Raw genomic sequence first — 55,294 nt, 5'->3', positions numbered from 1 at the left:
TGCTTTGGGATCAATGCGGTCAAGTTTCGCTTCCAGAATGCCTGGCCCGCCCCACCGCTCCACATACGCAGTTGCACCAAGGCTAAGCCGCACCGCATCGTTTGACAGGATGTCTGCAACGAGTTCAAGCTTACCCGGATCGCCGATACTGACCAACGGCGCGCCAATGGAAACAGGCCGCTCGCTGGTCGCCGCCACTGACAGGACAACGCCGTTACTGGGTGCTTTGATCTGAACGCAGCAGCCCTCAGTCGAAGCTTCTGACGTTTTGGGTATCAGCAACGTTGCGCGGGCGCGCTCAATCGCACCATCGGCCATTTCGATACGCGCCTGCGCCGCCTCGATCGTCGCATCGGCGACTGCAAGGCGCTGCGTATCATCTTCCATTCGTGTGATTGACGCGACACCGCGTGTCACCAACGCCTGCGTCCGCTCAAATTGCGATTTCGCAAATCGCGCGGTTTCTTCGGCCTGTTTCAGATCGGCTTGCGCCACATGGCGGGCGGCCTGCGCCTCTTGCAAAGCGGCTTCAGCCTGAAGCTGAGACCGCGCGTCCAGTAACCCCGATGACGCGGGCTGCACGATGGCCACAACCGTCTGGCCCGCGCGTACCAGATCGCCTTCGGACACGGGCGAGCGCAACGCAGTTCCGGAAATGGGCGATGCGACCTCGAACAGATCGCGCACCTGGCTTTGTCCATCTGCGTTAATCGTCACTTCCATCGGACCTTGGGTGACTGTCGCCAGATCAACCGGCACCGGGTCCGTGCGAAAGCTAACATAAGAAAGCCCTGCTACAAGCGTGACGCCGATACCAATAAGGATAAGGGTACGGGTGGAAAAGGACATGAGGTCACTCCCTTGTTTTCATAACGGACACCAGATCGAGGCGGTCGAGCCGCCGGCGCACGATCATCACAGAGACGAAGGCGGCCGTGAGCACCACAAGACTGGCAAGCGTGAAGGTTGCGGGTTTCAGGACCAGCGGGATGGCATAGATGTCGCTGGTAAAATTATTGGTCATCAGACGGGCAATCCACGCGCCGATGAGCCAGCCAATCGGCTGCGCGATAAGAGCAATCAGCATCATCTCACCCATCAGGATATAGGATACCTCGCCGCGTCCAAACCCGAGGATGCGCAGGCTGGCAAGTTCGCGCGCGCGTTCTGAAAGTTGAATGCGTGCGGCGTTATAGGTGACGCCCACAGTGATCAAAACAGCAACGATGATGTAGATAGAGTTCATCACAACGATGTTTTCCTCAATTGTATCCTGAAACGATTGGCGGTTCTCATTCATCTCGACAATGCCAGTGATATTGGGTGTTTCTTTGATCGCGGCATGCAGTGCATCAGATTGGCTTTCATCAAGCGTGACATTCACGGTTGAGACGCGCGGGGCCTGCCGGAACATCGCGTTCATGGTCTCAAAGTCCATGTAGGCACCCAAACCAAAATGCAGTTCAACAAGGGCGGTCACGGGTACAGTGAATGTCTCGCGCCTGCCGCTCAGGAACGAGATTTCAATGTTGTCATCTGCCTTCACGCCCAAATGCCCAGCCAGCCGTTCAGACAACACGATCCCGCCTGGTGGCACATCCAGCAAGTGGCCATCTGCGTCCAAAACACGGCTCAGATCATTGCCGGGACGGCGGGATTCCACTGCTGCGCGCTTGGTCAGATGCCCATGGCGCAAGATCGCTGCGTGAAACCGCTGACTTTCGGCTTGGAGAACACCGGGCAGATTGCGCACGTCTTCGAGAGCGGCTTCGGGCACGTCTTGAGCAAACAGTAACATCGCGTCTTGACGGTTGGTTTGGTAAAACGCCAGATCGACGATCTCGTCCAATGCGTCATTGATAAAGGTTGCAGCGATCACGGATGCCACGGCGAGGGCCAGTCCCAGTGATGTCAGAAAGCTACGCACTGGCCAGCGTAGAAGTGAGCGCAAGATCATCACTGTGGATTGTGCCAGACGCATGCGCGGCATTGCCTCATCAATGAAAGAGCGTTTGAAACGTGGCGGGGCAGGGGGCTGCATTGCAATTGCGGGCGCAATTCTTGCGGCTTTGAGGGCTGCTTGAGCGGCGCCTAGGCTTGTGGTTGCAAGTCCGGCCAGACCTGCGGCGGCATAAACCCAATAGGACACGCGAAAAATCACATAAGGAAAGTTGAAGAATTCGGCATATTGCTTGGCTGTGCTTTGCGCGAGCATCGTACCTGCAATCCAGCCGACACCGACGCCGACGATGGCAATCAGTCCGGCAAGCATCAGGTAATGCAGGCAAATCTCTGTGTTCGAATACCCAATCGCTTTCAGTAGGCCAATCTCACTGCGTTCCAAAGCGATGATCCGACCCATCACCATGCTGACCAGAAAGGCCGAGATGCCAAAGAAGATCGGCGGCAGGATCGCGGCCATGCCTTTGAGCTGGTTGATTTCAGCCTCAAGGAAAGCATCGGATTGATGTGTCGTGCGGTCGTATGCGCCCAGCCCGCCAAAGGGCGCTAACAGGGTATCAAGCGCATCAATGACTGGCGCTGCCTGCATCCCCGCCGCCAACGAAAGCGAGATGTTGTTGAAGGCACCCGTCATGTTATAGGCGGCAGCCGCAGCGCGCTCAGACATCCAGATGATACCAAATGCAGCATTGTCAGGCATCAAAGCACCCGGGCCGATGGTGTAGACAAACTCGGGCGACAGGACGGTGCCCACAATGATGAGGTCACGCTTTTGCCCCCGCAGATTGGCGCTGAACCTATCACCTTCACTAAAGCCGTTTGCTTGGGCAAAGGGCGCATTTACTACGACTTCGTTGGTGCTGAGCGGATCGGGAAACCGACCGGTAACGAGAAGAGGGACGTTCAGAACGGGGTCAGAGGTTTCAGGGTAAGACAGGACATGGCCCACGGCGGCGCGTGTTCGACCGGGGATATCAAGGATTGCATCACCTGATATTCGCGCCTCGACACCGAGTACGCCGTCAATTTGAGAAATCTCGGAGAGCAACGATAGAGGCGCACGTGTTGTGATGGCAAAGACGTCCGCAAAGCGATTGCGTTCATAATAGGCGGTGCGCGTCTGCGACATAGCATTGTACATGCCTACGGACGTCAGCAGGATGGCGACACCACACGCCAGCACCAATGCAATTGCCACCGCCTGAATCCACAGTCGCCTAAAGTCGCGCAGTAATTTGCGGTCAATCGCTTGCATATGGTTCACCACACAATCTCGCAGGGCGCGATCCGTTTGTCGTTCACGCGCACTTCGCTGATTTTGCCGTCTTGAAAAAAGATGACCCTATGCGCCATCCGCTGAATCTCGGCGTTATGGGTGATAACAACTGTGGTGGTGCCGAACCGCTCGTTGATGTCACGCAGCACCTCGAGCACCTGCACACCCGTTGTGCTGTCCAATGCGCCCGTGGGTTCATCACACAGCAAAATCTGTGGGCGTTTGGCAATGGCGCGCGCAATTGCAACGCGCTGCTGCTCACCCCCAGACATCTCAGACGGGAAGTGATCCATCCGCTTGCCCAGACCGACCAGTTCAAGAGCCTCCTCGGCGGGCATCGGATTGGGTGCCACATCGGTGACCAGCTGTACGTTTTCGCGCGCGGTCAGGCTGGGGACTAGGTTATAGAATTGAAAGACAAAGCCTACATGATCGCGGCGGTACTTGGTCAAGCCACGTTCTGACATGTCGGTCAATTCCGTCTCTTCAAACCAGACGCGCCCATCAGTGGCATGATCCAGACCGCCCAGAATATTCAGCAGTGTTGACTTCCCGCTGCCCGAAGGGCCAAGCAAGACAGTGAGCTCACTTTTGTAGAGCTCCAGATCAACGCCGTCCAACGCATGAACTTTTACGTCGCCGGTCTCGTAGATTTTTGTCACCGCGCGGGTTCTGAAAATGACGTCTGCCAAAACATGCTCCTGTTAGAGAGCCTTTTATGCCACCCGTAAACAGGACCATTGATCCATCTCAATCTGCCACTAGGGAGTACATTCCATCTTGTGTACGACAAGACACAAGATCGCTCTAAGGATACCACTGATGCCAGTTGCCAATATGAATGCCAGCACCTTTCAAATGACAGATGCGCACTGGAACTTGCTTCGCAAGTCAGGAGAGCGACACAAGTATGACTACGGCCATGCAGTCATAATATCGGGACCCGCAGGCCAAGGCGGAGCTGCACGATTGGCTGCCCGTGGCGCATTGCGTATTGGTGCCGGCCTTGTCAGCGTTGTTTGTCAATCTGGCGCAATCGCGGAACATGCGGCCCAACTGAATGCCATTATGGTGAAACCCTTCGCGACAGCGGACGCATTGCCGCAGCGATTGGCTGACATAAAGACAGGCGCAATTTGTATCGGACCTAACCTTGGTTTGGATCAGACAGCGCAGAAAATTCTGGCCCATTGCTTGTCTATGTCATTGCCCATGTGTCTTGATGCTGATGCAATCTCGCTGATGGCAGATATCACGCTTGACTTGCCTGCCGTATCTAACGCCCAAAGCGTTTTGACTCCGCATGCAGGCGAGTTGCGGCGCTACATTCCTGAGTTCATCGACACAACCAACAGCCGCACAGCGTTGGCCCAGTATGCAGCGGAAAAAGCGGGATGTGTTGTGCTGTTCAAGGGTCCTCAGACAGTTGTCGCGGCCCCTGACGGTCGAGCCGCCATTGTATCATCAAGTGACCGACACGATACAGGCTGGCTTGCAACAGCGGGATCAGGCGATGTTCTAGCTGGGTTCGTGACGGGTCTTCTCGCCAGGGGTCTTGACGCTTTCGACGCCGCAACAATCGCTACTGAACTGCACTTTTGCTGTGCAGACCAATTTGGGTCGGGACTGATTGCTGAGGACATCCCCGAAATGCTTCCAAGGGTCTTGCGCCGCTGACATTTGGCAATGGTGCAAAGGCCGGCTTCAAGACCGTACACTCAATGCCTCGGGCTCCTTTAGCTCGGGAAGAAACCTTGCAATTATCAGGTCCTCTTCCTCCGAACCCTCTGCGGAATTCGGTAAGAACCCGGTGGCGACAAGGGGGCGGCCCAAGTCAGATACCGCTGTTTCGAAGGCCTTTTCAGGCGAGGATTGCCCACCTGATGTCAGGAACAATGAAACGGCCTGAGGCAGATCACCCTCCGACCGCAGAATTTCGCGCAGCGGCACTGCAGGAAAGGATGTCCAAACTGGCCCGACAAGAATGACATGCCCAAAGCCGTCGAATGAAGCATTCTGTTGTGACCTAAGCGCGGATTTTTGCCGCAAGCTGTCGTAGCCTGCTCGCATGTATCCCAGAATGGGCCCGGCATAAGCTGGGTTGATTATTTCTATCTGTTCAGCATGTAATTCGGCTGCCAATTTGGTGGCCAGATGCTTCGAATGTCCCGATCTGGAAAAGTAGGCGATGCAAATATCAGTTGGCGTCTTGGGCATTTGAATACCTCCACGGCAGGGTTGCGAAAGATTTGGCACAAAACAACTGCTGCCCGTTGACAAAGATCAATGGGCTTGGGCCGTCGCAAAGTTAGAAATCCCGTAACAAGGATAAAACGATGCTCAAAGAACTTACATGGCGACATAAATTCTCTGGTCTTGCTGGTCTTTCAGAAACTGTCTCTGATTTACTCGATCAACGTGCATTGCCAGTTATGTTGAACGAAGGTGCGGCGATCTTTGGACCGGGCAATCCGGCAGAGAACCTGTTCCTATTGGTGTCGGGCACAGTGCGCGTGCAACAGCTTTCTGAAACTGGCCGCGAGATCGTGCTTTACCGTGTTCATGCTGGGGAAAGCTGTGTGCTGACAACCGCGTGCTTGCTGGCATTTGAGGATTATTCCGCCGAAGGTATCGCCGAAACGGATGTAGAGGCGATCCTGATCCCCCGCGATACCTTTGATGAATTGATGTCGGTGTCGAAAGAGTTTCGCGCCTTTGTCTTTGAAGCATACTCAAAACGGATCACCGATCTTTTTATGGTAATCGAGGAGATTGCTTTCAAACGGATGGATATTCGCGTCGCCCAAAAGCTGCTCGAATTGCAAGACGCCCGGAGCGTATTGCACATGACCCATCAACAGATGGCGGTGGAACTAGGCACGGCGCGCGAAGTGATTTCGCGACAATTAAAAGAATTTGAGCGGCGCGGGTGGTTGAGCCTGAGCCGCGGGACGATCGAGCTGCGTGATGCGGGTGCCATTGGGCGTTTGGCGGCCAACCCCTAGAAAACGAGAGACATGTGGCAAAATCTCAGACTGCTCTGTCGATCCGAACTTATTCCAACCAAAGAAACCCAAGAGAGGATACTATCATGACTGCCAACCTCGGAAACCCCGACCGCCTTTTCAGAGCAATACTTGGCTTGGCGCTGATCTTTCTGCCACTCCTGAACATCCCCGCAATTTGGTCAAGCGCTACACTGGCATATGGTAGCATGGCCGTCGGCATTGTCTTGGTTCTCACGGCCCTTTTTCGGTTTTGCCCACTCTACCGGATTGTCGGGATCTCAACTTGTAAGCTCTGAGCCTTGGCTACCTCTTTCACACCATTTGCCTACGTCATTGGGGGCATCTTGATTGGTCTAGCTGCTGTTTGCCTGATGCTCTTGCGGGGGCGCATTCTGGCATGCGCAATGTGGCCCGCCAGCCGCTATGACTGGACTTCGCGTGTCGCGATGCTTGCCACACGGGTCATGACGGATTGGCCAAAACCACGTGCGCAGCCAACTGAATAGAGGCGTTCATGTTTTTTGCTCTACTTGTCGGTTCGGCCATGATGATCGGGTCATTGGGTATCTCGATCGCCCTGTTCAGCATTGCGGCGCGTATGCTGCGATGGCTTGATGACACAAAGGCATTCGGCTACGCCCGCCTGCCGCTATTCTATGATTTGACGGTTGCAGCTCTTTGGATCCTCTTGGTGCTGACCAGCTCGGTTTGGGGCTGGGCGATGCTGTATCTTGCGCTTGATCTTTTCGACGCGCTTGAGCCGGCGCTCTATTTTGCCATCGCGTCGTTTACAACAGTGGGCTACGGCGATCTCGTGCTTGAACCGGGCTGGCGTCTCTTGGCGGGGATGACAGCAACCCACGGCTTGCTGACGTTTGGGCTGTTCACAGCGTTTCTCGTTGAGGCATTCAATTTTCCGACGCGCGCGCGGCGTCGTTGATCCGTATCAATATGTGACTGAGCCTGTTGAGTATCTTGATCCCAATCAACTGATTAAGGATACAAAATGCCGGACCTGAACCACTTTCAAAAACAAATCACCGACCGCCTTGCAGAATTGGATGTGCGCATCCACGAGGTCGATCATGAGTTGGGCGAACCCAAATCAGCGGACCTCAACGAGCAGGCCATCGATATCGAAGATGACGAAGTGCTGGAAAGCCTTGGGGCCGCTGCCCAGAAGGAAGTTGCACTGCTCAAGCTGGCACTACAGCGCATCAAAGATGGCTCCTACGGGATTTGCCAGAAATGCGAAGAGCCCATCTCGGAGGCTCGGTTGGAAGCAGTCCTTTATGCGCCGCTTTGCAAGCGTTGCGCGCAACACGCCTAGAGACTGCGCCGCACTGCCCAGAGGGTCGCAAAGGGGCCGGCCAACTCGAAAAATACAGTCGCACCAATGGTGAGGCCGATGATTTGATCTTCCCACAATGGAAGCGCCTGTCCCGCCAGTAACGCCATGCCAATGGCAACACCTGCCTGAGGCATCAGCGCTGCGCCATATAGGTGGCGCTCTTGGTGCGGCACTGCCGAAATTGCCGCGCCAAGCCAACCACCCAGCAGCCGCGAGATGGCACGCAAAGCGATGAACGCCACACCCATCAAGCCCAACTGGTTGAGCGTTTCCAGTTCAAGTGCCGCTCCCGCGAGTATGAAAAAGACGATCATAAAGGGCCACTGAACATGCTCGATCTCATGAAAGGCGCGGGTGTGGTGCCGTGCAAGATTAACAATGAGCGCACCAACCACCATGCCAGCCATCAGGAATGACACGCCAAGCCAAACCGCAAGTCCTGCTGTCAAAAACCCGATTGCAAGAGCTTCGACCTGCAACGGTTCACCCTGTTCAATCCTTCCAGTCAGAAAGGCCGCAGGCAGCCCGATGACAAGACCCAAGACAATCGCACCGCCGATCTCGAGTAGAACTGGCACGCCAACATCATCGGCTTGACCCACGAACTGAGATGCAATCGCGAGGCATAAGCTAAAGACCAGCAATCCCCATGCGTCATCAATCGCCACGATGCCTTTGACGATTTCTGTGAACCTGTTGGTGATACCGCTCTGCTTGATAACGTCGAGTGTCGCGGCAGGAGCGGTTGCTGTGGCAATGCTGGCAAGCACCAGCGCGAGTGCTGCATCCATTCCCATCAAAACCAGACCGACGGTAACAACGATCAGGGTAGTCAGCACAACTGCCAGCGAAATCACGAGAATTTCAACCCCACGTGCTTTGAGTGTTTCCAGCTTGAGCGAACCGCCCAGCAAAATCGCCACCAGCGTCAAGGCTGTGATCGTGACGGTGTCCGTCAATTCGGTCATCCGTTCTGGCACCAACCCCAAGTTGCCCGCCACCAGTCCACAAAGCAGCAACAGCGTCACGCGCGGGATATGAGTGCGGCGGCCCAGTTGATCGGCAGCCAAACCAACGCAGAACAGAATACCCAAGGTGAGAAGCGCATAGGGGTCAATCATGCAGTACCTTCCGGATTCCGTAGCAAAGAAATTTCATCGCTGCATCGCTTCAAGGTAATCCAGCAAGGCTTCAAAGTCCGCTTCAAGCACTTCACTGTTAGCTCCACCTTTCGGGTACACATGGCTCAACCCTACACGTGCAAAGTCTGGCATCGGCCCCACCATCACCCCCTTTTCCGTGGCACTGGGAGCATCCTTTGGCTTAGGTTGTTTTTCCCCGTTTTGCTGGATCTTGGGTTTCTGTCCAAACCAGCGAACATGCGATCAGGGCAATTGCCTCAAAGCTGGCAATCATAAGGGTCTTGATGTGCATGGGCGCGGCTCTGCGAATTGTATTCTTTGTTTCGTTTCGCATGACCGCTGGGCGGGGCGATTGATATGCATCAAGGGCAGGGTCAAACTGCCACGTAAGGCTACCGTAATTATGCGCATACCTTCCAATATCTACAATGAGCGGAGCGATATATGACTACAGCCTCCGTCCTGCCCACAAAACACGTTAGCGCTTCGGTTGCTGACGGTGCGCTTGTGCTTAGCGGCCAGTTGCTAATCGACACAGTTGATCAGCTGTATGAGAAATTCGCAGAAGGTGTTGAACGGATTGATGTTGGATATCTGTCCCAAATGGACACTGCTGGCGCGTGGTTTCTGGTAGACTATCAAATGCGCGCCGCGCGAAATGGGGCACTGCTTGAAATCACCGGAGCGACGCAAGCGCAAACGCAGCTTATGGAAACCGTCGCGCGCAATATGCCTCCCGATGACAGACCGACGCACAAAGTTCTAACGCTTGCGGATAGGTTGGAGGCTTTCGGTCAAAAAGTCACACGCGGTTGGCATATGACGGTGGAGCTGATTTCATTTCTCGGGCAGGTAATCATTACTCTAGGTGGCATTTTGCGGCATCCAAGCCGCCTGCGCATGACCTCCGTTGTGCATCACTGTCAGGAGATTGGCGTCAGCGCTGTGCCCATCGTGGCGCTTATGGCGTTTCTGATCGGTGTCGTGCTGGCGTTTCAGGGGTCCGCCCAGCTGCGCCAGTTTGGTGCAGAGGTGTTCGTGGTCGATCTTATCGCGATTTCGATCCTGCGCGAACTGGGCATCTTATTGACGGCCATCATCGTAGCGGGGCGATCTGGTTCCGCTTTTACCGCGGCAATCGGTTCGATGAAAATGCGCGAAGAGATTGATGCGATGCGCACGCTTGGGCTTGATCCGGTGACAATTCTTGTCGTGCCACGTGTGCTGGCCCTTATGCTGATGTTGCCCGCTCTTGGTTTCATAGCGGATATTTCCGGATTGATTGGCGGCGCACTGATGTCGTGGATTGAACTCGGCGTGTCTCCTGCAGTTTTTCAGACACGGTTGGTCAGCAACACGGATGTCTGGCATTTCAGCGTGGGCATGATCAAAGCACCGTTCTTTGCCCTGATCATTGGCATCATCGGGTGCTATCAGGGTCTAAAAGTCGGTGGGAACGCGGAATCTCTGGGCCGTCTAACGTCTGCTTCCGTCGTGCTCTCTATCTTCATGGTGATCGTAGTCGACGCAATGTTCTCGATCTTTTTTGCAGTGGTAGGGGTGTGATGCAAGTCAAGGACGATCCTATTATCAGGGTGCGCGGTCTTGTGACCCGCTTTGGAACGCATACCGTGCATGACGGCCTTGATCTGGATGTGCAGCGGGGCGAGATCATTGGCGTGGTTGGTGGATCAGGCACCGGCAAATCGGTCCTGCTGCGTGCGATTGTCGGTTTGCTTGAACCGGACGCGGGGCAGATTGAGGTATTTGGTCAAAGCGTGCGCAATACATCAGATGCAGAAAATCGCGCTTTGCGCCGCAGGTGGGGCGTCATGTTTCAGGATGGCGCTCTGTTTTCGTCGCTTACCGTGCGCCAAAACGTTGAAGCACCGATGCGTGAACAGCTAGACCTTGAAGATACCCTGCGCGAAACCTTGGCTGGAATAAAAGTACGCATGGTAGGATTGCCTGAAAACGCGATGGCGAAGTATCCTTCCGAGTTGTCTGGCGGCATGCGCAAGCGGGCGGGATTTGCTCGGGCGATAGCAATGGACCCTGAGATTGTTTTTCTTGATGAACCAACGGCGGGTCTTGATCCCATCGGGGCGGCCGCATTTGACACATTGATCAAGCAGCTGCAGGCGGCGCTAGGTTTAACAGTTTTCCTTGTGACGCATGATCTGGACAGCCTGCATGCCATCTGTGACCGGGTTGCCGTTCTGGCGGACCGAAAGGTTCTGGCCGTTGGAGCGATGGAGGAGATGTTGGCGGTCGATCACCCTTGGGTTCACGAATATTTTCACGGACCGCGTGCCCGTGCGGCGCAGTCATCGGCGAACGCGGGAGGGGCGCAGTAATGGAGACCCGCGCGAATTACATCCTGATCGGTATCTTCACGCTGGCCGCGATCCTTGGCACTCTAGGCTTTTTCATTTGGCTCGCCAGCGTGCAGGTGAACAAACAGTATCAAAGTTACGGCATCCTGTTCGAAGATGTCTCGGGCCTAGATCCTTCCGGTGACGTGCTTTTTAACGGCATTTCCGTGGGTCGCGTCATCGGCTTGCAAATCGCGGCGCAAGACCCCTCCAAAGTGTTCACCACAATCGAGATCGAAGGGGATACGCCTGTCCGTTCCGACACAATCGCGCAGTTGCAATCGCAAGGCGTGACAGGTGTCGCCTACATTTCACTCTCGGGGGGGACGCTAGCCGCCCCGCCGCTGGTCGCGGATGCAGACGGTTGGCTGATAATCCCGTCTAAACGCTCGACCGTACAAACACTTGTTCAAGATGCACCCGATCTTCTAAATGAGGCAACGCGCCTGTTGGAACAGTTTCAGGCGTTGACCGGACCCGAAAATCAGGCCTATGTCACCAACATCCTGCGCAATCTGGATGCGTCCTCCAGTAATCTAGATCAGGCGTTGAATGACTTTTCACAGATCACTGGAACAGTGCGCGAAGCGACGGTCCAGATCACTGATTTCACAGACCGCCTTGATACGATCGGGGCCTCTGTCACCACCACGCTTGAGCAGGCCAACGAAACGCTTGATGCTGCAACCGGAGCATTCGAGACCGCGGATGCGGCCCTTGCCGGATCGGTGACGGCAATAGACAGCGTCGAAGGCACCTTCGATCAGGCGCGGCAGATACTGAGTGCGCAGGTGCCGGATATTCTTGCGCAGATATCCGATATTGCAACACAAACGAATGCCGCAATTACCGATCTGCATGCGCGCTCTGGGGCCACGCTCGATGGTTTCACCAACACGGCTGGATTGCTCAATGCCCGACTGGCAGAATTGGAGAAAACGTTGCAAGAGGCCAGCACGGCGTTTCTGGCTGTGACGGATGCCTCCGATAGTTTTGATGTACTGGTCGATGGCGATGGAACCCTGCTTGTGTCTGAAGCCCGCGCGGTAATCGCCGACACACAGGACGCTATTGCAACAATTGATTCAGTGGTGCTGGATCAGGTTCCCGCAATCATGACGGACATCCGCACGGGGATTACCAAGGCTGGCGAAGCTGTTGACGACGTCGCTTCGAATCTGACCGGGCTTACCGATCGTTTCGATCCAATGGCGGTTGAAGCGCAGGAGGCCATCGCTTCAGCCAAAGCGTTGTTCATCAGCGCGCAAGGCAGCCTCGCGGCACTGGAACAAACCCTTGATGTCACCGAAAGCACGTTAGGCTCGGCCCAGACAACCTTTGATGCGGCAAGCAGAGTCTTGGATACCGATCTCGCCCCCATGATGACCGACATTCGTAGGGCGTCAGATGAGATCAGTCAGGCCATCTCGGACGTCGCCAAAGACATGCCGTCGATCACATCAGAGCTGCGTGCCTTAATCGCCCGAAGCGATACGGTGGCGCGTCAAATCCAGACCGCTGTTGCAGACAGCACACCTGGCATCGGTGACTTTGCCAACAAGGGCCTGCCCGAACTCACCCGCCTTGCATCTGAGGCGCGCACGCTGGTGAGTACGCTGGGCAGTCTCGTGCGCCGAATCGAACAGGACCCCGCGCGCTTTCTGCTTGATGGCCGCGTGCCCGAATACAGGAGATAGACAGATGTTAGACCTCACCCGTAGGACGCTATTGTTCGGCACAATGTGCAGCCTGAGCGGTTGCGGCACGCTCTCATCGCTGAGTGCTGCGTCAGAACCCCTAGATACCTATGATTTGCGCCCAGTACCGGGATCAACGAGAGGCGCGCGCAAATCCCGCACGCTTTTGGTGGCAAAGCCACAGGCCTCTGCAGCGCTGGCAACCGACCGGATCATGGTCAAACCTGACCCAGCCGCAATCACGTTTCTGCCTGATGCCCGCTGGAGCGATGAATTGCCCGCAATGCTGCAAGCCCTGTTGATCCGAAGCATATCCGAGACAGGCCGCGTAGCTTACGTGGGGCGCACAGATGCGGGGCCAGTCCCGGACAAGGCGCTATTGGTCCGATTGGATGCGTTCGAAGTGGTAGCACTGACGGGGGGCATGTTTGAAGTCCGTGTCGAAATTGACCTGACGATGGTCAATGATCGCGACCAAACGGTTGCTGCTTCAAGGCGATTTGCAAAGACCGAGGCGATTGCCACGGACCAGACACGCGATATTGTGACGGCTTTTCAGACGGTCATGGATACACTCTTGCCGCAGATGTCAGACTGGGCTGTTCGGCACGTCTAGGCTTGTGGCGAGATTGAGCACTATTCTTGAATGTCCTTTAGATAAGCAATCAGATCGGCAATCGGGCGGCTGGTCAAAATCGGCTGACCGCTGTCCATTTTGAGGGCTGTGTCGTCGCCCTCAAAGAACGGACCATAGATGGGCATGGGCGAGCCGTGGCTGACGAGCGGGTCACGTCCGTCTATTCGCGTAACAACCCGTTCCATAGGGAACCCGTCGTGCCGTTTGACTAAATCCCGCAGAGATGGCGGCTGCAAAAGCAGGGCAGGGGCCAGCGGGCCGTTTCCGCGCGCTTCAAGACCATGACAAACAGAGCAATGCATTTCATATAGCGAGGCACCGGCCTCTATGTCCTGAGCGATTGCCGCGTTTTGGCCTGCGAGCATAGCGAGTAGAATTGCGAAGGATTTTTTCATCGGGGGATCTCCGTTTGGCAAAGCGTATATATGCCCCGGTCGGGCAGGGCGCGTTGATCTAGCTCAATCGGTCGATTGGCTTCGCATGTGGGTCGCATTGATAAAACTCAAACCGTGCTTGGAAAGACATCCTAATCAGAAGCCATAATTTGGTTCTTCAGGAAGGAAAACAAAATGGTCTCACGTCGGACAGTGATCACCTCGGGCCTGTCTGTCGCGGCCATTGGCGCAGCTGGATATGCGACATGGCCAAAGCTTGACGGTTACAATGAAGAAGTTGCCCGTCAGCGGAGACTGTTGTCAGCAGACCCAGAGCGCCATGATTTGTTGCGCATGGCGACACTGGCGGCCAATGGGCACAACACCCAACCGTGGAAGTTTCGCTTGAACGATAACACAGTGACCATCCAGCCTGATTTTTCCCGACGTACCGAAGTTGTTGATCCTGACAACCATCATTTGTTCATCAGTCTTGGCTGCGCGGCGGAGAACCTGAATATTGCCGCGCAAGCGCGTGGTTGGAATGCGACAACGGCCACGAAAAGCACAGATATCGAAGTGATGTTGGAGAGTGCCGCGCCGTTGGAGACTGACCTTTATCAAGCGATCCCGTTGCGTCAATCAACACGCTCGCAATACGATGGCCAACCAGTTTCAGCCTCCGACATTGCCTTGCTCAAGGCCGCTACAGAGCAGGGCGGCGTATCAGTGTTGCTTCTCACCGAACCCAAAGCGCGTGAAGATATTCTGGAGTTTGTTGTCGAAGGCAACAGCGCGCAAATGGATGATCCGGCGTTTGTAGCTGAACTGCGCGATTGGATCAGGTTTACGCCAGATGAGGCCTTGCGCAGTGGTGATGGCCTTTTCGCTGCATGCTCGGGCAATCCAGTGGCCCCCGGATGGATCGCAGAGCGTCTATTTGGTCAATTCTTCAAGAATGACACCGAGAACGACAAATACAGCAGCCACATCAGGTCTTCTGCAGGGATTGCGATATTCATTGGCGATCAAGAAGATCCCGCTCATTGGATCAAGGTCGGACAGAGCTTTCAGCGCTTCGCATTGCAGGCAACGGTCCTTGGAATCCGAACTGCGCACATCAACCAGCCGATTGAAGTACCGCGATTGCGTGGGGAATTTGCGCGCTGGATGAACATGCCAGACGCACGGCCTGATTTGATCGTCCGGTTTGGCAGGGCACCCGCGCTGCCGATGTCGCTGCGGCGCCCTATCGAAAGTGTCATTGTGTGAGGCTTTCAAAGCCAAAGGGGAATTGACACGCATCAATCAATTCAGCGCGGGGGCTGGCACACTGACAGCATAGCGAAGGCTGAGGAATGCAAACGTGCCAGACTCAAAACCCACCAATATCGCGCTGCCCAAGGGGCTTCCCGTCAAGCGCTTGCGCGCATCCTGTGATCCTAAAACACTTGGCTTCGATACGACCGCCTCGTTGAAACCAGTGAAGGATTTGATTGGTCAGGGCCGCGCGATTGATGCGATCAGGCTGTCCGCGCGTATCGCCCACAAAGACTTTAATCTCTACGTACTGGGGCGCGAAGGTACAGGGCGACACACTGCCGTTGCAAAATTGTTGGCTGACGTTGCGGCCACCCGCCCAGTGCCTTGCGACTGGGTCTATGTGAATAACTTTGACGCCCCTCATAAACCTAATGCGATGAAACTTGCGCCCGGCTCAGCGGCGACATTAAAGCTGGCAATGCAGCAGCTGGTTAATGATCTGGCCAACGAAATACCGGCTTTCTTTGAATCCGAAGAGTACCAGACACAACGGCGTGCGATCGAAGAGGAACTTGGTCAAAAAAACGAGGAACCGATTGCCGAGTTTTCTGAACGTGCGCAGGCCGAGAATGTAGCGCTCCTTAGAACGCCGATGGGGTTCATGTTGTCTGCGATTGTCGATGGTAAGCCGGTGAAACCAGATGTGTACGAAGCACTATCTGTTGAGGAACGCGAAAAAATCGACGCCAAAATTGAAGCCCTGCAAGAGCAATTGGCGAGCATCCTGAAAAAGGCGCCGCTTTTAGAAAAGGAGCATCGGCAAAGGATCGAGGCTTTGCATGCAACAATGGCGGAACGTGCTGTTTCGATTAGAATAAAGGAAGTTGAACAGCAGTTCACAGCGTGTCCCGCGGTTTTGACCTATTTGGAACAGGCCCGCGTCGACATGATTTCAAATGCCGAGCTGTTTTTGGTGTCTACGGGCCAATCCGACAATGGCCCGTTTCCCGAAGTCATCCGTAAGTATCACCAAGATCCGCATTTCGCACGATATGCGGTGAACATCATGGTCTCGCATGGGCCCGGTCCGTCCTGCGCACCGATTGTGCGTGAAGACCTACCAACAGTTGATCATTTGACTGGGCGGATCGAGCATGTGTCCGAGATGGGAGCACTTTCCACAAACTTTACTCTTATCAAGCCGGGTGCGTTGCACCGTGCGAATGGTGGGTATTTGGTGTTGGACGCCCACCGTATTCTGTCAGAGCCTTACGCGTGGGACACGCTCAAACGCTGTCTGCAAAGTGGATCCATTTCGATCAGTTCATTGGCTGAACGGCTTAGTCTCTCCTCGACTGTCACGCTTGAGCCTGATCCAATTCCGCTGGATGTGCGTGTCGTCCTTGTCGGGGATCGGCGGATTCATATGTTGCTGGAACTTCTTGATCCTGAGTTCGCGCAGCTTTTCAAGGTGCAAGCCGACTTTGAAGATGACCTTCCGCGCACTGCTAAAAACACACGGGCATTGGCGCAGATTGTAGGTGGGTATGCGGCTAAGCATGGCATCAAGCCTCTGACAGCGGCGGCTGTTGCGACCCTTTTGGATCATGCAGTCCGGCTTGCTGATGATAGCACGAAACTGTCACTTGAGCTTGGCGCGCTTACAGATGTGATGCGAGAGGCGGATTTCTATGCAGCTGAACAGATGCGTGACCTTATCGGTGACGATGATGTCGTGAAAGCGATCCATGAGGCGAAACGCCGGGCCTCGCGGACTATGGAGCGCATGCAGGAAGCCGTAACACGCGAGACCATCTTGATTGATACCAAGGGCACATCAGTTGGCCAGATAAATGGTTTGGCTGTTGTCGGGATCGGTAAAAATTACTTTGGACGTCCCTCACGCATTACGGCGCGCGTGCGGATGGGCACAGGCAAACTGGTGGATATCGAACGCGAAGTTGAGCTGGGCGGCCCCCTGCATTCAAAAGGGGTACTGATCCTTGGCAGCTATATCGCGTCACACTTTGCGCTGGATGTTCCAATGTCGTTGCACGCCAGCCTTGTGTTCGAGCAAAGTTATGGCGGCATCGACGGAGACAGCGCATCATCGGCCGAGCTGTATACCCTGCTTTCTGCGCTGTCAGATGTACCTATCCGACAAGGCCTCGCAGTCACTGGGTCGGTAAACCAAAACGGCGAGGTACAGGCCATTGGCGGTGTAAATGAAAAGATCGAAGGGTTCTTTGACATCTGTGTCCCACGCGGCCTTACCGGTGAGCAGGGCGTTCTGATCCCTGCATCAAATGTCGATAACCTAATGTTGCGCCCTGATGTCGTAGAAGCCGCAAAGGCTGCAGATTTCCGTATCATTCCGATCAAGACAATTGATCAGGGCATTCAAGTGTTAACTGGGATAACCGCCGGTCGTCGGGGCAGGGGCGGCGCGTTCCCTGCAGCCAGTATTAATGGTCTGGTTGAAGCAAAATTGCGCAGCTTCGCTGAAACACGGCGCAGCTTTGCGTCTCAAAATAATGCGGACCATGATAAGGCGCTAGAAAAATGAGCCCTCAAAAGTCACCCCATCTGCGGATACTGGTTGGTGCGGGCTCTTACGTAGATGCCGCCGCTGCACTGCGCATTGTTGAGAAGTTAGCAGGCAGTTTTCAGGCAACACTTGGCGGTGTCTTGGTTGAGGAAGAGACGCTGGAGATATGCCAAATCCCCGACCAACGTATTGTTCAGGCCAGCGGGACAACGACTTTGGCCCCCAGCCTTAGGCAGATACGCATGCTAATAAACGCCGACGCACGTGCGTTCCAGCAATCACTTGAACGGATCGCTGCTCCAAACGCTGTGAATTGGATTTTTGCGCAAGAGAGAGGCGGGCTTGTTCGCACTTCGCTTCATACCGCCACTGGATGGGATCTTCTGATCATCGGGTATCGTCAAATGCATCAGGTGCCAGGAAAGATCGTGGTTCTCCAGAATGATGGCTCCTCCAACGAGGCAATAAATAACATCTCAAACCATTTGTCCGATCAGCTTTCCGTGCCAAGTGTCACGTTTAATGTCACGGACGGGCCTGATGAAAAAACAGCGCCGCCAGCGACCAATACCATTCAATTCCGTACCCTCAATGACAGCCTGAAGGTACTCACCCGAACAAACGCAGAGGCCGTCTTGGTTGATCTCAGGCGTGGCCCAGTTCAAAGCCAAAGCGATCTTACGCGTGTAATTGATGCTGCCCGGTGCCCTGTCATTGTGTTTGGCGCGTCCGAACGGCAGGCGCATTTGGAACACAACATGCACATGCCATCTGTATCGTAATATGAACTAGGAGTCTTGTGTCTGCTTGAGCTCGTTTCCTTGAGCACCTGCCAAGAAGCTGTAGTCAGGGCACGTACCTAGTTGGTCGCGGATTTTGGATGGATTCCAAGTAGTTTGCTACCTCAACCAGCTTGATCGGCACTAACGTGATCAAACCGTTCCCAGTATCGAATTCAACCATGTCATTGTCGAGAAATTCCTCGAAAATAGGCATGTCTTCGCGGGGGTTGGTGGCTTTTAGATAGCCGTCCAAAATAGACATGACCTCAAGCATCGGCCAGACACCATCTCGTCTTGCAGCAATCCTTGTCAGGTCTGCGGGTGGGGTACCCAAACCCGCGGCACGTATTCCGTCACCTCGGCCAGTGGCACCATGGCAAGAGACGCAATTTTTCTTGAACAAAAGTTCCCCTACGTTTTGGGCTTCAACCGAAGTTCCGACACCAAGAAAGAGAACGATAAACAGGAAGAACTTCATATGTAACCTACCATTTCAGCATTGTTTGAAGTTTGAGGGATTGGCCAACAGAGCATTTGCTTTCATATCTGTCCCAAGGTGCCTTTCAGATCTTTCTCTGAGCCTTTTAACTTTGAGATTTACGCGGCCTATCATCTGTCGGTAGGCAAGCGAGGAGCCAACATTCCAACCGCGCCGCCGCAATTCATGTTCTGCCGCTTTATGAATAGGCATATCGTTGATGAAATTATCAATGCGCCGCCATGCCCCTTCGATCTCCATTTTAATCCACGAGTGGGAAACGTTTTGAGGCATCAGCCAGTAGACGATCCCAGAAAACAAGCCGCGTTGAATATCCTTGCCGATCAAAGCGAAATGGATACGGGAGGGGATAAAACTTGCCCGACATAGCGCGAGAAGCTGCGTAGTTTTGGTGTCGCACTGGCCCATGCCAGTTTGGATCGTTTCAGATGACAGAACAAGGTCGCCTTTCTGGGGGAACCCAAGGGCTATTTCGTCGTGTACAAACAGAAAAAGGTGCTTTATCTTTTTACGGTCCGTTTTAGCCCGAGCCATCAAGTATTGTGCCTTCGCCTGAGTTACAGGGTGATCTGAATCTGCAAGTACCATTGGCAGGTCCATTCTGATTTAAAACTGTGTACAGATGCCAATATGCACTTCGGACGGCCGCACCTATTGATTCAAATCATATTGCACGCTTCGATCTCGATTAGACTCCTAGTGCGATGGATAACAATACCACTTACGTTTTTCGCACAACGGAAGAGAGGCCTTGTACCGTGACACGACACAAACACTGCTATGGTACCATGTTTCACGACAGTCTCCATTTTTCACGCAATGATACCATGCAGGGGAAGGTGTTCACCTTTGAGGTGGATAGTGCCGGATTGGCCCGTTCTAAGCGGAGCATTCAAACCGATATCGCCGAGTGGGATGACTGCGTTGCCTGTCCAGAGTTTGAGCATTGTTATAAGCTCTGCATGGCCAAATTGAGCTTGGAATCCGCAATCTCTGACAAATAATTCCCGCATTCGCCCGCACCTAAGATGCCAAAAAGGGTGCCTATTCGTTGAGAGATTTATTCATCTGGCTAAATGAGCAACTGCTACATATGCAATGGCTATCAGATTTGGTCAGATGGGTTCTGCAGGACGGTCTGGGTCTGGACATGACTACACGGTTCGCTGGCAGCATCCATTTTTCATCTATGATATCATAAAGATTTTATTATTGCTGTCTGTCCTGATCTTCTAGATTTCTTATATTCAAAGTTATTTCCCGCCCGAACGCACACCTCGTATTTTGGGACAGCGCCAAGGATTAGGCGCAAACACAATGGCAGCGCTTCTGGGAACCCTCGCACCTTTCTGCTCGTGCTCATCCATACCGTCCATGATCATGCTCAAGCGGGTCGTCATACTGCCCTTGCCAGCCATCTACTTGTTTGAAAAGAATACAGAATATGATCATTAAGATCTTAGAATCTGGCTGCAAAAAATGCTTGGTATTGGACGGTAATATCGAAGAAAATCACAGATAGTGTTGCCAAAGCGCGGTTTGGAATCATGTCAACGCCCGGTCCCGTTATGAATGGCCAAGTAGCCACTTCAGGGCATGTTTTGAACGCCTCTGAGATCGGCCAGTTACTTGCGCAAGGGTCTTGAGGAAAACTGAAGGCCGTAGCAGAGCTGCTCTGGATCGTTGACCCTTAGCAAGGAAAGTCACATAAGGTTTATTATGTTTTATAATCCGCTAAACGCTTAGGTTCTGGCGCGTTGCAGAGCAACGTGGCGGACAGCTTCGACCCCCTTGGGGTGTAAGGCAAATACAGAGGAGATTGGCCATTCGCTCAAACTCAAAGTGTCTCAGCAACAATAGCAATAACGAACAAATTTTGGGGTGATACTAAGAAAACAACTCTAGGTTCTAAAACAAAAAGTTGGAGACCAAACGAGGCGAAAGCTTCCATTTGCGCTTTCGCCGCTGCTTTGGAAGCCTCTTTTGCTACTCGCTGCGCATCATCAATGATCCGACGGGCTTTGTCCGAGTGAGAGCACGTAGGCGCGCAATCCCTTAAATAGCGATTGGCATCGCTTACCAAGCCAGATTTCTCAACGACTTCCCAAGATTTATCATCCTCAATCTTCTGAGCGGCTTTCGCAACGCGAATGAGGCGGTTTGCTGCATTCCGGTGCGCGCATCTTGGATTACAGCTGTCTAAATAGCTCTGAGCAGCTTTGATTGATCCTACTCTTTTAGCTTCTGCCCAAGCCTTATCGTCTTGGGCACTTTGAAATTTTCTAATTTTTGAAGTGGCTTCGTCTTTGTATGCACAGACTGAATTGCAGTCTTTGATGTAGTCTTTAAATGCCTCAGGACTGTTCTTTGTGGTGGCTAGAGACCATGCAAGCTGATCGTTTTCCCTGTTTCCTGAATTTGCGTTGTACTCTTCTGCCGCACAAATTTTCTCAACACCATCTTTGAACTTGGTGATCTCATTCTTTTGAGAGAAGTAATCGACACAATTTGACATGCCAACAGCAAGGCAGCTGAGGCCGCAACCTATTAAAAAACAAGCCATTTTGTCTTCTTGAGGCTGCTGTGCACAGGTGGCAGCACACGTTTCTACAACGGCTGCTGTGCCTGTATATTCTGAAAAGAGGTCAGTATATTTTTTCGCATAAACGATCCTGCCAGCTGCGCAGTTGAAGGTTTGAGCGAATGCGACGCTAGACATCATTAGTATCAATATGAAGCTGCATAAAAGGGTTTTGAGAAGTTGAAATTTTTTCAAATTAATCACGATTAATCTTTCGATTGTTCCAAGTATTAGCTGTTTTGATATGGATTCTTATCTGTCATTTCACGCCATGCATACCGCTTAAAATACGGTACGAGCTTTGATTTGATAGCGTTCGACATCTTGTTCATGATGATGATCTGCTCCCACTATTTCAACCCACTAACTTATTCGGAAACGCACCCCCACCTCCCCTACTGACTCCCCGCGTTCGTTCTTGGTGGTGTTGTCCGCCGTGCGTTGACCCGCCATATCGGAAACCAACTGCAAGACCTCCTGCACTTTGAGTGCGAAGAACTGCTTGATCGTGCAGTTGTCAAATATCGCGCAAAAACTGTCTCACCGTAAAGCTGCTCTGCGGCCATGTGGGCGCGGGTCTGCGTGAACAGCCACACCCGCAGCCCTGCCTCGCGATATTGGCTCATGAGGACGATCAGATCAGGACTATAACCGAGGGTGGCGCTTCATCGACTAGGAGCGTCACAGAACGTGCCGCCCCTGGTCTGCCGATAGCCAAGCCAAACACACCGATCAGCATGTTCATCCACGGCAGAGCGAGAGTTAGCTTGCCAGACGGTACCAGTAGATAAATCGTCAGGTTCTTTTTCTTGAGATCCGCTGCGTTGAGGCCGTTCTTTTTGACGTGCGCACCAAACGAAGTTGGGGGCGGATAGCCTGCCGTAGTCGATACGGACTCTCCGACAAATCGCGGTCCACCTTCTATCTGATTTATGGAAGGACCTCGCCAAAGCTCGGGAGTTGTTTGTATTTGGTGTTGGCGCGTGCTGCTGACCGATCGGGATGGTAACGGTACTGATTGCGCCGTTTTACATCGCGTCCCGTAGCCTGAATTTGGCCAACGGTTTTGGCGCTGGTCCAGAAATCATCACGGGCGGTACGGACAACGCCTTGATCCGCTTGCGTTCTGCTAAACTTGCAATGGGTGTGTCGTTACGCAGCATCAACCTCGGAGGCAAGCTTTAGCACGGCATCTCCATCATCCTGCTTGATGTAGAGCGCAGGGTCATCTTGTGTGCCGTTGCGGGTGACTTCATTGCCCTTGATCGTGCGCGTGGTCTTTTCTTCAAAGACCGATTGCACTTCACCTGACCCGTGGCCATTGCCCCACGACCATTTAACCTTATCCCCTTCGGAAAAGCTCGCCATCTTGCACCTCTGTATCTTGTAAAGCGGAAAAAAAACGCCCCCGCATATCTGGCGGAGGCGTTTGTCTGGATTATTTCTCGACCGCATCTTTCAAAGCGCCGGCTACACCGCCGTTGCCGTCTGCGTCTTCAACCGCATCCTGAATGTCCTTCTCCACAGTAGCATCACCTGCTGCATGATCGGCGTCCGCTTTTTCGCCGTGCTGGTCTTTCAGATCGTGATGCTGTTCGGATCCTTTGAATCCGATGACGGTTTCTTCACTGCTGTCGTTCTTCGGCTTTGGTGTCTGGGCAGTCATAGGTGCCTCCTTTGGCAAATTAACATTCCGCCTTTTCATGCGGCTTGGGGAAAGAACGTGCGCGGCGCGCAGTTGGTTCCATTACACGGCAGCGGCGAGCGGCTTTGCCCCGACAAATTCCCATGCTTGGGCCGCATCGCCCGCGTCAAAGGCCTTGGCCTCGACGGGAATGATCTTATCCATGAGGTTGATCATTTTCGCAGCCCTGTCCGGTGCGCCAACCACAGCATAGCGATGTACACGGCGCAGCGCGCGCAGGCGCGATGTAATGACATCCCCGTCCAGCATACTGTCCCAATCGCTGCCGGTGAAACCGGTCAGATCTAGCAGCATATTCACTTTGTCGGAGCGGTCGAATACGGCGTTCATGTGCTCGGCCATTGCCTCGGACGCATCATCGTCAATATGCCCGCTCACGCGAAAAGCGTGAACAGTTTGCGTATCGGTTGGAATCTCGGTGATCGGTCCTGACTTAAAGTGGGTCATATTGGTTCTCCTCTTTCATAACCCAACAAACCGACCCACCTTTGGGTTCCGGCGCCCTGCGCGCAAAAGCGGGTGGAACCTTTGACCGTGTTGGGCGGTTCTATCCACATTGATCTGTGGAGGGGCGACGCGTGCCGTCCAAATGCTGCTTCTCCAATCCCGAGGGTGCCCTGATGTCGACACGATCTGCCAGTCTGATGAGCATTCTGAAACGCATCGAGAATGCGCGAGGGGATGAACAGATAACAATCGGTGAAATTGTGAACCTGATCGGTCAGGTCAGTTTTGCACCACTTTTGATTGTGCCCGCCATTGCGCTGGTCACTCCACTAAGCGGCATACCTTTGTTTTCGGCCACCATGGGGATCATAATATTTCTCGTTTCGTCGCAAATGGTATTACGGCGTGAATATCTGTGGCTGCCGCAATGGGTCCTGCGGATCAGGGCAAACCGGCGATATGTAAAAACTGCCTTCGAGAAAATGCACCCACTGGTCAATTGGCTGGACCGGAGAACAGAAACGCGGCTTACCGTCCTGACGCACAAACCACTGGTGTTTGTGCCGCAACTCTTGTGCGTTCTGTCTGGCCTTGTTCTGCCGCTGATGGAGTTTATTCCGTTCTCGTCGTCGATGGTCGGGCTGTCCGTAGCTCTTTTGGGCATAGGTATTCTGGCGCGTGACGGCGCGGTCGTGTTCCTTGCGCTGGTGCCTTATGCATTGGTCGGGGGGTTGGTGTGGAAAGTGGTGGGCGCATAGCGCAGGCCGGCTTGTCACATCCTGACCCGCCTGCGCATACCCTAGCCTCGTTTCACATCTGCCGCCCTCGTGTGTGCGCCTTTCACATCCAGCTCCGCGCGCAGGAGCGCGAAGTTACGCTTGTTCGCCTTGAAGACCAAATCAAACAGATCACCGATGACCGGCACCGCCCCGATGGTAAAATCAAGTCCGGTATTGACCGCCATCCGGCCAATTGTGCGCTTGCGCGCCCCCAACGCATTGGCCCTGTAAATCAGATACACCGACGGGGCGAGTGTCGCCACATCCCCGACACCGGGGATCAAGCCGAGAAGGCTGTCCCAGCCAAAGCGCACAGGTGTTCCGGGAATGCGGTACTTTGCATCCAACAGGGTCGACAGTCGGTCTAGTTTCTCGATCTCGGACGTGGACATCGCGATTATTTCCGCGCCACGATATAGACCGCGTGAACTAGTCCAGGGATGTAGCCAAGAATGGTCAAGAGGATGTTGATCCAGAAATGTTTGCCAATTCCCACCTGTAGAAAAACACCGAGGGGCGGGATGATGACGGAAAGGATGATGCGGATAATGTCCATTGAAGTAGGCCTTTTTTCGTTTTGGGTGATGTAACTGAGAGCCCAACGCCGTGAGGTCCGACTTGGTTGCGAAACTAATGGAAGTGGTTTGACGAACGCATGCAGGCACCGCGCTGCTTGCCGTAAATCGATGGGCCTGTCAGAACGGAGCAGCTAGGAAAACATTGGCCGCTGCCTATTTTCTGGACATCAAATGCCTGCGACATAGTTACCCTATTAACTTCACGTGCAATAGATGGATCATCATAATGACAGAAACAGTCGAAGAGCTGCGGGCCGAAATCGTGCGGCTGAAGCAAGAATTGGCCACTGTCATTCTAGAAAAAGCTGAGACAGTCTCCAAGGTCGAGACATCGCTAGACAAACTCACCTATTTTGAAGCCATGCTAGAGACGATCCCTATCGGTATCATTTTGGCCGATGCACCCAGTGGCCGGATCACCGCCGGTAATTCGCGCGCCGAAGAAATGGTCAGACATGCGATCTATAATTCCGAAGATGTCCATTCTTATGGGGAATGGGTCTCTTTCCATGAAAATGGCCAAAAAGTTCAGAGCCATGAATACCCATTGGCAAAAGTAGTTGGCGAAGGTCACGACCACTCCGAACTTGACGTGCATTACCAACGCGGCGATGGCACACGCTTTTGGATGCGCATCATATGTCGCGCTGTCCGGCGCAGTGACGGAACCATGCGCGGCGCTACTGTGGCCATCGTGGATATCGACAACGAGCGTGATCTAATGGCGCAACAGGACGTCCTGATTGCAGAGCTTAATCACCGCGTCAAAAACGCCTTTACCGTTGTCAAATCCATCGTGAGCCAGTCTTTGCGCGGCACTGACACCGATGCCGGCGCGCGCGAGACTATTGATAACCGCCTTGACGCATATGCCAAGGCGCATTCACAGCTGATCGGTAACCGCTGGGACCGCGCGTCTATCGGAAAAATCGCCGAAGATACAATCGCCCAGATCGCAGGCGGTCGGATCAGAATGGAAGGGCCAGAGATCGAAGTGCCCTCGCGCATCGCCATGGCCCTGTCCATGGCCTTTTACGAACTGGCCACCAACGCCGTGAAACATGGCAGCCTGTCAGACACTGAAGGCCGCGTTGAACTGTCGTGGAGTTACACCCCTGCTGAGAAAGATAAAATTCGTCTGTCATGGGTGGAACTTGATGGCATCTCACCTGTTCCTCCTAAGACGAAAGGGTTTGGATCAAAGATTACAAACCAGATACTTGCTGCCGAAACCTTTGGTAAGGTAGCAATCGACTACCCCGAGGCAGGCTTCACATGGAGTCTTGAGATGCCACTCGAAACAAAGGAATGAACAGATATGTCCCCCGAGCCAAAGCGAATATTCATTGTCGATGACGAAGCACTGATCGCGTTTGAAATGGCGGATACGCTGGAGGATTTGGGGTTTGAGGTTGTCGGCCCGTCCATGCATCTGGACGATGCGCTAGATCTCGCACAGGAGGAAGAATTTGACGTGGCTTGCCTTGATGTGAACCTCGGCAAGGGCAAGACTTCGGAACCTATTGCCCGCATCCTGCGCGAGCGCGGTATCCCCTATGTCTACATCACCGCTTATGAGCCAAGCCAGATCAAGTTTCTCCAGAACGAGGACACGGTTGTACGCAAGCCGGTCTCGATGAAAGAGCTAAAGGACGCCCTGCTCGCCAGCTGAACCGTTTTTAGGGTGTTTCAATAAAAAAGCGGCCCCTTTCGTGGGCCGCTTTCTTTGTGTCGATCTGACAAGTGTGCGGGGTGCTAAGCCGCCGCTTTGTTCACACCACCCGTCGCAATTTTTGTCATGATGCGGTCACCGTCATAGGTGTTGTCAAGACACTCCTGCAAGATCGCGCCATCCTCGTCCTGTTCCAAACGGTTGGCAAAGGCTACCAGACAGCCATAGCCAGCAAGCGCATAGTGTACCATGCGCTGGTACTGGGTGATGATCATCGCGTCGCGCACATCGTCGGCGCCAAACTCTGCGTCCAGCACATGCGCGTGGGCCTCTTTCACAAGCCCCTCCATCCCTTTACAGTGCTCACCATCGGGGTTGATGTCATGGCGGTTGCAAATCTCTGCCACTTTCTCCATCCCTTCACTGATGCCATTGGCACCACGGATCAATGCCTCGGAAAGCTCTTTGTCAGTCGCGGCGCGGCCCAGTTGGGTCACTGCATCCAGCGATTGTTTATTAGCGCTCCACAGATCCTGAAGTTGGTCGTGATACACGTCTTTGAGTGATTGCATGGTCATGGTTGCGTCCTCTCTCTTTTTTCCTACATTCGTTATATCAACAGGGCAGACCCCAACTCGTTCCTGAAAATCGGCAATTTCTTTTTCCATGCGAATATGATGGGGTGGCGCGCAGAAACACCGCCAGCGTGTGCAGCTTCGGGGCTCCAACGCTTGTTAAGGATTGATCATGGCCGATTTCCTCGCACTGTTTAAAGTTGAATACGCGCAGGCGGATTGGCTCTGGCGTCTTGTGTGCGCGCTTGTCGCCGGTGCGATCCTCGGCCTGGACCGCGAGGTGCGTCACCGCCGGATCGGCATACGCACGTATATGATGGTCTCGCTGGGCGCTGCGATATTCACAGTAGTCGCAATCGAAATGGCGGTTGATATGGGGGCGGCGGGCCTCTCTGCCGATCCATCGCGCGTTATTCAAGGCCTTGTGGGCGGCTTGGGCTTTCTGGGGGCGGGCGCAATCATTCAAGGCGACAAAAGCGTGGGCGGCATGGCCACAGCCGCGAGCCTTTGGGTCGCGGGCGCTGTCGGTCTGGCGGCGGGCCTTGGCTATGCGACACTGGCTCTGGTCGCAGCTGCACTGGCGGCCAGCGTGCTGTGGATCAGCCACTTTATGGAACATCGCGGCGCGGATGACCGCCCCGATGCCAACCGCACGGCCGATGAATAGATCTTTTCGGCGGGCTTGCTATTTACTGGCAAGTCTCAGGAATAGATGCGCCATACAGCAGACAAAAAATATCGCAATCGCACCCAAATACCGCTCATAGATGCCGTCGATACCATCGGGCAGAAAAAAGAAAACGGGCGCAGAGACGGTCCATACCACGGCAATGGCAATAAACACGGGACGGTAGATGTCCGAAATCCGCTTTGCCCCATCCATCATTAACAGTGGCAGCGCCATCAAAAGCGCCCCGATCGCATAAACCAGATAACGGTGTATCACGATGCCCTCGTTATCGGAATCGCCATACTCGTTCCGCGCCCCCACAAGGAATACGATCAACCCCAGCACCGCAAACCCTACGACCCCGACACTCCACCGCTTGCCACCAAGGTGCAGATGCGCGCTTAAAAGCGCGATAGAAATCAACGCGCCCGAGAATGCGTAAATGCCAATGTCTACGATAAATTCGTACTTCCCTGCGCCCAGATCGCTGATCGTGTCGGCCATCCAGTCATGGTCCGGCACAATAAAGTCCGCGATAAAGATCGATGTGACAAAGGCAGCGCAGCCCAGAATGGCGTAAATCCCCAACACACGGATTAACGTGCTTCTACATTCCATCTCAAGATCTTTCATAGCCAACCCTGCCTGCGTGAGTGTTACTGGCCAACCCTGCCCCCCAAGAGATTGTTCCGGTCCTGCCTGTCAAAACGGCAAAAAGATCAAAGCCCACGTCAATGGATTCCATGGGCAAACGATTGAATCACGACGCGCACGCTAACGACAAATCCGACGGTTTGTTCCAGCAAAAATCAAATATTCTTTTTGGAACGGATGGGCGGAAATGCCGTTGTGAGAGTGATGCTGCTGCACGGTAGCAGCCAAAAACCAAATAGGAGAATATCAATGAAAAACCTTCTTGCAACAACAGCAACCGCAATCATCCTCAGCACAGCCGCGTATGCGGATGGCCACACTGCAGCCTTCTCGGACATGACATTCGATGCTGCGCAGAACCTGAACGCGTCCGATGTGATTGGCATGCGTGTCTACGCCTCAGAGGCGAGCATCGAAGGCACCTTTGCCGCAGGTGACGAGAAGAACTGGGACGACATTGGCGAAATCAATGAAATCGTCCTCACACGTGACGGCGATGTACAATCAGTCATCGTAGGCGTCGGCGGTTTTGTCGGCATCGGTGAGAAAGACGTAGCAATCAATATGGACCAGTTGCAGTTCGTATCCGAAGAAGGCGAAACCGATGACTTCTTCCTCGTGGTCAAAGCCTCTGCCGTCGGCGTGAAGGAAGCGCCGGAATACAAGAGCAACACAACGAACGCAGCCATGGAGACAGACACTGCAATGACAGCAGCGCCCATGATGAAGCGCGATGGCTATGAGAATGTCACCAACGAGGATTTCAACTCCGAAGATCTTACTGGCGCACGTGTCTACAGCGCCACGGATGAGGACATCGGCGAAATCTCCGAGCTCATCATGAACACCGAAGGCAAGATTGACGCAGCAATCATCGACGTAGGCGGCTTTCTTGGCCTCGGCGAAAAGCCGGTATCGGTGAGCATGGACAAGCTCGATATCCTCCGCTCCACCGATGACAAAATGTTGCGCGTCCACATCAACGCCACCCAGGAAGAGCTGGAAGCGCAGCCAGAATACGAAGGCTAAACTCCCGCATTTTCCGTAAAGGATTAGCCTCACTTCTCCGCCCTCCCTCGATCATCGGGGGAGGGCGTTTTCATATCGCACTGCCAAAGGAATATCCCAATGATCTTCGAGACCCTCCCCTACCCCGAAGTCTGGCGCGGTCTGGTGCTGGGCGCTGTCTCGCTGGTGTGGATCATTTTTATGGTGCGCATTGTCGGGCTTAGATCATTTTCGAAAATGACCAGCTTCGACTTTGTCGTGACGGTCGCGCTTGGCTCACTTCTTGCAGGGGCGGCGCAGGCCACAAAATCAAGCGGCTTTGTACAGGCGCTGGTGGCCATCACCACACTTATGGGCCTGCAATTCCTCGCCGCACTGGCGCGCCGCAAATCGGCGTACATCGAAGACATCATCGGCAATACCCCCGTGATCTTGATGGAAAACGGTATTATTTCCGATGCGGCCCTCTGTGCGACCCGCGTCAGTCGCAGCGACCTGATCGCAAAACTGCGCGAGGCAAACGCCATAGACCCAGACATCAGCAAGACCGTGGTGCTTGAGGCGACGGGCGACATTTCCGTACTCCACGGCAAGGACATCGACAGCAGCCTTCTGACAGGATTGCGCCGTTATTAGGGAACCATTGCGGGGCGGTTGTGGTTTGTCCTGCAACGGCCTGTTTCATCATTTGGCCTAATTTAATTTCACAGGATTGGATCAATATGTCTCGTGGTCGTACTGCCGAAACCCCCGCACAGCTCCCCGCCCAAGGCTGGAAAGACATCGCCTTCCGCGTCAAAGACGAAGTCGCCGCAGACCGCGTGGGATTGATCGCCGCAGGTGTGGCATTCTACGGCTTTCTCGCAATTTTTCCTGCCATCGCGGCTGTCATGGCTGTGAGCGGACTGTTCATCGATCCTTCCCAAGTCACGACGCAGATACAAAGCCTGTCAAACCTTCTACCACAGGATATCATCGACATCGTCATAACGCAGGCGCGGTCTGTCACAGGCTCCGACAGTGGTGGCCTCGGCCTGACTGCACTACTCGGCGTGCTGATCGCGCTATACTCCGCCTCCAAGGGCATGGCGAGCTTGATGGACGGGATCAACGTTGCCTACGATGAGGAAGAAAAGCGCGGCTTTATCAAACTCAAGCTTGTTACCTTTGCGCTGACGCTGTTCTTGGTGTTCGGCCTGCTGATCTCGCTCGGGGTGACCCTTGGCCTGCCAGCAGTTTTGTCCTTTGTCGATCTCGGCAGTTCGATCGAGCCCCTTGTGTTGATCCTGTCCTTCGCCACCATCGCCCTGCTCACCGTCCTCGGTCTGTCAGTGCTGTACCGCTATGGTCCCAGCCGCGACGCGCCAGAGTGGTCCTGGGCCTCGGTCGGGGCGGTTGTGGGCTGTACTCTCTGGCTCTTCGGGTCAGTAGGGTTCGCGTATTACGTCAAATCCTTCGGTTCCTATAACGAAAGCTTCGGCTCGCTCGCTGGTGTCGTCATCATGCTCACATGGTTGTGGCTGTCAGCATTTATCATCCTTTTGGGGGCCGAACTGAATGCAGAGATGGAAGCGCAGACGCGCCGCGACACAACCCAAGGCCGGGATTTACCCATGGGATCGCGCGATGCGGAAAAGGCCGACACCCTCGGTGAGGCAACTAAATAACCCCATTACGCCGATTTCAGGGAACTGATCGCACGCAGTAGCCGTTAACCCAGTAACAAAGGAGATTAAATTATGACAACTTCAAAATCGACAACCCGTAAAGCCAAACCAGCAAATCCCGCACAGGCCAAAACCGGCGATACAGACCCAAAATACGTGGGCGAAGACACACTGAACGCGAAGTCCGCCAACGCCGCGCAAGCCGCAGCGGAGCGCGTGAAAGATGCGATCCCCTCTTTCGACGAGATGGCAGATACCCTACGCGACCGCACCAACATCGATTTTCAGAATATGGCAGATGATGCCGCGACCTTCGTACGGCGCAACCCCGCCGCATCGCTCGCTGCTGCTGCAGGTATCGGTATTCTGATCGGCGTATTGGCCACCAAACGCTCGTAACTCTCTAGCTGAAGAAAGGATATTCTCATGCCGACACATGATGATCTGACACAAGACGTCAAGACCAAGGCACACGACTTGGGCAACAACGCAAAAGAAGCGATCTATTCTGAAGCGGAGCGTAAGACAGAACAGTTGCGCGATGCTGCAGCCGAAAAGGTAACGAATGCAACCAACGCCGCAGATGCCGCCGCGAATGAGTTCGGCAGCGACAGTCTGCAGGCGCGGGCCGCACACCAGATCGCGGATCAGGTGGAAGGTTTGGCCAGCCGCCTGCGCACAGTTGACCTGAACACAGCCACCCGCGACGTGAGCAATTTCGCCCGCCAGCATCCCGCCTTGTTTATCGGCGGCGCTGCACTTCTGGGTTTTGCCGCCACACGCTTTCTCAAGGCCCGCGATCCTGCACGTGTCGACTATGACAACGCAGCCAGAGATCCGTGGAGCGCACAAGGTACGCCAATTGCTACAACGCGAGGTTTCGATGTCCCATCCTGACCCAAGACAAGCGCCGACCCTTCTTGTAGATACACTGCGCAATTTCGCAAACCTCATGCAGACCGAGCTACAGCTGGCCAAGGCCGAGATCGCCAATAATGTGTCCCGCGCCGGTGCTGGTATTGCGATGATGGTTGTTGCCGCCATTCTGGCGCTGACGGGCCTCAACGTGCTGGCTGGCGCGCTGGTTGCCTATATTGCAACGACAGGCTTATCCGCTGGAACGGCGGCGCTGATCGTTGGCGGTGGTGTTCTGATCGTAGCAGTTATCCTTGTGCTGGTGGGGAAGTCCCGCCTGTCCGCCGCCGCGCTTGAGCCAACGCGAACGCTCAACAACCTGCAACGCGATGCAGCCACCGTCAAAGGAGCGACAAATGTCTGAGTACAAAGCAATTGAACGCACCGCAGCCGCAGAGCGACAGGAACTGGCTGCTTCACTTGATGCGCTGTCTAGCGCGGTAAACCCCGAGAACATTCAGAACCATGCGACCATGCTTGCCGAAACATACGGCGGTGACATCGGACGTCAGGCATGGGGCGCAGCAAAGCAGAACCCCGCCGCCTTCGCACTGGTGGGTGTTGGCATCGGTTTGTTACTGACCGGCACAGGCACCCGTCCCGAAACACGCCGCCCGACGCCCACACTGGTTCCAACCGAAGACGCCTATGTCGGATTTGACGCGCGTGTCGCAGCCGCAGACGACGAGATCAAACAGGAGTACACAGGAATGATGCAGGAAGATGATACACCTCGCGCAGCATGGTTGCGCACCAAGCTGAATGACGGTCTTGATACCCTGTCACCTGCTGCGCGGACACGCGTGATCGCCGCGCGAGAAGCCGTCGTGGATGCACAGGAAAAGGTCGAGGCCCAGACCCGCGCTGCTGTGCAAAAGTCGCAGACCTTTATGCATGATCAGCCGCTCGCCGTTGGCGCACTTGCTCTAGGTCTGGGTGCATTGGTCGGCGCGCTTTTACCGTCCACCCGTCGTGAAGACGATCTGCTGGGCGAGCACCGCGACGCCGCAATGGCCCGCGCCCGCGCGACCCTGCAGGACGAAGTAAACAAAGCCCACGCCGCAGCAAAATCCACGCTGCAAGGCGAGACCCAATCCGCAGGCTAGGCGGTCTGGCACGACCAAAACACGCAAGGCGCGTCTCATTAAAATGAGGCGCGCCTTTTTGCCTTTCAGACAGTACAGGCAAAGCCCCTTCCACGAAAAAGCCGCGCAGCCTATGCAAGACATGCGGCGAAAGTGGCCGCTATAAAACTGCTTGGCTTTCATGCAGCGAGGTAATCACTTCATCGCCGATCTTGGCTAGTATCTCCACACTATTCGCGTCCAAAAGCACAGCTCACGCTGTGAGCTTTAAATTTACCCTTCGTCCAAGTCTGCTCATGCTTCGAGGTGCAGAACACCTTGTCCTCGAAATGACTGGCCTGTGGTTCTGTCTGCGTCGCAAGGCAAATGCCAAGGGCCAGCTGCCCCACAGACATGTTCAGGATAGTGACAAGGCAACCGAATGTGTCCCGCTCACTGATAGCGCCGCACGACAGGCCGACCGCCCCGAAGGCATCGCAGATCTGGAACAGCAGATTAATTAAGGCAGCGGTAAAGATCAGCGACACAGGGAAAGGCCCCGTCAGCCCTGAAAGGATCACCAAGGCCGTCAGCCCCCGCACGACCAGCGCCGACTATTGTTGGGGTCGGCAATGACGGCAAGCCCCACCTCGCCCATTCCATCATCTCCGTGGCATAAGCGATCAGCGCCTGCGCCACTTCCACGGCTTGGGCTATGACGCCCCCACCGGCGAGATCATCGCCACACCGCGCGACGGCGTTGCCAAAGGGGCCAAACCCGATATCGCAAACGAGCGCGAATACGGGGCATCAGCGACATCCTCGGTGTGCCACGAAACTGACGTGAATTGGTCCCTAGTCCGTTGCCGGCAGGGATGCTGGTCCCTGCGGGCAATGAGTAGTTCGCGCTAGTCCGCCTTCGGGCTCTGAAGGGGTAGCGGCTCTTTGAACGTGAGTGTTCTATAGGGGAAGGGAATTTCAATGCCTGCATTGTCCAGCGCACGTTTGATCCCCGCAACCACCTGATCGCGGGAGCGACGCACGTCCGCAGGCGTTGAGCCTGCCCACCACGTCACCTCGAAATTCACAGATGAATCTCCGAACTCGTTTGCAAATACCTGAACGGGGCCCGCGTCCTGCTGGACGGTTTCACAGGCGGTGATGGCATCGCTTATTACATCTCTCGCGGCATCGACATCGGTGTCATAGGACACGCCACAGATGATGCGGATGCGTCTGTGATCCTTGTCCGTGCGGATCACGACGGGATTCTTGAACAGGATAGAGTTGGGGACAATTATCAACTGCCCGTCTGTCTGCCGGATATGGCTTTCGCGGATCGCGATGTGTTTCACCTCGCCTTCGATCCCCTCACATTCGATATGATCACCAATCCGCATTTCGCGTCTGAACAGAATGATGATCCCCGCAAGGAAATTTTCGAACACATCCTTAAAGGCAAAACCGATTGCGACCGATCCGATGCCAAGGCCCGTCAGGATACTGGCAGGCGTTAGCCCGGGAAACAGGATCACCGCCGCGATCATAATACCTGTCGTCCATATCACGATAGAGAATAGCAGGATCAACAGTTCCTTGAGGCTCTGTCGCAGCCGCATACGGCCCAGCACACGCTGCATCAGCATCTTGCCCAGCTTGTTCAGCAACGCGACAATAATAACGACCGCAAGTGCGACAACGGCCTGAGGCAATAACTCAATCGCAGCCCGTGCCATTCCGCGCAACTGGTCTGCTAAAATCTCGACTGGCTCCAACTCGTATCTCCTCTGACTCCGAAACCAACGACGCTCGGACCAAAGGGTTCCACAAAAAATTGCACAGCCTGCCGTGGCGTTCTCAGGGCCGCCTTGCCCGCCGCTCTCCCAGCATCAGCATCGCAGGCGTCAGCACCAGCGTCAGCACTGTGGCAACCACCAGCCCCCCTGCAATCGCCGAGGACAGCTCGGTCCACCATTGTGTTGAAGGTGCGCCATAGACAATCTCGCGCGTGAAAAAATTGAGGTTCAACCCGATCACCATGGGCATCAATCCGAGGGCAGTGGTGACAGAGGTCAGTACCACAGGCCGCAATCGCTGCGCGCCTGTACGCAAAGCCGCCTCTAGCGGCGCTTGCCCGCTACGCCTGAGATCGTTGAACGTGTCGATCAGCACAATGTTGTTGTTCACCACAATGCCCGCTAGCGCGATCACCCCGATGCCCCCCATCACAATGCCAAACGGCCGCCCCGTGACCAACAGCCCCAACAGAACCCCCGCGACAGAGAAAATAATCGCGCTCATTACGATGAAAGCCTGAAAGAAACTGTTGAACTGCAACACCAGTATAACGAACATCAAAAAGATAGCTGTGGCGAAAGCGCCGATCAGGAAATTCATGCTCTCGGCCTGATCCTCCGCTTCGCCCGCGAAAGAGAATTCGACCCCCTCGGGCAGATCACCCTCATTGAGCGCAGCGGTCAGCGCATTCACCGCATCATTGACCAATACCCCTGCTGCAACATTCGCCTCGATCGTAGTGACACGTTTTTCGTCTATGCGTCGGATGATGCCTGTGCGCTCCGACGGGACAAAGGTTACGAAGTTTGAAATGGGGACCAACCCTGCTTCGGTCGGCACCCGCAGGCCTGCCAGTTCTGCCAATGACCGCTCTTCGCGCGGAAAGCGCACACGGATGTCCAGCAACCCGTCGAAGTCATCGGGGCGGTAGTCGGCTACTGTGATGCCCTGGGTCAACAGCTGAACCGCCTGCCCCAACAGACTGACATCCGCACCAAACCGTGCCGCCTCTGCACGGTTGACAAGGATAGACACCTCCACCCCCGGGACAGGGCGGGTATCGGTCACATCTGTGAAACTGCCCATACGGTCCATGACATCGCGAATCTGCGCTACTGCATCTGCCTGCACATCCGGATTGCGCGCCGTGATACGCAGGTTCACAGGCTTGCCCGTGGTGGGGCCACCGCTTTCGGTCTGCACCTGCACGTCAATGCCTGCGATATCGGCCACGCTTTTGCGTATGTCCACGCCGATTTCGGCAGCGGTGCGGCGCCTGTCCCAGTCGGTCAGTTCCAACTGCAGCGTACCGATGGTTTCCTCGTCGCCCTGCCCCGCGCTCATGGTGGAGCGGGCATAAATGCTCGCTATCTCGTCATAATCCAGCAGACGGTCCTCGACCACGCGCACCAGCGCATCGCGCTCGAAGATCGAGAAATTGTCGCGCGCACGGACTTGAACCTGCATAAATTCCGGCTCTACGCTGGGAAAGAAGGTGACACCCTTCCCAAACTGCCCGTAGGCGGCAAAACACCCCAGCAACAGCGCCAGTGCCAGCAAGACGGTCGCCGCAGGGCGCAGAATGGCCCATTCCAACAGCCGCACATAAGCGCCCGTGATCCCGCCCATGTTGCGCGGATCACCAATTTCGGCGGCATGCATCTTGGCCTTGGCTTTGGCCGATTGCGGCTGTCGCTTCCCGATCAGGCCGCCCACAACCGGAATGAAAATCAGCGCCATGAACAACGATGCGGTCAGCGTAACAATCACTGTGATCGGCAGATATTTCATAAACTCACCCACCATCCCCGACCAGAACAGAAGCGGGAAGAACACAGACAGCGTTGTCGCAGTCGAAGCAATGATCGGCCACGCCATTCGCTTGGCCGCGAACGCATAGGCATCGCGTGCTGATGCACCTTCCTGTAACTTCCGGTCTGCCAGTTCTGTGGTGACAATTGCCCCGTCCACCAGCATCCCCACCACAAGGATTAGGGCAAACAGAACAATGATATTCATCGAATACCCCATTGCCCAAATCGCAATGATCCCTGCAAAAAACGCGCCCGGAATCGAGAGGCCGACCAGCACGGCAGAGCGCAGCCCAAGCGCAAGCACGATCACAATCATCACAAGGATCACGGCTGCAATCACATTCGCCTCCAGATCACTGAGAAATGTTTTCACTTGCTCGGACTGGTCCTGAAGATAGGTGATTTCGATATTCTCTGGCCAGTCGGCCTCAAGCTCGGCCACCAGCGCGCGCACCGCATCCACAGTCTCGATCACATTCGCGCCCGAGCGTTTTTTGATCTCCAGCGCGAGAGCTGGCTGGCCGTTAATCCGTGCAAACGATGTAGGGTCCTCAAACGCTCTGCGGATCGTGGCAATATCGCCAAAGGTAACCACCGCGTTGCCCCGCACTTTGACGGGCATGGCCATCACATCCTCAAGGCTTTCGATCAGGCCCGGTACCTTGAGAACGATCCGCCCTGCCCCCGTCTCGATAGCCCCGGCAGCAATTAAACGGTTGTTCCGCTGGACCTGTCCGATCAGCTCGTCAAAGGACAGGTTATAGGTCTGGAACACCGTGGGGTCGATCAGGACCTCCAGAAACTCGAACCGTTGCCCGCCGATATCTACCTCCAGAACACCGGGCAGACCTTCAATTTCTTCTTGCAGGGTTTCGGCTAGATCGTTCAGCGCGCGTTCCGGTACAGGGCCGGAAAGGATCGCCGTGATAATCGGGAACAGGGCGAGGTTGATCTCGGTAATGGTGACGTCATAGGCATCTTCGGGCAAGTCACTTTCGGCGCGGTCCACCGCATCGCGTACCTTGTCCAACGCCTCGGTGTTGTCACCACCTGGACTAAACTCAAGCTGGAGGCTGACGAACCCTTCAGCCGCGTCCGATTTAAGGCTTTCCAACCCCTCGATCGAGCCGAATTCCCTTTCCAGCGGCTCCAGCAACAAACGCTCCGCATCCCCCGGGCTGATACCGTCCAGCCCTGTCGAGACATAGAACAACGGCAGCGGCACTTCGGGGTTAGCTTCTTTGGGGATGGCGGAATAGGCATAGACCCCTACTGCCAATATCATAAAAAGCGCCATAACGACCACGCGCGACCGTGAAAACGCAGCGTTGATGATGCTATTCATCGCCCGTCACCTCAAGGCCGGGCGCTACAGTCTCACCAGCGTTCACAAACCCCTGCCCCACTGTGATGACCCGTACAACATCGGGCAGGCCCGTCACCCAGATGCCGTCAATCTGCGCCTTTGCAACCTCGATCGGGAAAAAGACAACGACATCGTTCTCATCCACCGTTTTCACGCCCAGCGTTCCCTCCGTGTCCAGCGACACAATTGAGGACGATACGAAATGGGCGGTCACATCATTTGTGGGGATAGTCACCTCGGCCGAAATGCCTGCAGGGATCGCCCCGTTTTCATTTTGCACCTCGATCTCGGCAAGGAAAGTGCGCGTCTCTGAGGCCGCAGAGGTGCCGACAAATGTCACGGTGCCCTCGCGCTCTTCTCCTGTGATGAAGGCAACACGCGCAGGCTGACCCGCCGCCAAACGGGTCAGCGATTGCTGCGGCACCTGAATGGCAATGGTCAGCGGCGTATTATCCACCAGCCGCCCTACGTTCGACCCCGAGGAAACAAACTCGCCTGCGTTCAAATCCAGCGTTTCGATCCGCCCTGCAAAAGGGGCCGTGATCGTCAGCGCCTTTGCCGCCTGCCTCACCGCAATGACCTGTGATTGCGCCGCGGCCAGCGTAGCGCGTGCCTGCGACACACGGTCGGCGGTGGCGACCCCGCGTTCCAGCAGGCTTTCGGCGTTGTCAAATTCCCGTTGCGCACGGGCAAGCTCTTCGGTGGCGCGCACGGCGTCGGCCTCGTTGCTGGCAGGATCGAACCGCGCGATCACGTCACCCGCTGCTACGTTCTGGCCTTTTACGACAGACACCTCTTCGATGCTTCCCGATGTTTCGGCCCGCAGCATCGTGTCACGGTCGGGCAGGGCCTGCCCTTCGGCGCGATAAAACTGCGTAACCGATTGCGCCATTGATTCCGTGACTGCCACTGCAACAGGCTGTGGTGCCTCACGCGTGATCTCTGGCACTACCTCTTCGGAAGGAAAAATAAACCCGCTGCCCATCCAGCCTACAATGCAAATCACAAGCGCGGCAGCGATCCAGGTAGAGCGCGACGCACCGTCATCCCCCTCAAAGCGCAAGGTCTGTGGCGCGGATTTCTCCGCAGGCGCGGTCTTTGGGCTGTCGTTTGTCATGGGATGGTCCTTTGGCACTGCGGATGGCGGCCTCGATGGTTGACGGTCACTACCACCCTCAACAGTCATGCCACAACCGTTAGGTATTTCGCCCGTCCCGTCTTGCAATGGTGCCGGTCACAACATGGCAGATTACGGCAGAGCTTCACCAGCTGCGTAGGCACGCCGCAAAAAAAGCGGCGCGAGCTATCGCGCCGCTATAGTTGGCAGGTTCGGATAAAGGTTACATTATCTGGAAGCAGCGACTTTTTTGACGCCCTTAACAGCCAGCTTGCCGACGCCTACGGTACCTTTCACGGCAGTCTTGGCTACAAATCCGGCTGTGGCACCCGTGGCGTCCGCAACTTGATTGGTCGAGCAGGCAGAAAGCGCGCCCATCGCGCCAACCAATGCGATAATCATCATTTTCTTTGCGTTAAACATGGTCTTACTCACTTTGTTTGCGCCGCTTGGTTTCATGGTCAAAGCCGGAGGTGTGTGACAGTCCGAGGTGCGACGTCCTCTGTCCTGCAGCCCGCATGTCGGGCGCTCCGTCTTCGTTGAAACTGGTTTAGCAGTGTTTTTAAAAGCAGCATAACGAATAGCATTTATGTTTATCGTGCGTAATACTCATGTATAAGCGAAGCAGAGCAACCAATCAGCACGGCATGCACCTTTTAACCAGCGGAGACCTTATGGACATCACTCTCATCAAAACGTTTATCGAAGTTGCCAACACGGGATCCTTCGTCGCTGCATGTGATCGCCTGTTTGTCACACAATCCGCCGTCAGCCTGCGGGTGCAGCGGCTAGAAGACAGTTTGGGCCATCCGCTGTTCATCCGCTCGAAGGCGGGTGCCGTGCTGACCGCGGAAGGTAGACAGTTTGAACACTACGCGCTGAGCCTTCTGAAACTCTGGGAAGAAGCGCGCCAGCAAATTGCCATTCCCGAAGGGTACAGCCGCGCAATTTCCATCGGTGCGCAATATTCCTTGTGGCCACGTCTGGGGTTTCGATGGCTCGATGCACTCCAGCTCAGGATGCCCGAACTCAGCGTTCATGCCGAACTGGGCATGACAGACCGGATCACCCGCTACCTGGTGGAGGGGGTGGTGCAGGCCGCGCTGCTCTATACTCCACAACTCAGACCCGGACTCACGGCGGAACACGCGCTGGATGACGAGCTGATCCTTGTCGCCTCCTACCCCGATGCGACCCTTGACCTGGCACGCGATTTTGTTTCGGTTGACTGGGGGCCAGAGTTCACTCACGCTCTCACGATTGCCCTGCCCCATCTCACCGATTCCGGCCGTTCTATGGCGCTGGGGGCCTTAACGGCAGACTATATCGTGAACCGCAAAGCCGCTGCATTTCTACCCGCACGCTCGGCCAAACGGTATATCGACGAAGGAAAGTTGCATCTTGTGGCAGACGCACCACGCTTTCCTTATCCATCATGGGTGGTCTGGCGTAACGATCTGCCCGAGGACATTGCCGATGTCGCTCGCACAACGCTAGCCGAGGTCGTCTTGGCCGCCGAGATAGAACAGGAAACCGTCACCGAGGATATCGAAGCGATGGCGGACTACGACGCCGTGGATGCCAGACTCTGACTCGCGATATGGCACGTGCTGGCACTGGGGGCCAGCATGGCCAGGCTCTGCGCTAAACCGACTTTTCCAGCAACGCAATCGCCTTGGCAATCGTCTCATCCTCCAACGCGCCATCAAGCTGGATAACAACCCCCCGCCCTTTGCGGCTCCACTCGATCCGCGTGCCGCGCGCTGTCTCGATGGTTTCCACCTCGGTCTTGGGGCGGCCACCCTTGGATTTGCTATTGGAGTCCGATGCACCTGAAAACGTCTTTAGCGCTGCTTCAATGACCTGCCATTCCTCGCCAGCGCCAGCGGGGGTTGCCGTACCAAGCGCATCGCGCAACAGCCCCCCTGCCCCGTTTCGCAACGCCGTAGCAAGCGTAAGCCCCTGTTTTTCCTTCAGCGCCTGCGGAAATGCCAACACATCACCCAACGCCTCGAATACCACAGCAAAGGACCGTATCTTTGACCGCTTGGCCTTGGATGCAAAGGCAAAGAGCTTTGCCGTTGCCTCCTCCACATCTTTATAAACGCCGTTCTGCGCAGCAAGAACCGCAATTCGCCCGCGTTCAAATTGCGAAAGGTCTGCCCGAATTTCGTTTTCCTCGACCATCGCTTCCATACTGTTTGCCGCTGACGCGACAGGACGCACCAGTGCTTCGATCACACCTGCACCCTGCCCCGGCTGGCCACGCAACTCGCGCACCGCCTGAAGCCGCCGATACCCAGAGATCAGACCATAACGCGGTTGCCCGTTGCGCGGCTCCAGCGCGCAAACCTCGATGGGCATGCGCAGGCCATTGGCAAGAATGGCCGCCTTCAACTCTGCAAAATCCTGTGGATCAAGCGCCATACGGTCCCGCGTCAACGCGCTGGCGTCTACCGCTTCAATCGGGATCAGCCGCGCAACAAGACCTTGTGCCTCTGCTGCGCGGACCTGTTCCAACTGCGCCAGTTTTGCGCGCAATTCAGGATCAACAACATTTACGTTCATCGCGGTCTCCGCTGCCACTTGGGCAATAGGCGCCATCGCAGGGGACGGTGCGGTTTCGCGGCGAAACGCATCTTCCATCTCGCTGAGGTGTTCGACACTTGGCGTGGTGAGTTTGCGACGTTTAGCCATAGTTTCTTACTCCTCTGTTACCCCATCGTGCGTTGCGTCCATTTGTAGATCGCGCCACCAACACCCCAGAATGATCTCTTTCACTTCACCCCAGGTCCGGTCAAATGTCTCGCGACCACGGACGTATGTATCGCGGTTAAACTCCCGATAGTCGGCCTCGTAAATGCCGTTCACCTGTTCGCCCGCCTGCCCCACCATTGCAGTAAATTCCTGCCGGTAGGTCGTCATGAAATCGCCAAAATAGGCTTGGATTACGTTAGCCAAATCTGTCTGCTGGGCGGGGTCGAAACGGGTAATCATCGCCCGCACGGCATCCCATTCAAAGCGCACTTCCTCCAGACCCGCACCCTTGCGGGCCATGTTCTCGCCATCCTCGATGCTGGCGAAGGTCGAATAGAGCATATCAAAGAACCGCCCCGTTGAGTCGAACTCCAGAAAGGACGCCCCTAGAGGCACCAGCAAAATGTCGGACGCCGACAACGCATTAATAGTCAGATAACCAAGCGCGGGCGGCGTATCAAGAAACACCAGATCGTATTTATCCAGTAATCCCTCATCCTCCAGAAACCCGCCAAGCGCGTCCCACAAAGGCCAGGACCGCAACTGCATCCGCCACACCGGCACCTGAAACTCCGCCCAATACAGGTTCAGCTGTGCGCCAATCAGGTCGATATTGGGCCAGTGAGTGTGCTGTATCACGTCATCAGCGGTTATTTCAGTGGCGGCCTGCAACGTCTCGTCCAAGGGTTTCGTGGCGAAACCTCCCGCCGCAAGCACGCTGTTTTCCGCCGCCAGATGTCCGGCGAAATGTTTGGCAATCAGGGGAAATGCCGTCTGCCATTCATCCGTGACCGACCCGCCAAGGATCGACGTCATGGACCCCTGACTGTCCAGATCAATCACCAGCACTTTATAGCCATCAAGGGCCGCGCTCATCGCCAGATGGGCACAGGTCGAAGTCTTGCCCACGCCACCTTTGAAATTAGCCACTGCGACCACTTTCGCGGGCAGGCCTTCGGGACGGTAAGGCAGGTACTCGCGGTCCGCGGCCCCTTCAGCGGCAAAATGCTGGCGCAGGCGTAGCACTTCTTCAAGGGTGAACCACTTAGAGCCTCCCTCACCGGATCCTTGCGGCAAATCGGGATTCTGCTTTAGCACTCTGCGAAAATGGGCGGGGGCCAAGGGAATGAGGTACTTGCAAATCTCCCATGTTGAGAATTTTCGCAAATGTTTCTGCCCGTCCGGCGCATAACCGCGCCGCGCCAGATCATCGCGCCCCTTTGTTGCGAAGTTTGCAGCCTTGGCAAATCTGGTCGTTGTGACAGGATCGGCCAAGCGACCTGCTGCGCGAGCAGGATCAATGTTGTAATAGGGGGGAAGGGGAGTGTCTTTGCTTGCCATACTGGTGCCTCGGCATGTTCTGTGTTTTCTGTAATATCACAGAAACATCGCCATATCGCCATAGCTTACTGCGCCAAAGCATCCAGAACCTGAAAAACAAAGAGAAAAGCAACACAGAGTTTGCTTAGTTTATGTATCTTTAAGGACTTAAGGTACATTTTATCCGTTTAATATCATGCGATTGCGATGTTTCGGGGACCTGCCTACGGGAGCAGTAGCACCCGCCAACGGGATTTAGGGGACCTGCTTACGGGATCAACGGCTCCGATTCGCGGGTTTAGCAGGACCCGAATCCGGTTAGAGCCTGATTGGCCTGACTTAGACCCTATTTCAGATCAGACAGCGACAGAAGATAGAATCCGCCTCCCGAAAACGGGTCCCTTTGTTGCCCTTGAAACGGATCACCACGCAGCCTGCAAAGGAACCCGCAGATGTCTTTACCGCAGGTGCCTTTTATGCAAGTCTTTCCAAAAGCCGAGCATCGGAAAAGAGCAGAATCATGAAGCCTAGCGAGAACGCACAGTTGAGCGGCGCATTGCGCAGGCCGTCCGTCAAGAAAAACGTCGCGGCGATCCATGTGTCGGGCAAGCTGACGCTTCTCCAGCGCAAGCTGTCGAATGTTCTGCTGCTCAACGCGTATGACACGCTGATCTCGCGCAGTACCCACCGGATTGATGCGCGCACCCTGTGCTTGATGGCAGGCTATAATTCCAACGATACGGAATCGCTCAAAGCGTCGCTGCGTGGTCTGGCAGAGACAGTGGCGGAATGGGATATGCTGGATGAGAAGGGACGGCAGGAGTGGGGCGTTTCGGCGCTGCTGTCTTTTGCCAAGCTTAAAGATGGCGTGTGCGAGTACGCGTATTCTCCTGCACTTGCGGAAAAGCTGCACGATCCGAAGGTGTTCGCGCTCATCAATCTGAATATCCAGCGTCAGTTTACAGGCGGTCATGCGCTGGCGCTGTACGAAAATTGTTTTCGCTTCATCGGGACGGGATCAACGGGGTGGTGGCCGCTCGAGACGTTTCGCCGCCTGATGGGGGTGGACGGGTCGGAGTATTACGAGAGTTACAAACATCTGAACGCCAAGATTATCAAACCCGCTGTGGCTGAGGTGAACAAGGTCTCCGACATAATGATAACGCCGGAGATCCGCAAACAGGGCAGGGCGGTCAGCGACATTCGCTTGTTGATCAAGCGCAATCCGCAGCTGTCGATTCTGGACATTGATGACGGGGCGGCGCTGCGCAAAGGGGATGTTTATACACAGCTGCGCGCGCTAGGGGTGAGTGACCGCCTCGCGCGGCAATGGCTCAGCGAGCATGGCGAGGACTATGTGAGCGAGAAGCTCGCTTACGTTTCGCGGCGAAACCAGGTGAAAAGCCCGGTGAGCTATCTGCGCCGCGCTATTGATGAGGATTTCGCCGCACCACAGCCCAAAGCCGCCGAAAGCGTTCGGGCAAAACAGCTCAAGGCTGTGCAGGATGCCGTGGCCCAGCGTTCCCCAACGCGCCGCGATGCAGATCGCTCGCTGTTTCGCAGTCGCCTGTCCGACCCTGTTTTGATGGATGATTTTGACCGGCACGGGTGGATGTCGGCGTTAAACAGTCAGGGTATTTTCGCGTTTTGGCGCGAGTTAGAGCCTGATTTGTTCGCCCAAGCCAACGACTAACCAGCATTGCCTTGGTGCATCACAGCACCGACATTCGCATGCACCAATTGATAATCGCCTGCCGCCACCCATCTTGAAGGGAACGCGCTGAAAGGATCCGATATGACTACAGAACCGCTTACCCATTCTGAGGCGCAAGGGGTGCGCTATGCTGCGGAGCTTGAAGGGCATGTGCGCTGGCTGGACAGTTTTTCTGCGGCCGCTCTTGGCGTACTCGCGGTGGCATCTGGCATCTATACCTATCTTGGGGTGACAAGCCTGCTGGACGATAATGGCGCGCTGAGCTTTTTTGCCGCGATCAGCTATTCCATCGCGGTGTCTGTGGGCATCTTTGTGTTCTGGTCGTACCTGATGCGTTTATTGCCGGCAGTGCGCACAGTGGGCGCGCGGCTGGGGTTGTTCCTGTCCATGCTCTTGGGGTCTGCCGCGATCATCGCCATGTCCTCATGGCTTAATGCGGCGGCGTTGGCGGGTGCCGCTGCGGTAGAGCAGCATCTGGCCCATACTGTGCAGGACTACCAGACCGCGCTGGAGCGCGCCAACGAGATCACGGTCAGCGCGCAAGGCCTTGGCCGCGATGTAGCGCGCGTGCGCCAATCGTTCGAGGATCTGTCCGAGCAAGAGGCGACGGGCGATTTGTCGGGGCTTGCGGGGCGAGGGGCCGTGTTTCGTATCTTGCGGCAGAAATCCGACGAATTAGCCGGATTAGAGTCTCAGATTGCTTCACAACAGCCTTTGGTCGACGGCGCTTTTTCCGAAGGGAACGCTATCCTGAGCCGCATGCGATCCCTCACAGTAGAGCCGGGACCGATCGAGGTGCGCTCGGTCCAGTTTTCGGAGGAGGCCGTACGCCTTGCCGGTGTCATTACGCAGTTGCGCCAACTGTCTGTCGCCCCTTTGGTGAGCCGTGCGGCGCAGGATTTGAGTGCATCCGTTGTGCTGCCTGAACTTGACGGGCGCACTGCCGAGGGGCGGGCAGGGCAGCAATCAACCATCAGTTCCGTACTTCAGCTGCTGGGACAGCGTGCCGATACCCTGCGCCGTGCGGCTGATGTGGTGGCAAACATGCCCCCACCCGCCGACACGGTTTATACGCCGATCAGTACCGCAGATGCGGTGATCCGCTATGCTGCAAATTTTGCGCCCAGTTGGGCAGGGGCCATTGCCATTGATTTGTTGCCAGCGGTTTTGGTTTTCATTCTGGCGATCACACATGCGGCGATCCGTTCGGGCAAGTCGCGGGTCGGGGTCGAGGACACCATGACCATCGCCGAGCTGCGCGCAGCGATGAGCGCAGTGCGTGACATTGATGCCATGTCGCGCGTGCAAGCTGCGCCCGCATACGACCCTACCGTGGTGGCGGCGCTTAATGGTTCGGAACCGCGCAAGGACGACAGCACGACATGAGGCGAGACTTTTCCGCACCGTCCTTCAGTGTGCGCCGGGTGATCTATTGGGTGCTGGGGCTTCAGGTGCTGATCGCTGTGTTATTGATGGGGGGCGATCTGCTCAGGGCGTTGCCTTACATCGGAGGCCGCTCTGACAGTCCGGCCTTTGACACCCCCGTCAATCCCGGTGACCAGACGCGCCGCTATCGCCCCCGTGATATGCCGCTGGCCCCCGCGCGTGAAGGCAACCCCGACCGTCCATATCGCAGCACAGGCGACATGCCCGACCGCCTGACATTCGTTCGCGAGGGGGAGACCCTTTTGGTGACGGGCGGGATCACGGAGGGGGATGCCAAGCGGTTCAGAGATTATCTCGCCGCCGAGGAGGAAGCGGGGGCCGCGCCGTTCGGGGCGGTGCGGCTGAACTCGCCGGGGGGGGCTGTGGCCGATGCGTTGGCCATCGGGCGGCATCTGCGCAAGGCCGCGCTGGATACATTTTTAGGGGCAGGGGATATCTGCCTGTCGGCTTGCCCTTATGTGCTGGCCTCTGGCGTCAATCGCGCTGTGAGCGACGAGGCGCAGGTGGGCGTGCATCAGCACTATTTCGGACAAAGCACTGTTTTACCTGCATTTATGGCCGTAGAGGACGTGCAGCGCGGACAGGGTGAGGTGATGATGTATCTTGAAGCAATGGGGATAGACCCACTGTTGATGCAACACGCTTTGGTAACACCGCCTGAAGAAATCTATGTGTTTTTGCCCGCGCAGTTGCGTGATTACAGGCTCGTCTTAACCCAAGACGAGCCGTCATAGCACGCCGCTACAATAGATCAGGATGTGACTGCCTTTTTCGCGCTGGAAATGCCAAAGCAAAAGAGGTCAGTCTTGCGTGTGGCAAAGAGAGCGGCAGCAGCCCCAGCAATGTTAGCGAAAGCGGCGGCAAAGACGATGCCCATATATCCAAAGATGCTCACGCCGATCCACGCCAGTGGCAGATAGATCGCAAAGATCCGCCCGAGGCTGAGAGACATAGACCAGACCGCCTTGTCGCGCGCATTCATCGCGGCATTGGCAATCACGGTGATGCCATAGCCGAACATGCTCAGACCCACGATGCGCAGATAATCGGCGGCAAACTTCTGGTCACTTTCCCCAGAGGCCAGCAGCCCCGCGATGGGCCCGGCAAGCAAAAGCAAGACAACGCCGACAAGCGCGCCATACGCGAGGCTGAACCCGAAGGCCCAAGCTGTTGCAGATTGCGCGCGGTCTTGGCGTTCCGCGCCCCAGTTCTGGCCCACAACGGGACCGATCCCAGCAGAAACCGCCATAAGTGGCACTAACAAAATAGATTGAACCCGCCCCGCCGCGCCAAAGCCTGCCACGGCATCATCGCCCACCGTTGCAACCGCAGCTGTCACCAGCGCCATGCCCGCAGGATTGATCGCGTTGGAAAGAGAGGCGGGGAGGCCTACGTTAAGAATACGCTTGGCGCTGCCAACTGCGTTATCCAGCATGTTGCCGCACACCCCCAACAACCCGCGTCGCCACGCAATCCACAGCGCCAGTGCCATGGCAATCACCCGCCCCACGAGGGTCGAGACGGCTGCACCGGCTGTCGACATCTCGGGGAAGGGGCCCCAGCCAAAGATAAACACGGGATTGAGCGCGATACCGAACAGTGCCGCGACAATCATGATCGCTGCAGAGGTTGCACCGTCACCATGGGCACGGAAAATCGAATTCGTTATCATCATCGTGACAAGAAACGGGAACGACAGCGCCCACAGCGGCATATAGGCTGCGATCTCTTTGGCGACATCGCCGTCAGCGCCTATGGCAGCGAACATATAGGGATAAACCAGCCAGATCACCGCGCCGAATATAAGTGAGAGTGACAGGCCCAGACCGATCGCATGCAGGCCAAGCCGCTGGATATCGTCGTCACTCTTTTTCGCGCCGATCCGCTGCGAGAGTGCGGCGTTTGCCCCCGCGCTCAGACCGATTGACAGGGAGGTGAGGGCGGTAATCACAGGATAGATGAACCCTACTGCCGCCAGCGCGGCGCCGCTGACCTGTCCCAGAAAATAGGCGTCCGCCAACCCCACAGCGATTACAGAAAAGATACCGAAACTCATCGGCGCGGACATGGCGGTCAGCGCTTTCCAGATTGGCCCTTCGGTCAGGTCACGGGTTTTGTTATCGGGCAAACTATATTCCTAACGGGAAGGGGGGCGACCAGAAGTTAACACGGTATCGGGCACTTGGTTCCGCAACCCAATGCAAACGACCAGTCCCGCATGTGCGAAACTGGCCGCGCAGGTAGTGTCGGGGCGTGCTACAGATCGAGCTTTGCGTTTTCGCCAAGGTCGGGGCCGCCGTCGGTGAAATAGGCCCGCGTCATTTCTGCGGCCATTGCGACCTTGCCCTTGTCGTTGTCCCAATACTCCGCCTGCGTTGGTGCAACGCGGATCACAGCGACATCGGCGTTCTCGGCACCGCCGTCAAAAAAGACATCGCAATATGGCCCCCAGAGTTTGCGGATCAGATCGCGATCGCGGCTGATGATGCCTTTGCCAGAGACGGAAGCGAACACCATTTTCGACGTGTCGGCGAACCCAAGAGCGATGTCGGCGTCTTTGTTCATCTCATAGATTTTCGCGCTCTCGCTGTCGGTTACGAAATGGATCGTGCGGGTATTGGTATCGATAAAGGGCGCCATTGGGCGACCACGCAACAGGCCTGCGTCTTCGGTTGTTACCATGCAGACCTGCATATCACTCAGGATTTCCCAGAAACGGGTGTGGGTATCAGACATTGAATTCTCTCTTTGTTTAATTTGGGTACGGGGGGCTTTGGCCCTTTCAGGGTAGATAAATCGCCTTGGCGTTGGTGAATTCGCGCATGCCAAAGCCGCCGTGCTCACGGCCAAAGCCAGAATCCTTGACCCCGCCGAAAGGCATATTCGGGTCTGCTGCACCGAAGGAGTTGATGCGGATCATGCCCGTGTCAAAGTGGTTGCGGGCCAGTTTGACGGCGCGCTCTTCATCCTTGCAGAAGATGCCACCGCCCAGACCATAGCGGCTGTCATTGGCGATGCGCATTGCATCCTCGTCATCTTTGGCGCGGATGATGGACGCGACCGGGCCAAACAATTCATCGTCATAGGCGGGCGATCCCGGCTGGCAGTTGCCCAAAACAGTCGCGGGGTAATATTGCCCCGTGCGATTGTCGGGATCACCTCCGCAAAGCAACTTCGCTCCGTGGTCGATGCTTTCCTTGACCTGAGTACAAATCGTCTCGAACTGGTTTTTACTGGAGAGTGGGCCAAGCTGGGTGTCCTCATCCATCGGATCACCCATTTTGATGTTTTTCATTTGCTCGACAAAGGCGGTGACGAAGTCGTCATAAACCGCATCTGTCACCACAAAGCGTTTTGCTGACACGCAGGTCTGGCCGTTATTGTAGATACGCCCCTGCACGCAGGTTTTCACGGCCAGCTCCACATCGGCGTCTTCCAGCACTAGGTAGGCGTCGTTTGATCCCAGTTCCAGCACGGTTTTCTTGAGGTTTTTGGTGGCCTCCTGACCGATAATACGGCCAGCACCATCACTGCCCGTCATGGTGACGCCACGCACGTTTTTATGCTCGATCACCTCGTCGGACGTGTCATGATCAATAATCAGCACGTCGAACAGACCTTCGGGCAGCCCCGCAGCATCACAGATTTCCTTGAGCTTCAGGCCACTGCCTGTGCAGATCTCGGCGTGTTTGAGGATGACGGAATTGCCTGCCATCAAGTTCGCGGCCAGCACGCGGACGGGCTGATACAGCGGAAAGTTCCACGGCTGGATGCTATAAATAACGCCAATCGGGCAATGGGCGACGATGCCTTTTTTCTTTCCACCGCTGTGCGTGCGCTCCTCATCGGCCAGTACATCCGGTCCGTGATCGGCGGCATATTCAAAGAGCTGCGCGCACAACTCGACCTCGGTTTTACCATCGCGGAACAGCTTGCCCATTTCGCGTGTCATTAGTGTGGAGAGATCGTCGGAAGCATCGCGCAGAGCGGCGGCAATATCGCGCAGGACGGGCGCGCGTTCTGCGTGAGATTTCTCCCGCCAGTTCAAGAACGCGGCATGGGCTGCGTCAACTTTCGCGAAAGCGGTGTCGCGGCTCATCACATCATAGCTGGTGATTTTTTCGTCGGTAGCGGGGTTGGTTGTTGTGATCTCGGTCATGGGCGTCCTTCCAGAGTTCTGTTACCCATTCAACACCGCATGTCTGGCGAAGTTCCCGCGTGCAGGGTGCGACACCTTCACACCGGTGGTCGGTTGTCGGGTTCGACTTTGCCGCGCATCGGGAGAGAAGTGCCGTCATTATTTGCGCTGATTTTTCGACATCGTATGTGGTTGCCCCTCACGACATGATCGGGTGATGGTGATGTACGGTAAGCAGCCCGTTTGGGGTCAAACGGCGCAAATGTCACAGCGGGATGGCCTGTTTCGTGCTGTCGCTTCGCAGAGACAAAGACCGGTGGTGTCGCCCGCACCGTGCAGTGTATGAAGAATGGCCTTTATATTCTTTACAGAAAATCAGGTTTTGCGTTGAACGCGCCTGATTGACGTTCGATCCCGTTACCTAAGACGCTTAAAGCCATGCAACTAATATCCGTGTCGCGGGTTAGCTGTGTAGCGGCGGCCCGTCAGGGCTTTTTATGGCGACAGTCTCTACTATCTGGGAAATGCCTCCAAACGACACTGCTACTTTAGGAGCGATACGATATGGACGATGCTAAAAAGATCAAAAATCTGTTGATTTTCATCTCGGTTATCATGGCTTTTGCAGCAGTTTATTTTGCGCGAGACATGTTCTTGCCTATCGTTATCGGATTTATCGTAGCACTCACACTCAGTCCGGTTGTCAGGTGGTTGTCACGCCTTGGAGTCCCAGAGCCGCTTTCGGCTATGGTTTTGATTTTTGGGGCGGTCCTTGCCCTCGCATTCGGCTCTTACCTTCTGAGTGGGCCAATAACCGAGATTTTATCGGATGCGCCTGCAATGGGTGATGAGCTGCGCCAGAAGTTGCGCGGCCTGATAGCGGCAGTCGAAGACGCTAAAAATACCAGCGAGCAAGTTCAAGAGTTTGCGGCGGGCGTTGATAGCACACCCGTTGTCGCCATAGAACAGCCTGGCCTTTTGGCATTCGCGGCTGGCAGTGTCGCAAACTTTGCAGGTCTCACGCTTGTTGGGTTGATCTTGGCCATGTTTATCTTGGCCTCTGGCGACCTGTTTTACGTAAAACTATTGGAAGCCTTCCCGAACTTCTCTGATAAACGCCGCGCCGTTCAAACCGCCCGCGATATTGAAAAGCAAATCTCGCGCTACTTCTTGACCATAACTATCATTAACGGGGGCCTCGGATTGAGCATTACCGTCGCCATGTTTATTGTCGGGCTACCTAATCCTGTCCTTTGGGGGACACTCGCGTTCGTGCTCAACTTCTTGCCGTTTGTAGGAGCTGTTCTGGGTGCGGTAATGGTTGCAGCCTTTGGTATTCTGAGCTTCGATACGCTTGGAGCCGGACTTCTCCCAGCGGGAATCTATCTGGTTTTGACATCCATCGAAGGTCAATTCGTGACGCCAAGCGTTCTTGGAAAGCGGCTGGAGATGAACATAGTTGCAGTATTCTTGACCGTAATTATCTGGGGCTGGATGTGGAGTGTGCCTGGCGCGCTGATGGCCGTACCTTTCCTGCTGCTGCTTAATGTGATCTGTAACAATGTGCCTGGGTTGGGTGTTCTGGGCAATTTCCTTGGTCCGCGAACCGCGACCGAACGAGAAAGCTAACTCGTGTCCCACATAGAAGCCGATACCAATTCAAAGCTATGGGTGAAAGCGGCGGCGGCAAATAGGGAAAAAGGCGCGTAGTCTGACGAGGGAAGATCGAGACGATAGGGTAGGGCATGCTCCGACAAGTCAAAATCCAAGACTACGTTCCTATGAATGAAATGGACCTTTTAGCCATATAGTGAGATCACAGAATGGAACCGCCCATGACCTGCGTTTCACGTAACCCATCCCTGCGATTTGGGAAATGCGTGTCATAAGTTGAACCCATCAATTCAACATCCGAGTAAGCTCGCATGCATTTACTGATTGCAGGGTTTTCGCTCTTCAGCTCACTCCATAGAGCATCGCCAGCGTCCAAGATTTTGGTCCGCGGACTTACAGCCTGCAATACCCTTTGCGTTGGTCAGCATATATACTTTAACTAATTGAAAGTATTTATAATTAGACAAATCCTGACATGATATTAGCAATTATGCCCCACTGACAGAAGTGCCGTTTTGGCAAGGGCCTATAAAGGCTGATGGCCAACCTCTTTCTGATGCCTCACCGCCACGACCAAAGCCACGTCTTGTTGCAAATGGTAGAGTGCGACATACCCGCTGGCGCCAAAGCTGATGGGCCACTCCCGAAACTCTGGGTCCATATCATCGACGGGACGGCCAGCATCAGGGTGGTCTGCAATAATTTGCATCCCGTCACGGATCGCACTTGCCGCACGTCTGGCCGCATCGGGATTCTTATCGACGAGGAACCGGTAAAGGCGCTGCACATCGGCCAGCGCCTCGGGCGACCAGATTAGACGTGGCACTCAGGCGGCTCCTGATCGTCACCAGCGGCAAGCTGCGCCAGCCAAGCATCTGCCTCGGCATGTGTCACGTGCAGCCCAGTTTCCTGATAGGTGTTCCAGGCGCGAATACCGTCCTGACGGAGCGCTTCGCGCTTTTCCTCGCGCTCGACGTATTGGGCAATCGCCTCGCGCATCATCCAATGCGGGGATCTGTCCCGCGCTTCGGCAAGGACTTTCACGCGGCTGTGGACGTCGTCGTCCAGTTTGACTGCAACGGGTATTGGCATGGTTTTTCTCCATAGGTATCACTTTATAATACCTATGGAAGAAGATCATTACCAGAGCTTATTTGGGCCGGTATTACACACCGCGTTCAGCCATGTGCTGGGCGTGAGATTGGCGAGGTCAGCAGGTGAGACGCAGCAGACGATCACTTCGGTACTGCCACCTTCACACAACCCAAGTGACGTCCGCTGATGACCACGACGGCATCCTGTTGCCACTGCAATTGATGCGGATCAATCAGGGCAGGTCCAGTTCAAGTTAGGGTGATCCGAGAGCATCCAAGGGATACGACTATGTCAGTTGCAGATACACCAAACCCGTCAGACCAACCGCCACAAGAAGAGCCGACGCCGGTTGATCCCGCCGCTAACCCACCTCCAGTTGAGGCACCTCAACCAAGTGATCCCTTGCAAGAACCTGCGCCAGTTGAGGTTCCGGATGGGCAAAACCCTAAGGAGAATCCTGAGTTTGATCCCTTTGATGAGGGCAATTTCCCTGTTTAGCATCCGTCGCTTCTGACTCTGATCCGTTCTGGCTGCCTGAAAGGTTTTATCATGCGCTTAATGGTGGTTGGAATCGTTTGGATCCTTTTGGGGCTTGTGGGGTGGCGCATCTTTGATCAGATGGCCGACCGGGCCGAAGTAATCTGGCTGCACGCGGTGCAGCCTTCCAACCCGTCTGTGTTTCAACACGCGATGATTGCCGACCTCCCTGAACCAGCGGCCCGCTTCTTTCGCTTTTCAATTGCTGAAGGCACACCTCTTTTACCTGTCGCCGCGATAGAGATGAAGGGCCAGTTCAGCCTTGGTGACAAGGAAAGCCCAAACTATATGACCATGCAGGCTTCTCAGGTTCTGGCAGCACCGACAGGGTTTATCTGGAGAATGCGCACGCGGTCGGGACATCTGAGATTATCTGGATCGGACGGTCTTAAGTGGACACGGTTCTGGATGGGTGGATTACTGCCTGTTGCACATGCAGGAGGCGATGCAGATCATGCCCGTTCTGCATTTGGACGCATGGTGGCTGAGGCGGTTTTCTGGACACCTGCGGCGGTCTTGCCCTCGCGAGACGTTTCTTGGGAGCAGGTGGATCACGATACAGCCCGTGTTACTGTTCGGCACAACGGCATGGTACAAAGCGTCGACGTTTCGGTTGCGTCAGATGGTCAGCCAACAAAAGTTGTCTTTCAGCGGTGGAGCAATGCGAACCCCGACAAGGTGTACCGCTTGCAACCTTTTGGTGGCTATTTGTCCCGCTTTCAGGACTTTCAAGGGTATCGCCTGCCCACTCACATAGAGGCTGGCAACCACTTTGGAACGGATGCCTACTTTCCGTTCTTCATTGCTGATGTCACAGAGATTACTTTCCCTGAGTCAAAGAACTAGCGTCCGGCATTCAACGACATTGATCTTCCTCGACTGGACAATGTGACCCTTTCACTGCCGCCCGTAAACGACCGCAGTAGTTTCAGTGGCGACCTGAAAATGGAGACACCAGCGACCCAGTATCCGACAAACATGCACATTCATCGGGAGGTCAAATCGTTCTTCGATCCTCAAACCGACACCATTAGCTATGTCGTGATGGACCCCATTCAAAGATGGTGGGACCTATCAGATTGGTGGCATAACTACCTATGCCATACATGCGCCTGCTTGCATGGTGCATGTGATAGGTGATGCAGCGTTCGCTGGTGACACGCTTTTAATGCCTGACGGCGGATCTGCGCGCGGGCGATGTACCCAAGACGGAATATGGCAAGCCGATGCTCAAGGTGCCGGTCAACGCGATTTAAACCGCTTCATTCCAAAGCCCATTCTTGCCAATTGCCGCACTGGGACAGGCTCGGCCACCCTTAGGTCTTTGGCGGATATCTTGAGCATAACAAA

General features: G+C 55.3%; 60 protein-coding genes and 1 pseudogene (1 of these 61 cut by a window edge). 32 read left to right on the top strand and 29 right to left on the bottom strand.

Translation table 11 applies throughout. The annotated features are described in order from the left end of the window. The 3 genes in view from Q0903_RS18630 to Q0903_RS18620 are tightly spaced (at most 5 nt apart) and all read right to left on the bottom strand, a layout consistent with a single transcriptional unit that may run on beyond the window. Nucleotides 1-849, bottom strand: partial view of an HlyD family efflux transporter periplasmic adaptor subunit gene (locus Q0903_RS18630; protein ID WP_299417765.1) — the 5' portion only. 363 nt of this gene lie to the left of the window's left edge; 849 of the gene's 1,212 nt are visible here — the first part of the coding sequence; its start codon is at nt 847-849; the stop codon falls past the left edge of the window. A gap of 4 nt (nt 850-853) precedes the next feature. After that, nucleotides 854-3,217, bottom strand: a complete 2,364-nt coding sequence (locus Q0903_RS18625; RefSeq protein ID WP_299417807.1) for an FtsX-like permease family protein — start codon at nt 3,215-3,217, stop codon at nt 854-856. Between the two features lie 5 nt (nt 3,218-3,222). Further along, nucleotides 3,223-3,930, bottom strand: a complete 708-nt coding sequence (locus Q0903_RS18620) for an ABC transporter ATP-binding protein (RefSeq protein WP_299417763.1) — start codon at nt 3,928-3,930, stop codon at nt 3,223-3,225. A gap of 130 nt (nt 3,931-4,060) precedes the next feature. Here Q0903_RS18620 and Q0903_RS18615 point away from each other — a divergent pair, with 130 nt between their 5' ends. Beyond that, nucleotides 4,061-4,915 (top strand): NAD(P)H-hydrate dehydratase, encoded by an 855-nt coding sequence (locus Q0903_RS18615; protein ID WP_299417762.1) that lies wholly within the window; start codon nt 4,061-4,063, stop codon nt 4,913-4,915. A 27-nt stretch (nt 4,916-4,942) separates the two neighbouring features. Here Q0903_RS18615 and Q0903_RS18610 read toward each other — a convergent pair whose 3' ends face one another. Beyond that, complete coding sequence (locus Q0903_RS18610; RefSeq protein WP_299417761.1) at nt 4,943-5,455, bottom strand: hypothetical protein; 513 nt, start codon at nt 5,453-5,455, stop codon at nt 4,943-4,945. Nucleotides 5,456-5,574: 119 nt separating this feature from the next. Between Q0903_RS18610 and Q0903_RS18605 the strand changes: the two genes are divergently transcribed. The 4 genes from Q0903_RS18605 (at nt 5,575) to Q0903_RS18590 (ending at nt 7,576) form a co-directional block, all read left to right on the top strand. Then, nucleotides 5,575-6,243, top strand: a complete 669-nt coding sequence (locus Q0903_RS18605) for a Crp/Fnr family transcriptional regulator (protein WP_299417760.1) — start codon at nt 5,575-5,577, stop codon at nt 6,241-6,243. An 86-nt stretch (nt 6,244-6,329) separates the two neighbouring features. Then, nucleotides 6,330-6,542 (top strand): DUF2892 domain-containing protein, encoded by a 213-nt coding sequence (locus tag Q0903_RS18600; protein ID WP_299417759.1) that lies wholly within the window; start codon nt 6,330-6,332, stop codon nt 6,540-6,542. Between the two features lie 218 nt (nt 6,543-6,760). Further along, nucleotides 6,761-7,186, top strand: coding sequence for an ion channel (locus Q0903_RS18595; RefSeq protein WP_299031328.1), 426 nt, complete (start codon nt 6,761-6,763; stop codon nt 7,184-7,186). A 66-nt stretch (nt 7,187-7,252) separates the two neighbouring features. Next, nucleotides 7,253-7,576, top strand: coding sequence for a TraR/DksA family transcriptional regulator (locus tag Q0903_RS18590; protein ID WP_299417758.1), 324 nt, complete (start codon nt 7,253-7,255; stop codon nt 7,574-7,576). On the opposite strand, the gene Q0903_RS18585 is transcribed toward Q0903_RS18590, so the two are convergent. Further along, nucleotides 7,573-8,718, bottom strand: coding sequence for a cation:proton antiporter (locus Q0903_RS18585; RefSeq protein WP_299417756.1), 1,146 nt, complete (start codon nt 8,716-8,718; stop codon nt 7,573-7,575). The genes Q0903_RS18590 and Q0903_RS18585 overlap by 4 nt on opposite strands. A gap of 465 nt (nt 8,719-9,183) precedes the next feature. On the opposite strand from Q0903_RS18585, the gene Q0903_RS18580 reads away from it, so the two are divergent. The 4 genes from Q0903_RS18580 to Q0903_RS18565 are packed head-to-tail and all read left to right on the top strand — an operon-like array spanning nt 9,184 to nt 13,427. Then, nucleotides 9,184-10,305, top strand: coding sequence for an MlaE family lipid ABC transporter permease subunit (locus tag Q0903_RS18580; protein ID WP_299417754.1), 1,122 nt, complete (start codon nt 9,184-9,186; stop codon nt 10,303-10,305). Then, nucleotides 10,305-11,096 (top strand): ABC transporter ATP-binding protein, encoded by a 792-nt coding sequence (locus tag Q0903_RS18575; protein WP_299031340.1) that lies wholly within the window; start codon nt 10,305-10,307, stop codon nt 11,094-11,096. The genes Q0903_RS18580 and Q0903_RS18575 overlap by 1 nt, the downstream gene beginning before the upstream one ends. Beyond that, nucleotides 11,096-12,811, top strand: coding sequence for an MlaD family protein (locus Q0903_RS18570; RefSeq protein WP_299417752.1), 1,716 nt, complete (start codon nt 11,096-11,098; stop codon nt 12,809-12,811). The genes Q0903_RS18575 and Q0903_RS18570 overlap by 1 nt, the downstream gene beginning before the upstream one ends. 4 nt (nt 12,812-12,815) lie before the next feature. Beyond that, nucleotides 12,816-13,427, top strand: a complete 612-nt coding sequence (locus Q0903_RS18565; RefSeq protein ID WP_299417750.1) for an ABC-type transport auxiliary lipoprotein family protein — start codon at nt 12,816-12,818, stop codon at nt 13,425-13,427. Nucleotides 13,428-13,447: 20 nt separating this feature from the next. Here Q0903_RS18565 and Q0903_RS18560 read toward each other — a convergent pair whose 3' ends face one another. Then, a complete protein-coding gene (locus tag Q0903_RS18560) occupies nt 13,448-13,843 on the bottom strand; it encodes a cytochrome c (protein ID WP_299031348.1) in 396 nt (131 codons plus the stop codon). A 174-nt stretch (nt 13,844-14,017) separates the two neighbouring features. Here Q0903_RS18560 and Q0903_RS18555 point away from each other — a divergent pair, with 174 nt between their 5' ends. The 3 genes from Q0903_RS18555 to Q0903_RS18545 all read left to right on the top strand — a co-directional run bounded on the left by Q0903_RS18555 (nt 14,018) and on the right by Q0903_RS18545 (nt 18,415). Then, a complete protein-coding gene (locus tag Q0903_RS18555; protein ID WP_299417748.1) occupies nt 14,018-15,094 on the top strand; it encodes a Tat pathway signal protein in 1,077 nt (358 codons plus the stop codon). A gap of 94 nt (nt 15,095-15,188) precedes the next feature. Further along, nucleotides 15,189-17,651: an ATP-binding protein gene (locus Q0903_RS18550; RefSeq protein ID WP_299417746.1), complete on the top strand. Its 2,463-nt coding sequence runs from the start codon at nt 15,189-15,191 to the stop codon at nt 17,649-17,651. Continuing rightward, nucleotides 17,648-18,415: a hypothetical protein gene (locus Q0903_RS18545; RefSeq protein ID WP_299417744.1), complete on the top strand. Its 768-nt coding sequence runs from the start codon at nt 17,648-17,650 to the stop codon at nt 18,413-18,415. The genes Q0903_RS18550 and Q0903_RS18545 overlap by 4 nt, the downstream gene beginning before the upstream one ends. Before the next feature lie 64 nt (nt 18,416-18,479). Here the strand turns inward: Q0903_RS18545 and Q0903_RS18540 are convergent, their stop codons facing one another. Further along, nucleotides 18,480-18,893: a cytochrome c gene (locus Q0903_RS18540; RefSeq protein WP_299031358.1), complete on the bottom strand. Its 414-nt coding sequence runs from the start codon at nt 18,891-18,893 to the stop codon at nt 18,480-18,482. A gap of 15 nt (nt 18,894-18,908) precedes the next feature. Next, on the bottom strand, nt 18,909-19,502 hold the full coding sequence (locus Q0903_RS18535; protein WP_299417742.1) for a transglutaminase domain-containing protein: 594 nt from the start codon (nt 19,500-19,502) through the stop codon (nt 18,909-18,911). A gap of 696 nt (nt 19,503-20,198) precedes the next feature. On the opposite strand from Q0903_RS18535, the gene Q0903_RS18530 reads away from it, so the two are divergent. Both Q0903_RS18530 and Q0903_RS19795 read left to right on the top strand, forming a co-directional pair. Then, nucleotides 20,199-20,369 (top strand): hypothetical protein, encoded by a 171-nt coding sequence (locus Q0903_RS18530; protein WP_299417740.1) that lies wholly within the window; start codon nt 20,199-20,201, stop codon nt 20,367-20,369. An 11-nt stretch (nt 20,370-20,380) separates the two neighbouring features. After that, entirely contained in the window at nt 20,381-20,560 is a 180-nt protein-coding gene (locus Q0903_RS19795; RefSeq protein WP_366141517.1) for a thioredoxin family protein, read from the top strand. A gap of 191 nt (nt 20,561-20,751) precedes the next feature. Here Q0903_RS19795 and Q0903_RS18525 read toward each other — a convergent pair whose 3' ends face one another. The 5 genes from Q0903_RS18525 to Q0903_RS18510 all read right to left on the bottom strand — a co-directional run bounded on the left by Q0903_RS18525 (nt 20,752) and on the right by Q0903_RS18510 (nt 23,647). Next, on the bottom strand, nt 20,752-21,699 hold the full coding sequence (locus Q0903_RS18525) for a hypothetical protein (RefSeq protein WP_299417738.1): 948 nt from the start codon (nt 21,697-21,699) through the stop codon (nt 20,752-20,754). Nucleotides 21,700-21,858: 159 nt separating this feature from the next. Continuing rightward, complete coding sequence (locus Q0903_RS19790; protein WP_366141516.1) at nt 21,859-22,020, bottom strand: TraM recognition domain-containing protein; 162 nt, start codon at nt 22,018-22,020, stop codon at nt 21,859-21,861. Between the two features lie 627 nt (nt 22,021-22,647). Next, nucleotides 22,648-22,863 (bottom strand): DUF2945 domain-containing protein, encoded by a 216-nt coding sequence (locus Q0903_RS18520; RefSeq protein WP_299417737.1) that lies wholly within the window; start codon nt 22,861-22,863, stop codon nt 22,648-22,650. A 70-nt stretch (nt 22,864-22,933) separates the two neighbouring features. Beyond that, nucleotides 22,934-23,161: a hypothetical protein gene (locus tag Q0903_RS18515; RefSeq protein WP_299417736.1), complete on the bottom strand. Its 228-nt coding sequence runs from the start codon at nt 23,159-23,161 to the stop codon at nt 22,934-22,936. Between the two features lie 81 nt (nt 23,162-23,242). Then, complete coding sequence (locus tag Q0903_RS18510; RefSeq protein WP_299417735.1) at nt 23,243-23,647, bottom strand: STAS/SEC14 domain-containing protein; 405 nt, start codon at nt 23,645-23,647, stop codon at nt 23,243-23,245. A 173-nt stretch (nt 23,648-23,820) separates the two neighbouring features. Between Q0903_RS18510 and Q0903_RS18505 the strand changes: the two genes are divergently transcribed. Beyond that, nucleotides 23,821-24,405 carry an exopolysaccharide biosynthesis protein gene (locus tag Q0903_RS18505; protein ID WP_299417734.1) on the top strand — a complete coding sequence of 195 codons (585 nt, stop codon included), beginning with the start codon at nt 23,821-23,823 and terminating at the stop codon, nt 24,403-24,405. Between the two features lie 41 nt (nt 24,406-24,446). Here Q0903_RS18505 and Q0903_RS18500 read toward each other — a convergent pair whose 3' ends face one another. Then, nucleotides 24,447-24,818, bottom strand: a complete 372-nt coding sequence (locus tag Q0903_RS18500) for a DUF4112 domain-containing protein (protein WP_299417733.1) — start codon at nt 24,816-24,818, stop codon at nt 24,447-24,449. Nucleotides 24,819-24,823: 5 nt separating this feature from the next. Next, nucleotides 24,824-24,982, bottom strand: a complete 159-nt coding sequence (locus Q0903_RS18495) for a YqaE/Pmp3 family membrane protein (RefSeq protein ID WP_299031385.1) — start codon at nt 24,980-24,982, stop codon at nt 24,824-24,826. 248 nt (nt 24,983-25,230) lie between these two features. Between Q0903_RS18495 and Q0903_RS18490 the strand changes: the two genes are divergently transcribed. Both Q0903_RS18490 and Q0903_RS18485 read left to right on the top strand, forming a co-directional pair. Next, complete coding sequence (locus Q0903_RS18490; RefSeq protein WP_299417732.1) at nt 25,231-26,316, top strand: HWE histidine kinase domain-containing protein; 1,086 nt, start codon at nt 25,231-25,233, stop codon at nt 26,314-26,316. 6 nt (nt 26,317-26,322) lie between these two features. After that, the gene (locus Q0903_RS18485) at nt 26,323-26,676 is read left to right on the top strand and encodes a response regulator (protein ID WP_299417731.1); all 354 of its coding nucleotides are present in this window, start codon (nt 26,323-26,325) and stop codon (nt 26,674-26,676) included. 83 nt (nt 26,677-26,759) lie between these two features. On the opposite strand, the gene Q0903_RS18480 is transcribed toward Q0903_RS18485, so the two are convergent. Next, on the bottom strand, nt 26,760-27,254 hold the full coding sequence (locus Q0903_RS18480) for a ferritin-like domain-containing protein (protein WP_299417730.1): 495 nt from the start codon (nt 27,252-27,254) through the stop codon (nt 26,760-26,762). Nucleotides 27,255-27,423: 169 nt separating this feature from the next. Here Q0903_RS18480 and Q0903_RS18475 point away from each other — a divergent pair, with 169 nt between their 5' ends. Further along, entirely contained in the window at nt 27,424-27,918 is a 495-nt protein-coding gene (locus tag Q0903_RS18475; protein ID WP_299417729.1) for an MgtC/SapB family protein, read from the top strand. 18 nt (nt 27,919-27,936) lie between these two features. Here the strand turns inward: Q0903_RS18475 and Q0903_RS18470 are convergent, their stop codons facing one another. Beyond that, the gene (locus Q0903_RS18470) at nt 27,937-28,554 is read right to left on the bottom strand and encodes a DUF998 domain-containing protein (RefSeq protein WP_299417727.1); all 618 of its coding nucleotides are present in this window, start codon (nt 28,552-28,554) and stop codon (nt 27,937-27,939) included. Between the two features lie 270 nt (nt 28,555-28,824). On the opposite strand from Q0903_RS18470, the gene Q0903_RS18465 reads away from it, so the two are divergent. The 7 genes from Q0903_RS18465 to Q0903_RS18435 all read left to right on the top strand — a co-directional run bounded on the left by Q0903_RS18465 (nt 28,825) and on the right by Q0903_RS18435 (nt 33,271). Further along, nucleotides 28,825-29,604 carry a PRC-barrel domain-containing protein gene (locus Q0903_RS18465; protein ID WP_299031402.1) on the top strand — a complete coding sequence of 260 codons (780 nt, stop codon included), beginning with the start codon at nt 28,825-28,827 and terminating at the stop codon, nt 29,602-29,604. A gap of 99 nt (nt 29,605-29,703) precedes the next feature. Further along, entirely contained in the window at nt 29,704-30,219 is a 516-nt protein-coding gene (locus tag Q0903_RS18460) for a YetF domain-containing protein (protein WP_299417725.1), read from the top strand. A gap of 86 nt (nt 30,220-30,305) precedes the next feature. Beyond that, nucleotides 30,306-31,250 (top strand): YihY/virulence factor BrkB family protein, encoded by a 945-nt coding sequence (locus Q0903_RS18455; protein ID WP_299417723.1) that lies wholly within the window; start codon nt 30,306-30,308, stop codon nt 31,248-31,250. A 72-nt stretch (nt 31,251-31,322) separates the two neighbouring features. Further along, nucleotides 31,323-31,649 (top strand): hypothetical protein, encoded by a 327-nt coding sequence (locus Q0903_RS18450; protein ID WP_299031410.1) that lies wholly within the window; start codon nt 31,323-31,325, stop codon nt 31,647-31,649. A gap of 27 nt (nt 31,650-31,676) precedes the next feature. Continuing rightward, entirely contained in the window at nt 31,677-32,147 is a 471-nt protein-coding gene (locus Q0903_RS18445; RefSeq protein ID WP_299417721.1) for a hypothetical protein, read from the top strand. Then, complete coding sequence (locus tag Q0903_RS18440; RefSeq protein ID WP_299031415.1) at nt 32,134-32,529, top strand: phage holin family protein; 396 nt, start codon at nt 32,134-32,136, stop codon at nt 32,527-32,529. Before Q0903_RS18445 ends, Q0903_RS18440 begins: the two co-directional genes overlap by 14 nt. Then, entirely contained in the window at nt 32,522-33,271 is a 750-nt protein-coding gene (locus Q0903_RS18435; RefSeq protein WP_299417719.1) for a hypothetical protein, read from the top strand. The genes Q0903_RS18440 and Q0903_RS18435 overlap by 8 nt, the downstream gene beginning before the upstream one ends. A 209-nt stretch (nt 33,272-33,480) precedes the next feature. On the opposite strand, the gene Q0903_RS18430 is transcribed toward Q0903_RS18435, so the two are convergent. The 5 genes from Q0903_RS18430 to Q0903_RS18410 form a co-directional block, all read right to left on the bottom strand. Continuing rightward, nucleotides 33,481-33,777, bottom strand: coding sequence for a hypothetical protein (locus Q0903_RS18430; protein WP_299417718.1), 297 nt, complete (start codon nt 33,775-33,777; stop codon nt 33,481-33,483). A 360-nt stretch (nt 33,778-34,137) separates the two neighbouring features. Next, entirely contained in the window at nt 34,138-35,004 is an 867-nt protein-coding gene (locus Q0903_RS18425; protein WP_299417717.1) for a mechanosensitive ion channel family protein, read from the bottom strand. A gap of 82 nt (nt 35,005-35,086) precedes the next feature. Further along, nucleotides 35,087-38,185, bottom strand: coding sequence for an efflux RND transporter permease subunit (locus Q0903_RS18420; protein ID WP_299417716.1), 3,099 nt, complete (start codon nt 38,183-38,185; stop codon nt 35,087-35,089). Beyond that, nucleotides 38,178-39,323 (bottom strand): efflux RND transporter periplasmic adaptor subunit, encoded by a 1,146-nt coding sequence (locus Q0903_RS18415; RefSeq protein ID WP_299417715.1) that lies wholly within the window; start codon nt 39,321-39,323, stop codon nt 38,178-38,180. The genes Q0903_RS18420 and Q0903_RS18415 overlap by 8 nt, the downstream gene beginning before the upstream one ends. A 228-nt stretch (nt 39,324-39,551) precedes the next feature. Next, nucleotides 39,552-39,746, bottom strand: coding sequence for a hypothetical protein (locus Q0903_RS18410; protein WP_299031438.1), 195 nt, complete (start codon nt 39,744-39,746; stop codon nt 39,552-39,554). A gap of 251 nt (nt 39,747-39,997) precedes the next feature. Between Q0903_RS18410 and Q0903_RS18405 the strand changes: the two genes are divergently transcribed. After that, nucleotides 39,998-40,915 (top strand): LysR family transcriptional regulator, encoded by a 918-nt coding sequence (locus Q0903_RS18405; RefSeq protein WP_299417714.1) that lies wholly within the window; start codon nt 39,998-40,000, stop codon nt 40,913-40,915. A 52-nt stretch (nt 40,916-40,967) separates the two neighbouring features. Here the strand turns inward: Q0903_RS18405 and Q0903_RS18400 are convergent, their stop codons facing one another. Both Q0903_RS18400 and Q0903_RS18395 read right to left on the bottom strand, forming a co-directional pair. Continuing rightward, a complete protein-coding gene (locus tag Q0903_RS18400; protein ID WP_299417712.1) occupies nt 40,968-42,020 on the bottom strand; it encodes a ParB N-terminal domain-containing protein in 1,053 nt (350 codons plus the stop codon). A gap of 6 nt (nt 42,021-42,026) precedes the next feature. Continuing rightward, the gene (locus Q0903_RS18395) at nt 42,027-43,421 is read right to left on the bottom strand and encodes an AAA family ATPase (protein WP_299417710.1); all 1,395 of its coding nucleotides are present in this window, start codon (nt 43,419-43,421) and stop codon (nt 42,027-42,029) included. Nucleotides 43,422-43,920: 499 nt separating this feature from the next. On the opposite strand from Q0903_RS18395, the gene Q0903_RS18390 reads away from it, so the two are divergent. From Q0903_RS18390 to Q0903_RS18380, 3 genes are all read left to right on the top strand, one after another. Next, a complete protein-coding gene (locus Q0903_RS18390; protein ID WP_299417708.1) occupies nt 43,921-45,093 on the top strand; it encodes a replication initiation protein in 1,173 nt (390 codons plus the stop codon). A 102-nt stretch (nt 45,094-45,195) separates the two neighbouring features. Next, the gene (locus tag Q0903_RS18385; RefSeq protein ID WP_299417706.1) at nt 45,196-46,500 is read left to right on the top strand and encodes a hypothetical protein; all 1,305 of its coding nucleotides are present in this window, start codon (nt 45,196-45,198) and stop codon (nt 46,498-46,500) included. Continuing rightward, nucleotides 46,497-47,294 (top strand): hypothetical protein, encoded by a 798-nt coding sequence (locus Q0903_RS18380; protein ID WP_299417704.1) that lies wholly within the window; start codon nt 46,497-46,499, stop codon nt 47,292-47,294. The genes Q0903_RS18385 and Q0903_RS18380 overlap by 4 nt, the downstream gene beginning before the upstream one ends. A gap of 17 nt (nt 47,295-47,311) precedes the next feature. On the opposite strand, the gene Q0903_RS18375 is transcribed toward Q0903_RS18380, so the two are convergent. The 3 genes from Q0903_RS18375 to Q0903_RS18365 form a co-directional block, all read right to left on the bottom strand. Next, the gene (locus Q0903_RS18375; protein WP_299417702.1) at nt 47,312-48,688 is read right to left on the bottom strand and encodes an MATE family efflux transporter; all 1,377 of its coding nucleotides are present in this window, start codon (nt 48,686-48,688) and stop codon (nt 47,312-47,314) included. Between the two features lie 128 nt (nt 48,689-48,816). After that, complete coding sequence (locus tag Q0903_RS18370; RefSeq protein WP_299417700.1) at nt 48,817-49,296, bottom strand: pyridoxamine 5'-phosphate oxidase family protein; 480 nt, start codon at nt 49,294-49,296, stop codon at nt 48,817-48,819. A gap of 46 nt (nt 49,297-49,342) precedes the next feature. Then, a complete protein-coding gene (locus tag Q0903_RS18365) occupies nt 49,343-50,719 on the bottom strand; it encodes an NAD-dependent succinate-semialdehyde dehydrogenase (protein ID WP_299417698.1) in 1,377 nt (458 codons plus the stop codon). Nucleotides 50,720-51,262: 543 nt separating this feature from the next. Here Q0903_RS18365 and Q0903_RS18360 point away from each other — a divergent pair. After that, the gene (locus Q0903_RS18360; protein ID WP_299031464.1) at nt 51,263-52,327 is read left to right on the top strand and encodes an AI-2E family transporter; all 1,065 of its coding nucleotides are present in this window, start codon (nt 51,263-51,265) and stop codon (nt 52,325-52,327) included. A gap of 511 nt (nt 52,328-52,838) precedes the next feature. Here Q0903_RS18360 and Q0903_RS18355 read toward each other — a convergent pair. Beyond that, nucleotides 52,839-53,138: a type II toxin-antitoxin system RelE/ParE family toxin gene (locus Q0903_RS18355; RefSeq protein WP_299031467.1), complete on the bottom strand. Its 300-nt coding sequence runs from the start codon at nt 53,136-53,138 to the stop codon at nt 52,839-52,841. Beyond that, entirely contained in the window at nt 53,126-53,404 is a 279-nt protein-coding gene (locus Q0903_RS18350; protein ID WP_299031470.1) for a CopG family ribbon-helix-helix protein, read from the bottom strand. Before Q0903_RS18350 ends, Q0903_RS18355 begins: the two co-directional genes overlap by 13 nt. 552 nt (nt 53,405-53,956) lie before the next feature. Between Q0903_RS18350 and Q0903_RS18345 the strand changes: the two genes are divergently transcribed. Both Q0903_RS18345 and Q0903_RS18340 read left to right on the top strand, forming a co-directional pair. Next, complete coding sequence (locus Q0903_RS18345) at nt 53,957-54,790, top strand: DUF6544 family protein (RefSeq protein ID WP_299417695.1); 834 nt, start codon at nt 53,957-53,959, stop codon at nt 54,788-54,790. 99 nt (nt 54,791-54,889) lie between these two features. Beyond that, a pseudogene (locus Q0903_RS18340) lies at nt 54,890-55,136 on the top strand (hypothetical protein); the annotation flags it as partial. Nucleotides 55,137-55,294 lie beyond the last annotated feature (158 nt).

The organism is uncultured Sulfitobacter sp., from assembly GCF_947502895.1.
In the GTDB taxonomy this organism is placed as follows: Bacteria; Pseudomonadota; Alphaproteobacteria; order Rhodobacterales; family Rhodobacteraceae; genus Sulfitobacter.
This window is presented reverse-complemented; position numbering and strand designations above follow the sequence as displayed.

What these genes read in the sequence shown, in the direction of transcription:
- Q0903_RS18625 (WP_299417807.1), bottom strand. Translation starts at nt 3,217, where the DNA reads ATGCAAGCGATTGACCGCAAATTACTGCGCGACTTTAGGCGACTGTGG.
- Q0903_RS18510 (WP_299417735.1), bottom strand. Translation starts at nt 23,647, where the DNA reads ATGACCCACTTTAAGTCAGGACCGATCACCGAGATTCCAACCGATACG.
- Q0903_RS18385 (WP_299417706.1), top strand. Translation starts at nt 45,196, where the DNA reads ATGACTACAGAACCGCTTACCCATTCTGAGGCGCAAGGGGTGCGCTAT.
- Q0903_RS18585 (WP_299417756.1), bottom strand. Translation starts at nt 8,718, where the DNA reads ATGATTGACCCCTATGCGCTTCTCACCTTGGGTATTCTGTTCTGCGTT.
- Q0903_RS18610 (WP_299417761.1), bottom strand. Translation starts at nt 5,455, where the DNA reads ATGCCCAAGACGCCAACTGATATTTGCATCGCCTACTTTTCCAGATCG.
- Q0903_RS18350 (WP_299031470.1), bottom strand. Translation starts at nt 53,404, where the DNA reads ATGCCAATACCCGTTGCAGTCAAACTGGACGACGACGTCCACAGCCGC.
- Q0903_RS18515 (WP_299417736.1), bottom strand. Translation starts at nt 23,161, where the DNA reads ATGACTGCCCAGACACCAAAGCCGAAGAACGACAGCAGTGAAGAAACC.
- Q0903_RS18450 (WP_299031410.1), top strand. Translation starts at nt 31,323, where the DNA reads ATGACAACTTCAAAATCGACAACCCGTAAAGCCAAACCAGCAAATCCC.
- Q0903_RS18455 (WP_299417723.1), top strand. Translation starts at nt 30,306, where the DNA reads ATGTCTCGTGGTCGTACTGCCGAAACCCCCGCACAGCTCCCCGCCCAA.
- Q0903_RS18560 (WP_299031348.1), bottom strand. Translation starts at nt 13,843, where the DNA reads ATGAAAAAATCCTTCGCAATTCTACTCGCTATGCTCGCAGGCCAAAAC.
- Q0903_RS18545 (WP_299417744.1), top strand. Translation starts at nt 17,648, where the DNA reads ATGAGCCCTCAAAAGTCACCCCATCTGCGGATACTGGTTGGTGCGGGC.
- Q0903_RS18460 (WP_299417725.1), top strand. Translation starts at nt 29,704, where the DNA reads ATGATCTTCGAGACCCTCCCCTACCCCGAAGTCTGGCGCGGTCTGGTG.
- Q0903_RS18440 (WP_299031415.1), top strand. Translation starts at nt 32,134, where the DNA reads ATGTCCCATCCTGACCCAAGACAAGCGCCGACCCTTCTTGTAGATACA.
- Q0903_RS18360 (WP_299031464.1), top strand. Translation starts at nt 51,263, where the DNA reads ATGGACGATGCTAAAAAGATCAAAAATCTGTTGATTTTCATCTCGGTT.
- Q0903_RS18465 (WP_299031402.1), top strand. Translation starts at nt 28,825, where the DNA reads ATGAAAAACCTTCTTGCAACAACAGCAACCGCAATCATCCTCAGCACA.
- Q0903_RS18480 (WP_299417730.1), bottom strand. Translation starts at nt 27,254, where the DNA reads ATGACCATGCAATCACTCAAAGACGTGTATCACGACCAACTTCAGGAT.
- Q0903_RS18365 (WP_299417698.1), bottom strand. Translation starts at nt 50,719, where the DNA reads ATGACCGAGATCACAACAACCAACCCCGCTACCGACGAAAAAATCACC.
- Q0903_RS18570 (WP_299417752.1), top strand. Translation starts at nt 11,096, where the DNA reads ATGGAGACCCGCGCGAATTACATCCTGATCGGTATCTTCACGCTGGCC.
- Q0903_RS18605 (WP_299417760.1), top strand. Translation starts at nt 5,575, where the DNA reads ATGCTCAAAGAACTTACATGGCGACATAAATTCTCTGGTCTTGCTGGT.
- Q0903_RS18575 (WP_299031340.1), top strand. Translation starts at nt 10,305, where the DNA reads ATGCAAGTCAAGGACGATCCTATTATCAGGGTGCGCGGTCTTGTGACC.
- Q0903_RS18535 (WP_299417742.1), bottom strand. Translation starts at nt 19,502, where the DNA reads ATGGTACTTGCAGATTCAGATCACCCTGTAACTCAGGCGAAGGCACAA.
- Q0903_RS18595 (WP_299031328.1), top strand. Translation starts at nt 6,761, where the DNA reads ATGTTTTTTGCTCTACTTGTCGGTTCGGCCATGATGATCGGGTCATTG.
- Q0903_RS18420 (WP_299417716.1), bottom strand. Translation starts at nt 38,185, where the DNA reads ATGAATAGCATCATCAACGCTGCGTTTTCACGGTCGCGCGTGGTCGTT.
- Q0903_RS18405 (WP_299417714.1), top strand. Translation starts at nt 39,998, where the DNA reads ATGGACATCACTCTCATCAAAACGTTTATCGAAGTTGCCAACACGGGA.
- Q0903_RS18380 (WP_299417704.1), top strand. Translation starts at nt 46,497, where the DNA reads ATGAGGCGAGACTTTTCCGCACCGTCCTTCAGTGTGCGCCGGGTGATC.
- Q0903_RS18555 (WP_299417748.1), top strand. Translation starts at nt 14,018, where the DNA reads ATGGTCTCACGTCGGACAGTGATCACCTCGGGCCTGTCTGTCGCGGCC.
- Q0903_RS18395 (WP_299417710.1), bottom strand. Translation starts at nt 43,421, where the DNA reads ATGGCAAGCAAAGACACTCCCCTTCCCCCCTATTACAACATTGATCCT.
- Q0903_RS18600 (WP_299417759.1), top strand. Translation starts at nt 6,330, where the DNA reads ATGACTGCCAACCTCGGAAACCCCGACCGCCTTTTCAGAGCAATACTT.
- Q0903_RS18565 (WP_299417750.1), top strand. Translation starts at nt 12,816, where the DNA reads ATGTTAGACCTCACCCGTAGGACGCTATTGTTCGGCACAATGTGCAGC.
- Q0903_RS18500 (WP_299417733.1), bottom strand. Translation starts at nt 24,818, where the DNA reads ATGTCCACGTCCGAGATCGAGAAACTAGACCGACTGTCGACCCTGTTG.
- Q0903_RS18495 (WP_299031385.1), bottom strand. Translation starts at nt 24,982, where the DNA reads ATGGACATTATCCGCATCATCCTTTCCGTCATCATCCCGCCCCTCGGT.
- Q0903_RS18490 (WP_299417732.1), top strand. Translation starts at nt 25,231, where the DNA reads ATGACAGAAACAGTCGAAGAGCTGCGGGCCGAAATCGTGCGGCTGAAG.
- Q0903_RS18540 (WP_299031358.1), bottom strand. Translation starts at nt 18,893, where the DNA reads ATGAAGTTCTTCCTGTTTATCGTTCTCTTTCTTGGTGTCGGAACTTCG.
- Q0903_RS18485 (WP_299417731.1), top strand. Translation starts at nt 26,323, where the DNA reads ATGTCCCCCGAGCCAAAGCGAATATTCATTGTCGATGACGAAGCACTG.
- Q0903_RS18410 (WP_299031438.1), bottom strand. Translation starts at nt 39,746, where the DNA reads ATGTTTAACGCAAAGAAAATGATGATTATCGCATTGGTTGGCGCGATG.
- Q0903_RS18415 (WP_299417715.1), bottom strand. Translation starts at nt 39,323, where the DNA reads ATGACAAACGACAGCCCAAAGACCGCGCCTGCGGAGAAATCCGCGCCA.
- Q0903_RS18580 (WP_299417754.1), top strand. Translation starts at nt 9,184, where the DNA reads ATGACTACAGCCTCCGTCCTGCCCACAAAACACGTTAGCGCTTCGGTT.
- Q0903_RS18390 (WP_299417708.1), top strand. Translation starts at nt 43,921, where the DNA reads ATGAAGCCTAGCGAGAACGCACAGTTGAGCGGCGCATTGCGCAGGCCG.
- Q0903_RS18435 (WP_299417719.1), top strand. Translation starts at nt 32,522, where the DNA reads ATGTCTGAGTACAAAGCAATTGAACGCACCGCAGCCGCAGAGCGACAG.
- Q0903_RS18445 (WP_299417721.1), top strand. Translation starts at nt 31,677, where the DNA reads ATGCCGACACATGATGATCTGACACAAGACGTCAAGACCAAGGCACAC.
- Q0903_RS18400 (WP_299417712.1), bottom strand. Translation starts at nt 42,020, where the DNA reads ATGGCTAAACGTCGCAAACTCACCACGCCAAGTGTCGAACACCTCAGC.
- Q0903_RS18520 (WP_299417737.1), bottom strand. Translation starts at nt 22,863, where the DNA reads ATGGCGAGCTTTTCCGAAGGGGATAAGGTTAAATGGTCGTGGGGCAAT.
- Q0903_RS18470 (WP_299417727.1), bottom strand. Translation starts at nt 28,554, where the DNA reads ATGAAAGATCTTGAGATGGAATGTAGAAGCACGTTAATCCGTGTGTTG.
- Q0903_RS18370 (WP_299417700.1), bottom strand. Translation starts at nt 49,296, where the DNA reads ATGTCTGATACCCACACCCGTTTCTGGGAAATCCTGAGTGATATGCAG.
- Q0903_RS18615 (WP_299417762.1), top strand. Translation starts at nt 4,061, where the DNA reads ATGCCAGTTGCCAATATGAATGCCAGCACCTTTCAAATGACAGATGCG.
- Q0903_RS18345 (WP_299417695.1), top strand. Translation starts at nt 53,957, where the DNA reads ATGCGCTTAATGGTGGTTGGAATCGTTTGGATCCTTTTGGGGCTTGTG.
- Q0903_RS18505 (WP_299417734.1), top strand. Translation starts at nt 23,821, where the DNA reads ATGTCGACACGATCTGCCAGTCTGATGAGCATTCTGAAACGCATCGAG.
- Q0903_RS18590 (WP_299417758.1), top strand. Translation starts at nt 7,253, where the DNA reads ATGCCGGACCTGAACCACTTTCAAAAACAAATCACCGACCGCCTTGCA.
- Q0903_RS18475 (WP_299417729.1), top strand. Translation starts at nt 27,424, where the DNA reads ATGGCCGATTTCCTCGCACTGTTTAAAGTTGAATACGCGCAGGCGGAT.